This window comes from Isoptericola sp. 178 (assembly GCF_030586525.1).
GTDB lineage: Bacteria > Actinomycetota > Actinomycetes > Actinomycetales > Cellulomonadaceae > Isoptericola > Isoptericola sediminis.
Window position 1 is genome coordinate 735,222 of sequence record NZ_JAUQYN010000003.1, and the last position, 55,316, is coordinate 790,537.

The following is a 55,316-nucleotide window of genomic DNA, read 5'->3' on the forward strand; positions in this document are numbered from 1 at the left end:
CGTCCCGCCCATCACCCCGATCCGGGGTCTCGCCTGCTCGCTCACGTGCTGTCGCGGCGTCGTCAGTGCTTGTTGTGCGCGTTGCGGAAGGCGTACGTCGCCAGCAGCGCGACGACGAAACCACCGAACGCGAGCACACCGAACAGGACCGGCGGGATCTCGAACCCGGAGTGCTCAACGGCCTCTTCGGCGGCAAGGACGGCGATGTGCAGCACGAGTGCTCCTCAGTGATGGTCCGGACGGGTCGCAGCACAGTCTCTCACGACGCGGGGTCAGGGCCGCACGTGGCCGTCGCCGTGCACGACCCACTTGGTGGTGGTGAGCTCGGCGAGACCCATCGGGCCACGGGCGTGCAGCTTCTGCGTCGAGATCCCGAGCTCCGCACCCATCCCGAACTGGGCGCCGTCGGTGAACCGTGTCGACGCGTTCACCAGGACGGCCGCGGCGTCGACCTCCGCGACGAACCGCTCGGACGCCGCGAGGTCGTTCGTGACGATGGCCTCGGAGTGCCCGGAGCTCCACGTGCGGATGTGCTCGATCGCCTCGTCGAGGGAGTCGACGACGCGCACGGCGAGCTCCGCCGCGAGGTACTCCGTGGCCCAGTCCTCCTCGGTGGCCGCCAGCACCTCGACGCTCTCGGGCGCCTGGCCCGCGGTCCGGTCGTCGACGTGCAGCACGACCCCGGCACCGCCCAGCGCCGCGAGCGCGGCCGGCAGGAACCGGTCGGCGACGTCGGCGTGCACGAGCAGCGTCTCGGCCGCGTTGCACACACCGACGCGCTGGGTCTTGGCGTTCATGACGATCTCGACGGCCGAGGCGACGTCGGCGGCGGCGTCCACGTAGACGTGGACGTTGCCGGTGCCGGTCTCGATGACGGGCACGGTGGACTGCTCGACGACCGTCCGGATCAGGTCGGCGCCCCCGCGGGGGACGAGGAGGTCGACGAGACCGCGGGCCTGCATGAGCGCGACACCGCCGGGTCGGCCGTGGGCGTCGATGGACTGCACGAGGTCGGCGGGCAGGCCCTGCGCCGTCAGACCCCGTCGCATCACGTCGACGATGACCGTGTTCGACGACGCGGCGGCGCTGCCCCCGCGCAGGATGACCGCGTTGCCGGACTTCAGCGCGAGCCCGGCGGCGTCGACCGTGACGTTCGGCCGCGCCTCGTAGATCATGCCGACCACGCCCAGCGGCACGCGCAGCCGGCGCAGCCGCAGGCCGTTGGGGAGCGTCCGGCCCGTCACGACCTCGCCGACCGGGTCCGGGAGCCCGGCGACCTCGCGCAGGGCCTCCGCGATGGCGGCGACCCGCTCGTCGGTCAGCGCCAGGCGGTCCAGGAGCCCCTCGCTCATGCCGTGCTCGCGACCGCGGCGCAGGTCCTCGGCGTTGGCGGCCACGATCTCGCCGGACGCCGCGACGAGGGCGTCGGCGAGGGCGTGCAGCGCGGCGTCCTTGGTGGCACGGGTCGCGGTCGTCAGGGACCGGGCGGCGACCTGGGACCGCCGGGCGACGTCCTGCACCGCGGCGAGCACCTCGGCGTCCGGCTGCGGTCGCTGCGCGGGTCCGGGCGTCGTGCCGGCTGAGGGTTCGAACGTCGTGGTCATGCGTTCGAGACTACGACGACGACGGCGGTGAGGACAGGCCGTTCCGCCCTTCGAGCACGAGGTCGTCGCGATGGACCACCTCGCGGTCGTACCCCTCCCCCAGCTCCTCGCGCAGGGCGTAGGTGGACCGTCCCAGCAGGTCGGGAAGGTCACCGGCGTCGTAGGCGACCAGGCCCCGGGCCACGACCGTCCCGTCGGGCCCGACCAGCTCCACCGGGTCGCCGGTCTCGAAGTGTCCCTCCACCCGGGTGATCCCGGCCGGCAGGAGGGAGGCCCGTCCGCCGAGCACCGCGCGGGTGGCGCCGTCGTCGAGGTGCAGCCTGCCCTCGGTGCGCGCGGCGTGCGCGATCCACAGCCGACGGGCCGTCGACCGCTTGCCGCCGGCGGCGAAGAAGGTGCCGACGTCCTCGCCCGCGAGGGCCCGCGCGACGTTGTCCGCGCAGGTCAGCACCACCGGCACCCCGTCCTGGGTGGCGATGCGGACCGACTCGAGCTTGGTGACCATCCCGCCGGTGCCGACCGCGCTCCCCCGGCCCGTGACCTCGACGCCGGCCACCTGCGCCAGGTCGGCGACGTGGCTGATCCGGCGGGCGCCGGGCCGGCTGGGCGGGGCGTCGTGCAGGCCGTCGACGTCGGTGAGCAGCACCATCGCGTCGGCACGCACCAGGTGTGAGACGAGGGCGGCGAGCCGGTCGTTGTCCCCGAAGCGCAGCTCGTCGACGGTGACCGCGTCGTTCTCGTTGACCACGGGCACGACGCGCAGGGCGAGCAGCTTCTCCAGGGACCGCTGGGCGTTGCGATACCGGGCCCGACGCACCGTGTCCTCGGCCGTCAGCAGCGCCTGGCCGACCCGGATGTCGTGCGTGGCGAACGCCTCGCTGTACCGGGCCACGAGCTGCCCCTGGCCCAGCATGGCGCAGGCCTGCATGGTGGCCAGGTCACGGGGGCGAGCGCTCAGTCCCGCCGGCCCGATCCCGGCGGCGATGGCCCCGGAAGTCACGAGGACGACCTCCTGACCCTCCCGGTGCCGTGCCGCGAGCACGTCGACCAGCGACCGCAGCGCACCGAGGTCGAGGTGGCCGTCGGCGCGCGTGAGCGACGACGAACCGATCTTGACGACGATCCGGCGGGCGGCCGGCAGAGCGGAGCGGGACTGGGCGTTCACGCCTCCATCATCCCCGACCCGGCGCTCAGTCGTCGGAGGGGTCCGCCCAGTGGCCGGCCTCGCGCTCGGTCCACAGCTCCTCGCGGGCGGCCGTCTTGGCGTCCATCCGCTCGACGAAGTCACGACGCTTCTCGGAGCGCGTCGGGCGGCGGCTCTCCTCGAGGCGGCGGTCCTGCCCGCGGGCGCCGAGCAGCTCCGCACCCGTGGACAGCGTCGGCTCCCAGTCGAAGACCACGGCGTCCTGGTCGGTGCCGATGCGGACCTCGTCGCCGGCCACGGCGCCGGCCTCGAGGAGCTTGTCCTCGACCCCGAGCTTGGCGAGGCGGTCGGCGAGGAACCCGACGGCCTCGTCGTTGTTGAAGTCGGTCTGCCGCACCCAGCGCTGCGGCTTGCTGCCCTGGACGAGGTAGTAGACGTCCCCGGTGGACCCGTCCGTGCGGCGCACGACGGTGAACCCGGAGTCGTCGACGGCCCGGGGCCGCAGCACGACGCGTGCGGGCTCCGGCGCCGGGGCGGCGGCCCGGGCCTGCTCCACGAGCTCGGCCAGGGCGAAGGTGAGGGCCTTCAGCCCCTCGTGCGAGGCCGTCGAGATCTCGAAGACGCGCAGCCCACGGGCCTCGAGGTCGGGCCGGACGAACTCGGCCAGCTCCCGCGCCTCGGGCACGTCGATCTTGTTGAGCACGACGAGCTGAGGGCGCTCGGTGAGCGGCACGCGGCCGCCCTGGATGTCGAGGTCGCCGGCGTAGGCCGCCAGCTCCGCCTCGAGGACCTCCAGGTCGGTGATCGGGTCGCGCCCGGGTTCCAGCGTGGCGCAGTCCAGCACGTGCACGATGACGGCCGTGCGCTCGATGTGCCGCAGGAACTCCAGGCCGAGGCCCTTGCCCTCGCTCGCACCGGGCAGCAGCCCGGGCACGTCGGCGATGGTGTAGCGGGTCGACCCCGCCTGCACGACGCCGAGGTTCGGCACGAGGGTGGTGAACGGGTAGTCGGCGATCTTGGGCCGGGCCGCCGAGACCGCGGCGATCAGCGAGGACTTGCCGGCGCTGGGGAAGCCCACGAGGGCGACGTCCGCGATGGTCTTGACCTCGAGCGTGACGTCACGCTCCTCGCCGGGCTCGCCCAGCAGGGCGAAACCGGGGGCCTTGCGCTTCGGCGAGGCGAGCGCCCGGTTGCCCAGGCCGCCGCGCCCGCCCGCGGCCACGACGTACTCGGCACCGATCCCGACGAGGTCGGCCAGCACGGTGCCGTCGCGGTCCTTGACGACGGTGCCGTCGGGGACGCTGAGCACCAGGTCGTCGCCCTGGGCCCCGTGCCGGTCGCCGCCCATGCCCTGCCCGCCGTTGGCCGCCTTGCGGTGCGGCGAGTGGTGGTAGTCGAGCAGCGTCGTCGTCTGCCCGTCGACGACCAGCCGGACGCTGCCGCCGTCACCCCCGTTGCCGCCGTCGGGGCCGCCGAGCGGCTTGAACTTCTCGCGGTGCACGGAGGCGACCCCGTGCCCGCCGGACCCCCCGGCCGCGTGGAGCACGACTCGATCGACGAAGCTGGCCATGGGTAGATCCTCTCAGGTGAGCGTGCGCCACCACGACGGACGGGTGGCCGGACGCGCACGAGGGGCGCACCCCGCTCGGTGGTGCGCCCCTCGTGACGGACGGTGCAGCGTGGCTGCGGTGCCGGGTCGGCTCAGACCTGGGCCGCGACGATGTCGACGACCTTGCGGCCGCGACGGGTGCCGAAGGCGACCTCGCCGGCCGACAGGGCGAACAGCGTGTCGTCGCCGCCACGGCCGACGTTCTCGCCGGGGTGGAAGTGGGTGCCGCGCTGGCGGACGATGATCTCGCCGGCGTTGACGACCTGGCCCGCGTAGCGCTTCACGCCGAGGGACTTGGCGTTCGAGTCACGACCGTTGCGCGAGGAGCTCGCGCCCTTCTTGTGTGCCATCTCAATCCTGCTTTCTCGTCAGTACGAAGAGTGTGGGGAACCGTGCGGGCCGGGGCCCGCCGGACATCACTTGATACCGGTGACCTTCAGGCGGGTCAGCTGCTGGCGGTGACCCTGGCGCTTCCGGTAGCCGGTCTTGTTCTTGTACTTGTGGATCGTGATCTTCGGACCCTTGGCGTCCTTCACGACCTCGGCGGTGACCTTGACCTTCGCCAGCTTCTCGGCGTCGGTGGTCACGGTGTCGCCGTCCACGAGCAGGATCGCGGTCAGCTCGACGGTGTCACCGGCCGAGCCCTGGACCCGGTCCGTGACGACGATGTCCCCGACGGACACCTTCTCCTGCCGGCCACCGGCCTTGACGATCGCGTACACCATGTTGATGCTCATCTCTCCTGGTCTTGGCGTGCTCACCCGACGTCGGTCACCGGCTTGGTCTGGAACTCGCACCGCCGCGGCGGTGGAGTGCGGTGCGCCGAGGGCACACGGGACAGGCGCGCTCACAACGCGCCGACGCAACACCTTACGCGACCGGCCCTCGGCGGATCAACCTGGCCCGACGGGCCGGACCGTGAGGTGGGCCACGTCACGGGCAGGTCTGCGAGCGGGGCACGGCCGTCGGACCATGGTCGCATGAGCCCCGTCCGCGACGACGCCGTCCCCGTGGACGGGCACGACGCCGTGGCCGCCGCGATGCGCGCGGTGGACCGGCGCGGCTTCCTGCCGCGGGCGCAGCGGGCGTCGGCCGCCTTCGACCAGCCCCTGCCCATCGGCCACGGGCAGACGTGCTCCCAGCCGTCGACCGTGGCGGCGATGCTGCGGATGCTGCGGGTCCCGCGCGGCGCCGCCGTGCTCGACGTCGGCGCCGGGTCGGGGTGGACGACGGCGCTGCTCGCCCACCTCGTCGGCCCGGAGGGCGAGGTGCTGGGCGTGGAGCGGATCGCCAACATCGCGGCGTGGGGCGCGGCGAACGTCGCGCGCGCGGGGATGCCGTGGGCCCGGCTGGTGCCGGCGGCGCCCGGCGTCCTCGGCTCGCCCCGGCCCGGCGGGTGGTCCCGCGTCCTGGTCTCGGCGTCGGCCCGGTCCCTGCCGCAGGAGCTGGTCGACCAGGTCGCACCCCGCGGACGGATGGTCATCCCGGTGGGCCACCTGATGATCGTCCTCGACCGCGACGCCGACGGCACCGTCCGCACGACGCAGGAGGGCACCTACAGCTTCGTCCCGCTCGTGGAGGACTGAGCGGACCCGCGCACGCTGCGGTGGGCCCGGCAGCGCGCCTGGTAGCTCTCCGCTCCCCCGACGTACCCGGCCACGGTCGTCAGGGCGTCGGACGCTGCCTCGTGACCCGGCGCCCCGTGGAGCCGGACGTGGTAGGCGGCGTCCCGCCCGCACACCGTGCACACCGCCGTCAGCCGCGTGACGGACTCCGCCAGGGCCATGAGGGACGGCAGCGGCTCGAAGGGGCGGCCGTCGAACGTCACGGTCAGACCGGCCACGACGACGTCGACCCCGCGGTCGGCGAGGTCCGTGACGACGTCCACGAGCTCGAGGCCGAGGAACTGCGCCTCGTCGACGGCGACCAGGACCGTCCCGGGCCCCAGGTGCCCGGGGATCTCCGACGCCCGCGACACCGCCCGGGACGCCACCGCCAGCCCCGTGTGCGAGGCGATCCGCCCCGGACCGTGCCGCTCGTCCAGGGCGTGCGAGACCACCAGCACCTCGCGGCCGGCGATGCGTGCCCGGTCGACCCGGCGCACGAGCTCGGTGGTCTTGCCCGCGAACATGGGCCCACCGATGACCTCGAGACGGCCGGGGGCTCGACGGTCGTCCATGACGTCCAGTCAAGCACCCCGGCCGTACGGTCGCTCAGGGGGTGTCGGTCAGCGACGCAGCCGGCGTCGCAGCCTGCTCAGGAGCCTCTGCGGCTCCGGCTCCTTTGGGCGGCGCGTCGCCACCGGCCGGGTTGTCCTCCGAGGTCTCCTCGGCACCCGTGGCGGGCGACGGGTCACCTGCGGCGTCGGGGTCCGGGGCGGTCTCGGCCGGGGTCCCGGCACCCTGCTCGACGGCGGGCGCTCCGGCCACGTCGTCCGTGACGGTCGTGCCGCCACTCGTCGGCGCGGCCTCGTGCCCCTCCTCGTCCTCGTGCTCGTGGGCGTGCGCAGCCGCCGCAGCGATCGTCGCCAGGGTGGCCTTGACGGCCTGGCGCTTCTCGGACTCGTCGTCGGGAAGCTTCGGCACGTCGGCGTGCGCCGGCGCCTCCTCCTTCTTGGCACCCGAGCGCTTGCGGCGCGAACGCTTGGCCCCGCCGCCGTCGCCGTCGCCCGAGGACGCCGCGCTCTTCTCGACCGGGTGCTCGTGGACGATGAAGCCGCGGCCCTTGCAGTGCTCGCACGTCGAGCTGAAGGCCTCGACGAGACCCTGGCCGACGCGCTTGCGCGTCATCTGGACCAGTCCGAGCGAGGTCACCTCGGCGACCTGGTGCTTGGTGCGGTCCCGGCCCAGGCACTCCACGAGCCGGCGCAGGACCAGGTCGCGGTTGGACTCGAGGACCATGTCCACGAAGTCGATGACGATGATGCCGCCGATGTCGCGCAGCCGGAGCTGTCGCACGATCTCCTCGGCCGCCTCGAGGTTGTTGCGCGTCACCGTCTCCTCGAGCGTGCCGCCGCTGCCGGTGAACTTGCCCGTGTTGACGTCGATGACCGTCATGGCCTCGGTGCGGTCGATCACCAGCGAACCGCCGGAGGGCAGCCAGACCTTGCGGTCCATGCCCTTGGCGAGCTGCTCGTCGACGCGGTGCTGGGCGAACACGTCCCCGGACCCGGTCCACCGCGTGACCCGCTCGCGCAGGTCGGGCGCCAGCTCGGCGACGTAGGAGGAGATCTCCGTCCACGCGTCCTCGCCCTGGACCACCAGGGAGGCGAAGTCGTCGTTGAAGATGTCGCGGACCACGCGGATGGCCATGTCCGCCTCGCCCTGCAGCAGGGCGGGCGCGTTCGTCGAGGACTTCTCCGCCTTGGCGGTGATGGCCCGCCACTGCGACTGCAGCCGCTCGACGTCCGCGCGCAGCTCCTCCTCCGACGCGCCCTCGGCGGCCGTGCGCACGATGACGCCCGCACCGTCCGGGACGACGTCGCGCAGGATCTTCTTGAGGCGGTTGCGCTCGGTGTCCGGCAGCTTGCGGCTGATACCCGTCATGCCGCCACCGGGGACGAAGACCAGGTACCGGCCGGCCAGCGTGACCTGCGAGGTCAGGCGCGCACCCTTGTGCCCGATCGGGTCCTTGGTCACCTGCACCAGCACCGAGTCGCCGGACTTCAGCGCCTCCTCGATGCGCCGCGGCTGCCCCTCGATCCCGGCGGCGTCCCAGTTGACCTCACCGGCGTACAGCACGGCGTTGCGTCCCTTGCCGACGTCGACGAAGGCCGCCTCCATCGACGGCAGCACGTTCTGCACGCGGCCGAGGTAGACGTTGCCGACCATGGAGGCCTGCGCCTGCTGGGAGACGTAGTGCTCCACGAGCACGCCGTCCTCCAGCACCGCGATCTGCGTGCGGCCGTCGTGCTCGCGCACGATCATCGACCGCTCCACGGACTCGCGCCTCGCCAGGAACTCCGCCTCGGTGATGACCTGGCGGCGGCGACCCGCGTCGCGTCCCTCGCGGCGACGCTGACGCTTCGCCTCCAGCCGCGTCGATCCCTTGAGCGCGGTGACCTCGTCCTCGGCCTTGCCCGAGCGGCCGGCCTCACGCTCGCCACCCCGTCCCCGGCGGCGCCGGCGGCGGCGCCGGCTGCTGCCGGACGTCTGCTCGGACTCGTCGGTGCCCTCGGACCGCTCGGCCTCGGTGGCCGATTCGCCGGACGTCTCCGCGCCCTGCTCGTCACGGCGCGCGCCGTCCTGGTCCGCGTCGCCGTCCTGCTCGTCCTCGGCGGCGGACGACTCGGAGCCGTCGCCCTCGGTGTCGTCCTCGGGACGACGGTCGCCTTTGCGGCCGCCGCGGCGACCGCGGCCCCCGCGCCGGCGCCGACGCCGGGGGCGGATGTCCGACTCGTCGCCGTCGTCGAGGAAGTCCGCGGGGCCGAACCCGACCAGCTCGACCCCCTCGTCGACGATCTCGGTCTCGATCAGCTCGAGCTCGTCGACGGCCGCCTCGTCCACGTCGCTCAGCTCGAGCGGGGCGGAGGTCGGCGCCTCGACGGGCTGCGCGGCCGAGGTCGCGGACGCCGCGTCCTGCGCTGCAGTCTCCGTGGTCTCCGTGGCGTCCTTCGCGGTGGCGTCCTCGGCGCGCCGCGACGTGGAGGACTTCCCGGCCTTCTTCGTCGAGGACTTCTCGGCCGTGGCGGGCTTCTCGGACGCAGCGGACTCGTCCGCGGCCGCGCTCCTGCGCTGCTGCCGTGCCGAGGTCGCCGGGGTCTCCTCCTCGCTGGGGCGCGGCGGGCCCGCCGGAGCCTGGGCGCGGCGCGCGGCCCGCTGACCCGACAGCTCCGGCGCCTGGAACAGCAGCGCCGTGGTGGCCAGGCGGGGCGTGGCCGAGCCTCCGGCCGTCCCGGTGGTGGTCGGCCCGGCCGGGCGCTCCGCGCTCGGGGACTTCTCGGACGTCGCGGACTCCGGCGCGGCCGTCTTCGACGTCGCGGCCGCGGTCTTCTTCGGCGCCGCCTTCCTGCCCGACGGCTTCTTCTCGTCCTCCGTGGCGGCGGCCTTCTTCGCACCGGCCTTCGTCGCACCGGACTTCTTGGCACCGGACTTCTTCGTCGCCGCGGGCTTCTCGGCCCCGGCGGACTCGTCCCGGGCCTCGCCCGGTGCGGGGGCCTCGGACGTCGCCTGCTCACCGGACGCGGCGTCCCGGCCGGGAAGCACGATGTCGTCGAGGGACAACGACGGGGTGGCGCTCGCCGGCGCCTCCTCCGCCTTCGTGGGCAGCGTGATCGGCTCCGCGGGGGGCGTCGCGTCGTCGGCGGCCGCCGGCTCGTCCGTCGCGGCCTGCTCCTCGGGGGCCGGCGCGGCCTCGGGCGTGGGCGTGGCCTCCACCGGGGCCGGGCCGCCGGCTCGGCGGCTGGCGCGCCGGGACCGGCGGGCCGGGGTGGACGAGGGCGCAGCCGTCGTGGACGACGCGGGCTGCGGCGCCGCGGTGGTCGTCGGCTCGGACGCCGCGGGCGTCGAGGCCGCGGTCGTGGCCGGCACGACGATGGGCGCTGGAGCGCTCGTGGTCGGTGCCGACGTCGCGCGGGTCACCCGGCGCCGCGTGCTGCGACGGGGCGTCTCCTCGGCGGAGGCCACGGGCTGGTCGGGGGTGTCGGATGTCACGGGGGTGCTCCTGCTCTGCGGCGGCCGGCCCACACCTGCCGGCCACCCCGGCGGTCGTCGGCGACGGCGGCGCTGCGAAGCGCGCCGTCCGGACGGAAGTCTCGGTCGGCTGCAGCCCCACGACTTCGCGGACGCCAGGCGGCCGGGCCCTTCACCCCGGTCGCGGCACCGCGTGCGGACGCGGGAGCGGCGAGCTCGTCGATCCCCGGGGGATGTGGGCCCCGGAGGTCTCGATCCAGTATCGCACCCTTGGGCGCGCCCTCTCGCCCCGGTCCGTCCACCGGCGTGGCGACCGTCACGTCGCGCCCTGACGGCTTGACTTGCGGGGACCCTTCACGGGACAGTCGTGAAAGTCTTCACAAGTTGCGAGATGCCGCCTCTCCCCGTGCGGACCTGGGACGCCGGTCCTACCGTCGAAACAGCCCCGCACGAGGGGCGGCTTCTCCCCCTGGCCCGCATCGAAGGAGTCCACGTGGACGCTCTCGACCTGGCACGGTGGCAGTTCGCCATCACCACCGTGTACCACTTCATCTTCGTGCCTCTCACGATCGGTCTGGCTCCCCTCGTGGCCGCGATGCAGACGGCGTGGGTCGTCACGAAGAAGGAGCGCTGGCTCCGGCTGACGAAGTTCTTCGGCAAGCTGCTCCTCATCAACTTCGCCCTCGGTGTCGTGACGGGCATCTGGCAGGAGTTCCAGTTCGGGATGGCCTGGAGCGAGTACTCCCGGTTCGTCGGCGACGTCTTCGGTGCGCCGCTGGCCATGGAGGCCTTGGCCGCGTTCTTCGTCGAGTCCGTCTTCCTCGGCGTGTGGATCTTCGGCTGGGACCGCGTGTCCAAGAAGGTCCACCTGGCCTCGATCTGGCTCTTCGCCCTGGCCACCAACCTCTCGGCGTTCTTCATCCTGGCGGCGAACTCCTGGATGCAGCACCCCGTCGGCGTCGTCTACAACGAGGCGACCGGCCGCGCCGAGATGGAGTCCATCTGGGCCGTGCTGACCAACAACACGCTGCTCGCGGCCTTCCCGCACACGATCACCGCCGCCTTCCTCACGGCGGGCACCTTCGTCACGGGCGTCGCCGCCTGGTGGATGGTCCGCCTGGCCCGCACCAAGAAGGCCGAGAACCTGGAGACCGCCCGGGACGTCTACCGCCCCGCCGTGCGGCTGGGCGTGTGGGTGATGATCGTCGCCGGCCTCGGCGTGATCTGGTCCGGCGACGTCCAGGGCAAGCTGATGTACGAGCAGCAGCCCGGCAAGATGTCCTCGGCCGAGGCCCTCTGCGAGGGCACCGAGTCCGCGGAGTTCTCGATCCTCGCCGTCGGTCCGCTCTACGCGGGCTGCGAGGACGTGGCCCACCTCATCTCGATCCCCGGCGTCACCAGCTACCTGGGCACCGGGGAGTTCTCCGGCCCTGACTCCTACCTGCCGGGCGTCTACGACGTCCAGGAGGAGTACGCCGAGCGCTACGGCGAGACCACGGCCGACGGCCAGGAGGTCACCTACACCCCGCCGCTGGCGGTCACCTACTGGTCGTTCCGCCTGATGATGGGGTTCGCCGCGTTCTCCGTGGCCCTCGCCCTCGCGGCGCTGTGGCTGACCCGCAAGGGCCGGATCAGCGACAACGTCTGGCTCAGCCGGCTGGGGATCCTGGCCATCCCCATGCCCTTCGTCGCGAACTCGTTCGGCTGGATCTTCACCGAGGTCGGCCGTCAGCCGTGGGTGGTGGCCCCCAACCCCACCGGCATCGACCAGGTCCGGCTGCTCACCGAGCGCGGGGTGTCCACCGCCGTGCCGCCGGGCGTCATCCTGACCTCGATGATCGTGCTCACGCTCATCTACGCCGTCCTGGCCGTCGTCTGGTACCGGCTCATGCACCGGTACGCGATCGAGGGCGTGCCCGACGCCGTCCGGGACGAGTCGCCGGAGGCGCAGGACCCCGACGACGCCGACCGCCCGCTGTCCTTCGCGTACTGAGCGCCCGAACCTGAAGAGACTGGAGACCTGACGTGGACCTCGCGATCCTCTGGTTCGTCATCATCGCCGTGCTGTGGACCGGCTACCTCGTGCTCGAGGGATTCGACTTCGGCGTGGGCATGCTGCTGTCGATCCTGCCCCGGGGCGACAAGGAGCACCGGGAGAAGGAACGGCGCGTGCTCGTCAACACCATCGGACCCGTCTGGGACGGCAACGAGGTGTGGCTGCTCACCGCCGGCGGCGCGACCTTCGCCGCCTTCCCCGAGTGGTACGCCACGATGTTCTCCGGCTTCTACATCCCGCTGCTCATCATCCTGGTCGGCCTGGTGGCCCGCGGCGTGGCCTTCGAGTACCGCGGCAAGATCGCCGACCCGGTCTGGGCCCGCCGGTGCGACCAGGCGATCCAGCTCGGCTCCTGGATCCCCGCGGTGCTGTGGGGCGTCGCCTTCGGCAACCTCGTGCGCGGTCTGCTGCTCGACGCCGACCACCAGTACGTCGGCGGCTTCTGGGCCCTGCTCAACCCCTTCGCCCTGGTCGGCGGCCTGACGACGCTCACGCTGTTCCTGCTCCACGGCGCCGTGTTCATCGCCCTGAAGACCGACGGCGAGATCCGCGACCGCGCCCAGCGGCTCGCGTCCGGCCTGGCCGTGGTCGCGCTGGTCGTCGCCGGCGGCTGGGCGATCTGGGCGCAGGTCGCCTACTCGGTGACCTGGACCTGGGGGGCCGTCGTGGTGGCGGCGCTCGCCCTGCTCGGTGTCGTGGCCGCGACCCGGGCCCGCAGGGAGGGCACGGCGTTCACGCTGTCGGCCGTGACGCTCGTGGCAGCCGTCGTGCTCATCTTCGGGTCGATGTACCCCGAGGTCATCCCCGCGGTCGACGGCGGCAACTCCCTGACGATCGCGGAGGCCTCCTCGACGGACTACACGCTGACCGTGATGACGTGGGTCGCCGTGTTCCTCACGCCGGTCGTCATCGCCTACCAGTCGTGGACCTACTGGGTCTTCCGCCGCCGGCTCTCGACGAAGGACATCCCCGCCCCCGCGGGTCTGAGCTGGCAGAAGATCAAGGACGCGGCGTTCTGAGGTGAGACCGCTCGACCCCCGGCTGCTGCGGCAGGCCCGGGCCGCACGCTCGTACGTCCTGCTCACCACCGCACTGGGCGTGGCCTCGGCCGCCCTGGTGGTGGTGCAGGCCTTCGCGATCGCGTTCGTGCTCGGGCCCGTCGTGATCGCCACGAGCCCGGGCGGCGACGGCGTGGTGGACCAGAGCGGGACGGCCCGGTGGCTCGCCGTCCTGGCCGCCGCCGCCGCGGGACGCGCCCTGGTCGCCTGGGCGCAGGAGCGGTTCGGCCGGCGGGCCGCCACGGCCGTCGTCGCGGACCTGCGCGAGCAGGTCGTCGACCACGCCGTCGCCCTGGGGCCACGCCCGCCCGCCGGGGCGACGCCGTCCGACGTCGCCACCCTGGCCACCCGCGGGCTGGACGACCTGCAGCCCTACCTGGTGCGGTTCCTGCCGCAGCTGCTGCTGACGGCGCTCGTCACCCCCGCCACGGTGCTCGTGGTGCTCGGTCTGGACTGGGTCTCCGCGCTCATCGCGGTGGTGACGCTGCCGCTCGTGCCGTTCTTCATGTGGCTCGTCGGCACCATGACCGCCGGGACCTCGGAACGGCGGCTGGCCACGGTCGAGCGACTCGGGTCCCAGGTGCTCGACCTGATCGCCGGGCTGCCGACCCTGCGGGCGTTCGGCCGCGAGGTCGGCCCGGCCGCCCGGGTCCGGTCCCTGGGCGAGTCCTCCCGGCGCGCCACGATGGGCACGCTGCGGGTGGCGTTCCTGTCCGGGGCGGTGCTGGAGCTGCTGACCACCCTGTGCGTGGCGATCATCGCCGTCGGCGTGGGCCTGCGGCTCGTGCACGGGGGCATGGAGCTCGTCCCGGCCATCGCCGTGCTGGTGCTCGCGCCCGAGATCTTCCTGCCGCTGCGCCGCGTCGGCTCCGAGTTCCACGCCTCCACCGACGGGCTCGCCGCCACGCACCGGGCGTTCGCCGTCCTGGACCTGCCGGCGGACGACGGGTCGCGCCCCGGTGCCGACCGCGAGCCGGAGACCGCACCGGCGGTCGAGGGCGCGACGCTCGTGCTCGACGATGTCAGCGTGCGCGCACCCGGCCGGGACGTGGACGCCCCCGCGCACCTGTCGGCACGGCTGGCCCTCGGCACGGGCCTCGCCGGCGGCGGCCGCGTCGTCGCGCTCCGTGGTCCGAGCGGGGCCGGGAAGTCCACGCTCGTGCTGCTGCTGCTCGGTCTGCTGCGCCCCGACCGCGGCCGCGTCGTGCTCGAGCCGGCCGCAGGCGGCCGGACCGACGTGGCCGACCGGGCCGGTCGCGGCTGGTGGGACCAGGTGGTCTGGGTCCCGCAGCGCCCGGCGATCGGTCCCGGCACGGTGCGCGAGGTCGTCACCGACGGTCACGACGTCGACGCCGCCGCCCTCGCGGAGGCCGCGCGCACGACCGGGCTGGACACCGTGCTCGACGACCTGCCCCACGGCTGGGGCACCGCCGTCGGGCTCGGCGGGGCCGGGCTCAGCGTCGGTCAGCGCCAGCGCGTCGCCCTGGCCCGCGCCCTGGTCGGGGCCGCCGACCGACCCGTGGTGGTCCTCGACGAGCCGACGGCGCACCTGGACGCCCGCGGCGAGCAGGTCGTGCTCGACACCGTCCGCGCCTGGCGCGCGGCGGGCCGCACGGTGATCGTGGTCGCCCACCGCACGTCGCTGCTGGAGCTGGCCGACCAGGTCGTCGACGTCGAGGCGAAGGAGGCCACCCGTGCCTGACGGCCTGCGCCACCGCGTCACCCGCGACCCGCTGCTGCGCCTCGCCCCCCTGCTCGAGATCCGCTGGGGCCGGGTCGCCCGGGCCGTCGGGCTCGGCACCGCCACGCTCGTGTGCGCGATCGGGCTGGCCGCGGCCGCGGCCTGGCTCATCGCCCGCGCCTCGCAGATGCCGCCGGTGCTCACCCTGTCGGTCGCGACCGTCGGCGTGCGGGCGTTCGGCACCGGCCGGGCGTTCTTCCGCTACCTGGAGCGGCTCGCCTCGCACGGCGTGGCGCTGCGGGGCATGGCCGCGCTGCGCGCCAACCTCTACGACCGGCTCGCCCGCGGCGGGGCCGACGTCGTGGCGCTGCACCGCGGCGACCTGCTCGCCCGGGTCGGCAGCGACGTCGACGACGTCGGTGACGTCGTCGTGCGCGCGCTGATCCCCGCAGCCGTCGCGGTCGTGACGGGGTTGGGGTCGGTGCTGCTGGTCGGGATCTTCCTGCCCGCTGCCGGCGCGGTGCTGCTCGCCTGCCTGCTGCTCACGGGTGTCCTCGCCCCGTGGCTGGCCTCGCGGGCCTCGCGGTCCGTCGAGCAGCGGGGTGCCGCGGCCCGCGGCGAGGTCGCGGCCCGCACCCTCGAGCTGCTCGAGGACGGCCAGCAGCTCCGCGTGGCCGGGCGGCTCGACGAGCGTGCCGACGGGCTGCGGGCCGCCGACCGGCGCCTCGCGGACGCGACCGACGACGGCGCCCGCGTCGCGGGACTCTCGGCCGCGATCGAGGCGGGAGCCCAGACCCTGGCCGTGCTCGGCTGCCTGCTGCTCGGGATCCCGGCCGCGCTGGCCGGCGACCTCGCGGCGACCGAGCTGGCGGTGGTCGTGCTCACCCCGCTGGCCGTGTTCGAGGTGACGACCGCACTGCCCGCCGCCGCGGTGCAGCTGCGCCGGTCGCGCGAGGCCGCGCGGCGGCTGGTCGACCTGCTGCCGGCGTCCGAGGGCGTACCGGGCGGACCGCGCCCCGTCGCTGCCGATGACGCGACCGGGCTCGACCTGGAGGAGGTCTCCGCGGGGTGGCCCGAGGGTGGCCGCACCGTCGTGCGGGACGTCGACCTCACGCTGCGGCCCGGTGGGGTCGTGGCCCTGGCCGGTCCGTCGGGGGTCGGCAAGACGACGCTGCTGCTCACCGCGGCGGGGTTGCTCGCCCCCGTCGCCGGCCGGGTCCGCGGCGAGGGGCTGTTCGTCGCGGAGGACGGCCACGTGTTCGGCACCACCGTGCTGGAGAACCTGCGGGTCGCCCGCGCCGACGTCACCGAGGCGGACGCCCGCGAGGCGCTGGCGGCCGTCGGGCTCTCCACCTGGCTGGAGGGTCTGCCCGCCGAGCTCGACACCCCGCTCGGCTCGGGCGGCACGGACGTGTCCGGCGGGGAGCGCCGCCGGCTGCTGGTGGCCCGGGCGCTGCTGGCGCCGCACCGGGTGCTGCTCGTGGACGAGCCCGTCGAGCACCTCGACGCCGCCACCGCGGACGCTCTGGTGGAGATGCTGGCCGGGCTCGCCCGCACGACAGGGCGCGCCGTCGTCGTCGCCTCCCACCGGCTGACCCCGCTGGCGGCCGCCGACGAGGTGCTGCTGCTCGGCCCGGGCGAGGCCCCGGGCGATCCGGCCCGTGTCGTCGCGCGCGGCACGCACGACGCGCTGCTGCACGAGGTGCCGGACTACCGCTGGGCGACCGACCGGGAGGGTGCCACGCCCCGGCCCTGAGCGGGGTGGACGGTTCTCAGGGCTGGAACCGGGGTGGTCCCCGATGTGCCGGGACCCGCAGCTCCGTAGCGTCCGAGACATGATCAGGATCGCATCCCTCACCCGACGGTACGGGGACCTCACGGCCGTCGACGACCTCACCTTCACCGCGTCCCCCGGACGCGTCACCGGCTTCCTCGGCCCGAACGGCGCCGGGAAGTCCACCACCCTGCGGATCCTCACCGGACTGGCCACCCCGACCTCGGGGACGGCGACGGTGCTCGGCCGCCGGTACGCGGACCTGCCCAACCCCGGCCTGGACGTCGGGGTGCTGCTGGACGCCTCGGCCCAGCACGGCGGACGCACCGGGCGCGAGACCCTCGTGCTCGCCCAGCGCACGATGGGCCTGCCCGAGGCTCAGGTCGACGCGATGCTCGATCTCGTCGGCCTGACCCGCACCGAGTCGCGGCGGCGCGTGCGCGACTACTCCCTCGGCATGCGTCAGCGCCTGGGCATCGCCACGGCGCTGCTCGGCGACCCGCGCGTGCTGATCCTCGACGAGCCGGCGAACGGGCTGGACCCCGCCGGCATCCGCTGGATGCGCGACCTGCTGCGGTCGTTCGCCGACGACGGCGGCACCGTGCTGCTCTCCAGCCACCTGCTGGCAGAGATCGAGGCGATCGCCGACGACATCGTCGTCATCGGCCACGGCCGCGTGGTGGCCGCCGGCTCGACGGCCGAGCTGCTGGACGGGGCGGGGACCCTGGTCCGGGCGCACGACGCGGCCGCGCTGTCGGCGGCCCTGACGTCGGCGGGCTACCGTGCCACGGCCGGTGCCGACGGCGCCGTCGTCACCGACGCCGGGACCGTGGACGCCGGGCTGGTGGCCTTCGCCGCCGGCCTGCCCGTCACCGAGCTGCGGTGCGCCGACGGCACCGCGCTGGAGGAGATGTTCCTCGACCTGACCGCCGACGACCGGCGTGACCGCCCGTCCGTCGGTGCCGTCCCGATCCCGAGCGGAGCCCTCGCATGACCACCCTCGCCCCGGACGCCGTCCCGCCCCTCGCACCGGCGGCACGCCGACCGGTCCCCCTGACCCGGCTCGTGGACGTCGAGCTGCGCAAGCTCGTCGACACCCGGGCGAGCCGGTGGCTGCTCGCCGCCGTCCCGCTGCTCACGCTGCTCACGGCCGTCGCCCTGGCGGTCTGGGGCCCGGACACCGAGGTGACGTTCGGCGCGTACACGGCGACCAGCCTCATGCCGCTGGAGCTGCTGCTGCCGCTGGTCGCCGTGCTGTCCGTGGCCGGGGAGTGGAGCCAGCGCTCGGCCCTGACGACCTTCGCGCTGCTCCCCCGCCGGGGACGGGTGATGGCCGCGAAGGCCGTCGCCCTGCTGCTGGTCACGCTCACCGCGGCCGCGTCGGTGGTCCTGCTCAGCGCCGTCGCCACGGTGGTGGCCGCCCAGGCCCGCGGGCTCGACGCCGTCTGGGACCTGTCGACGACCCTGACCCTGCGCTCCGTGCTGGCCTACGCGGCAGCCGTCGCGTTCGGGTTCACGACCGCCGTGGCGCTCCGGAGCACCGCGCCGGCGATGGTGGCCTGCCTGGGGTTCCTCTTCGTCGTGCCGATGGTCTCCTCCGTGGTGGCGGGGGTCTCCGGCTGGTGGGCCGAGCACGGCGCCTGGGTCGACCTGAGCTGGTCCCTGAGCTTCCTGACCCTGCCCGGGATCACCGGGGAGCAGTGGGCGCAGGTCGGCACCGGGGCGCTGCTGTGGATCGCCCTGCCCCTGGTCCTGGGCCTGCGCCGGCTGCACCGGGTCGAGGTCCGCTGAGCCGCGGCGCGACCGCCCCCGGCTACGGCGCCGGGGGCGGCGTCGTGTCGGTGGTGGCCAGGTAGTGGTGCTCGTAGTCGGACAGGGCGATGCTGCCGTCCTCGGTGACGAGGACGGGGACCACCAGGTCCCCGGTGCCCTCGGGGTCGTAGGCCTCGGCGACGTTCCCGGTGACGACGTTGTGCGCGCGCAGGGAGTCCCCCACCCGCAGGTACACGAGCGCCCCGCTGACTCCCTCGACGGCCGTCTCCTGCCCGGAGGAGGACGTCCACAGCTCGGCCCCCTCGGCGTCCAGGCCCCGCACCTCGTCGACGTCCACGGTGATCACGGTGCCCGTCGTGGGGTCGACGCCGACGTCGGTGAACCCGTCGGCCAGGACGGTCCCGTCGGCGAGGTCGACCAGTGCCTCGGACGCGTCGTCGGTGCGCACCCGCACGACGCCGGGACCGGGTGCCGGCTCGGTGGCCGCCACGAGCGCCTCCGGGTCCCAGCCCTGCGCGGCCGCGTCCAGGCGCCAGCTCTCGGCACCGGCCGTGTCGGTGGCGACGAGGTCGTCACCCTGCCGGGTCACGACGGTGCCCCGGTACTCCCCCAGCACCGTGGCACCGTCGTCCTGCCCGAGCACCTGCCCCGTGCCGGCGTCGAGCACCACGCGTGCGTCGCCGCTGCCCATCGGCTCCGTCGGCTCCGCGCTGAACACCAGCCCGGGGCCGACCAGCGGTCCGGGGACGTCGACGGGTCCCCAGACCTGCTCGCCGGTGCTCAGGTCGTAGGCCGTGGCGCTGGTCGCGACCCCGGCCTCGCTCTCGTCGGCTGCGGGACTGTCAGTCAGCACCGCGAGCGCCCGGCCGCCGGGGGTGGTGGTCACGGCGTAGCCGGTACGGCTGACGGGCCGGTCCGCGCTCCACAACGCCTCGCCGTCGGCGGCCACGGCGGTGAACCGCAGCAGTCCGTCCCGTTCGCCGACGCCCAGGGTGATGCCGTCGGCCGACTGCGGGACGGCGTCCCACCCGGGGTCGACGATCCGCACGGTGTCGACCTGCAGCGGCAGGCGCAGGCCGTCCGGGTCGACCTCGGCCGGCGCCTCGACGGCGCTGGTCGGCGTGCGGTCGATCTCGACCGGGGGCGGTCCGGGCTGGTCCGCGCACCCGGCCAGCAGCAGGGCGCCCGTCAGCACGAGGGCCGGCGGGCCGGTCCGGCGGGTCCGCGTCATCGGGAGGCCTCCTCGGTCTCGGCGGCGGCGGCACGCTCGCGGCGCGCCCGGTGGCGGGTCCAGACGACGACCACGACGGCGGCGACGGCCAGCAGCAGCCCGACGTCGAGGACGGGGTTCGCCAGCAGGGCGCCCTGGCCCTGCAGCCACGCCTGGGTGCTCACGGGCACCAGCTCCGGCATCCCGACCAGGCCGTTGGTGGCCCAGAACAGGACGCCGGCCGCGACGAGCAGCAGGCCGGTGACGATCGAGGTGGTGTGCAGCTCACGCCCCAGCACGGTGACCGTCCGCCCCCGCAGCGCCGCACGACGGCGGTCGTCCAGCCGCCCCCAGAGCGTGGCCAGGACGAGCAGCGGCAGGACCATGCCGACGCCGTAGACGGCCAGCAGCAGCCCGGCGCCGACGACGTCGCCCTGGGCGGCGGCGAGGGTCAGCACGGCACCGAGGATCGGGCCGGCGCAGAACCCGGCGACGCCTCCGGCCGCGCCGAGCAGGAACGTCTTGGCCCACCCGGTGCGGGTGGCCGACGACCGCTGCACGGCCCGGACCCCGGGCACCACGCGGGCGAGGTCGACGCCGAGGCCGAGGAGCTGCACGACGCCGAGCACGACGAGCAGCACGGCGGCGACGGCGATGACCAGGTCGCGGCGGGTGACGAACAGGGTGCCGAGCGCGCCCGCGCCGACACCGAGCGGGACCAGCACGACGAGCAGTCCGGTGAGGAACACCCCGCCGTGCGCCCACAGACGGGGGCCGGCGCCGACGGTGGAGGCGAAGAACGCGGGCAGCAGCAGCGCACCGCAGGGGCTGAGGAGCGCGAGCGCACCACCGAGGAACGCGGTGAGGAGGCCGACCTCCATCGCTCAGTCCGCGCTCGCGGCGAGCGCCGCGTCGTAGGCGTCACGGAAGACCTGCGTCGGCTGCGCCCCCACGAGTGGCCGGCCGCCGAGCAGGAAGGCGGGTGTGGAGTAGGCGCCGAGGTCGAGGCCGAGCTTCTCGTTGGCGGCGACGGCCCCGGCCGTCTCGGACGAGGCCATGTCGGCGGTGAACCGCTCGACGTCCAGGCCCAGCTCGGCGGCCAGGTCGGTCAGCGCCTGCTCGGACAGCTCGGCCTCGGACCGCTTCTCCCCCTCGGGGTAGAGGGCGTCGTGGTAGGCCCAGAACTCGTCCTGGAGCCCGGCGGCGTAGGCGGCACGCGCCGCACGCTCGGAGGCCTCGCCGAAGACGTTGACGTCCCGGTACTCGATGCGCAGGTCGCCGTCCTCGGCGTGCTGCATCATCTCCGGCAGCGTCTCGTGGCTCCACTGCGCGCAGAACGGGCACTGGTAGTCGGAGAAGACGACGAGCACGACGGGGGCGTCGACCGGGCCCGCGGCGAGCGGGTCCTCGGGGTCGCGACGCTCGACGGCGGCGGGGTCGAGCTCGGCGGGCCCCTGCACGTCGGTCGGGGCGTCACCCTGCCCGGGGGCGGTCGCCGCACCGGGGGCCGCTGCCGGGCCGGCCGGTGCGTCGTCGCCGGACGACCAGAGCACGGCCGCCGCCAGCACCAGGGTCAGCACGGTGACGACGACGGCGGGCAGGACCCACGGCCGGGACGCGGTCGGGGTACGGGGGTCGGCCACGGGTTCCTCCGGGAAGTCGGCTTACTATCTTGCGTAGTCGACTATGCACCATAGTCGACGATGGGTCATCATGGCACCGTGACTCCCGTGACACCGACCCGCGCCTCCTGGCGCGACACCGCCGGCCTCGCGCTGCTCGGCCTGCGCACCTGGACGCCACGTCAGCGCGTCGTCGCCGTCGGGGCGGCGCTCGCCGTCGGCCTGCTCATCGGGTGGGCGACCGTGCTGATCCCCAACCCCGTCTTCTCCCGGGAGATCCCCCCGGTGTGGTGGAACTACCCCGTGTGGATCCTCACCTCGGCGCTGTCCGGGATGCTCGTGGCCACCTACGTCCGCTCGGCGGCGCCGGACCCGGACGAGGCCCGGTCCAGCCGGCTCGGCATGGCCGGCGGCGTGCTGGCCTGGTTCGCCGTCGGCTGCCCCGTGTGCAACAAGCTCGCCCTGCTGGCCCTCGGCTACAGCGGTGCGATCACCTGGTTCGCCCCGGTCCAGCCGTTCCTCGGCCTGGCCGCTCTCGCGCTCACCGCCGTCGCGCTCGTGTGGCGGCTGCGCGGCCAGGTGGCCTGCCCGGCACCCCCGGCGGCGCCGGCACCCACGCCCGAGGGGGCTGCTCGATGACGGCGCGCGAGCACGACGAACCGGCCCGCCTGGGCACCCTCGAGGCCCAGGTCATGGACGTCCTGTGGGACTGCGGCGGCTGCACCGTCCGGCACGTCATCGACCGGCTCGGCGGCCGCCCCGCCTACACGACCATCGCCACGGTGCTCGGCAACCTCGAGCGCAAGGGCTTCGTGGAGCACGTGCGCGAGGGCCGCAGCGCCCGCTACCTGCCGGCCTCCAGCCGGTCCGAGCACGCCGCCGAGATCATGGAGCACGCACTGGCGAGCAGCGGCGACCGCGCGGCCTCGATCCTGCACTTCGTCGAGGCCATGCCCGAGAGCGACCGCGCCCTGCTGCGCGACTACCTCGCGGGGCAGGACGCGACGGGGTCCGCATGACGACCGCCGTCGCCGCCCTCGCCGGCCTGGGCATCGTCCTCGCGGCGCTGAGCGGTCCGTGGCTCGTCCGCCGTGCCGCGCCGGCCCTGGTCCGGGCACCGCTGACCGCGGCCGTCGTGCTCACCGGCGGCGTCCTGCTCTGGCTGGCCGCCGTGCTCGCCGTCGGTCCGATGCTCGCCTGGACCCTCTCCGGTCCCGCCGTGCTGCCCGGGGCGGCGGGTGACGTGTGCCGGCGGTGCCTGGCCGCGGCCGACCCGTTCGCCGGCACCCCGCTCGACACCGCCGTGCCCGTGGTGCTGCTGCTGGCGGTGCCCGCCGTCGTCGCCGGGGTGCTGGCCACCGTGCTCGGGCGCGACCTGCTGCGGCGCCGACGCGAGACCGCCCGGACGGCCGCCGTCCTGCGGTCCACCGGTGCGCCGCGGGTCGTCGGCGGGCACCGGGTGCTGGTCGTGCCCGACGACGCGGCGGCCGCGTTCGCCCTGCCGGCCCGGCACGGCGGCGTCGTGGTGACGACCGGTGCCCTCGAGGCCCTCGAGGACACAGGGCTCGCCGCCGTCCTCGCCCACGAGGACGCCCACCTGCGCCAGCGCCACCACCTCGTGGCGGCGGTCGTCGAGGCCCTGGCGACCCACCTGCGCTGGATCCCCGTGGTGGCCGCCGTCGCGGACGCCGTGCCCACCTACCTGGAGATCGCCGCCGACGACGTCGCCCGGCACCGCGTCGGCACGACCGCGCTCGCCGGGGCGCTGCTCACGCTCGGCGACGCCCCTGACCGTGCCCCGGTCGCCGTCGGTGCCCTGCACGCCGGCGGACCGGACCGGATCCGGCACCTCGTCGCTCCCGGGACGGCGTCCGCCGGCACCTGGCCGGCCGTCGCCGTCGGGGCGCACCTCGGGGTGCTCGCCGCCGTGGCCCTGGCCGTCCACGTGCCGTACGCGGGCGCCCTGCTCTCGGGGTGCGCCTAGTCACGCCTCAGTCGAGCAGCGCCATGGCGGCCGCCCGGCCCGGGATGCCGCTCACTCCCCCGCCGCGGCGCGCACCGGCCCCGGCGAGCAGGACCTGGGGGTGCAGCGTCTCCACGCCCCAGGTCCCCGGGGCGTCGAGTCCCTCGGGGTCGGTGTCCTCGTCCGCCCACGGCCACGACAGGTCACGGTGGAAGATGTGCCCGCCGGGCAGCCCGACGCTGCGCTCCAGGTCCACCGGCGTGCGCGCCTCGAGGCAGGGCTCGCCGTCCGGGCCCCGCCACAGCACGTCCTCGATCGGCTCGGCCAGCACGGAGTCCAGGGAACGCAGGGTGGCCGCGAGCGCCGCCTCGCGGGCGGTGTCGTGGTCCTCCCGGAACAGCCGGGCGGGCATGTGCAGCCCGAACAGCGTCAGCGTCTGCGCCCCGGCGGCCCGCAGGTCGGGACCCAGGATCGTGTCGTCCGTCAGGGAGTGGCAGTAGATCTCGCACGGCGGCGTCTCGGGGATCCGGCCGGCCGCGGCCTGGGCGTGGGCGGTCTGCAGCTCGTCGAAGGACTCGTGCACGTGGAAGGTCCCGCTGAACGCGGCGACCGGGTCGACGTCCTCGCGCAGCCGCGGCAGCCGACGCAGCAGCATGTTGACCTTGAGCTGGGCACCCTCGGGCGCCGCGGCCGTGGCCCGGCCCGACGGCGTCGCGCCGGCGGCGTCGAGCAGCGCGTCCAGCACGCTGGGGGCCGCCCCGCTGACGACCGCCCCGGCCCGCACCCCGCGGGTCCGCCCGCCGTCCGCGGTCCACGCGACCTCGGCGTCCCCGCCGGTCGGCCCGGGGTCGACCGCCGTCACGTCGGCACCGGTGACGATCGTCGCCCCGGCGGCGAGCGCCGCGTCGCGCAGCGCACCGGAGACCGCCCCCATCCCGCCGACGGGCACGTCCCAGTCCCCCGTGCCGCCGCCGATCACGTGGTAGAGGAAGCAGCGGTTCTGGATCAGCGAGGCCTCGTCCAGGTCGGCGAAGGTCCCGATGAGACCGTCCGTGGCCGCCACGCCGCGCACGACGTCGGCGTCGAACCGCTCGCGCAGCGTCCGGCCGAGCGGCTGTTCGACGACGGCCCGCCACAGGGCGTCGTCGCCCACCCGGGCGCGTGCCTCGGCCGCGGACAGCAGCGGCTCGGTGACCGTGGGGAAGACCCGACCCGCCAGCCGCTCCAGGTCGGCGGACAGCTCCTGCCAGCGGGTGTGGTCGCGCCCCGCCCCGATCGCCTCGAACGAGGCCCGGGTGGCGTCGTCGGACCCGGTGTCCACCAGCAGGCCGCGGTCGCCCACGGGCGTGTAGGAGGAGTAGCGGCGCCGGGCCAGACGCAGCGACAGCCCGAGCTCGTCGACGACCTGGCGCGGCATGAGCGAGACCAGGTAGGAGTACCGCGACAGCCGCGCGTCCACGCCGTCGAACACCGGGGCCGAGACGGACGCCCCGCCGACGTGGTCGAGCCGTTCGAGCAGCAGCACCGACCGGCCGGCCCGGGCGAGGTAGGCGGCGGCCGTCAGGCCGTTGTGCCCTCCCCCGACGACCACGACGTCGTAGCGGGCGGCGGTGCGGGGCGGAGGCGCAGGTTCCATGCGGGTCATCGTGGCACGGCGGGTAACGTCACCGCCGTGAAGATCCTCGTGCCGAGCAACGTGCCCTTCGACCTGACCGTCGACGTCGAGGGGGTGGACGCCGTCGGCTACGTCATGCGTGAGGAGATCCCCGCCGCGCACGTGGACGCCGAGGCGATCGTCACCTGGGCGAGCCCGCAGCGGGTCATGGACGACGCCGCGCGCCGGCTGACGAACCTGCGCTGGGTGCAGACCCTCAACGCGGGCCCCGACCAGGCGCTCGCCACCGGCTTCGCCCCCGAGGTGGTCATCTCCTCCGGGCGCAGCCTGCACGACGCGACCGTGGCCGAGCACACCCTCGCCCTGCTGCTCGCCTCCGTCCGGCGGATCGACCGCACGCTGGAGGCGCAGCGCCGGCACGCGTGGGACCGGGACCTCGGTCGCGAGCAGGCCCGCGACGAGCAGGCGTTCACGCTGCACGGCGCGCACGTCGTGATCTGGGGCTTCGGGTCGATCGCTGCTCGGCTCACCCCGCTGCTCGAGGCCCTGGGCGCCCACGTCACGGGCGTGGCGTCGTCGGGCGGTGAGCGGTACGGCCGTCCGGTGGTCGGCCAGGACCGCCTGGCCGAGCTGCTGCCGACGACGGACGTGCTGATCTCCCTGCTGCCCGCGACCGCGGCCACCCACCACGCGCTGGACGCGTCGGTCCTCGCGCTGCTGCCGGCCCACGCCCGGTTCGTCAACGCCGGACGCGGCACCACGGTCGACGAGGCGGCCCTGGCCGAGGCGCTGCGCTCGGGATCGATCGCCGGGGCCGCCCTCGACGTCACCGAGACCGAGCCGCTGCCCGCCGACTCCGCGCTCTGGGACACCCCGCACCTGATCCTCACCCCGCACGTCGCGGGCGGGCGGCCGCAGGAGGCGTCCGCGTTCGTCACCGCGCAGGTGCGGCGGTGGCGCGAGGGCGGGGCCGCGGCGCTGGAGAACGTCGTCGCGCGCTGACCGGCCGCCGGGGCGGAAGGCTCACGACCCGGCGGTCTCGGGAGCGGCGGGCATCCGCTGCTGACGTCGGTACCGGCGCTCCTGGACGAGGGTCGCGACGATGGTCACGCCGAAGAACAGCCCGACCGCGCGCAGCCGGTCCTCCACCGAGGACGTCGCCAGCACGGCCACGAGCAGGACGAGCACGGCCCCGAGGTAGAGCGCGAACCACCCGTGCTGCCGCGGGTCCCGCAGGTCTCGGGCCTCCCAGTAGCGTCCGGTGAGGAACGACGCCGCCATCGGCCCCGCGAGCGTCGTCAGCGAGCCGATCATCTGGGCGTCGTCCACGCGGTCTCCTTCGACGGTGCTGGTCACGGTGGTCCGAGCCTAGGGCCTCCGCCGAGTGCGCGGTAGGGCACGCGGCGATGCGACCGGTGCCGGGTCACGAGCGGTGCCCGTCGTCGCTCGACCCGAGGTGCTCGTCGAAGAAGGCCACGATGCGCCGGCGCGCGGCGTCGGCGGAGTCGGCGTGGTAGCCGGACCGGACGAACCGCCCCGGGACGAGCGCCCACAGCGGCATCTCCTCGCGGGGGTGGTCGTTGAGGAACGAGTGCCCGGCACCCTCGTAGACGGTGACCTGGTGCGGGACCTCGGCGCGGGTCAGGGCCCGCTCGAGCCGGGCGGGGGCATCGGCCAGGCTGCGGTCCAGCGCCCCGTAGCTGCCGAGGACCGGGCAGGCGTCGGCGAGGAGCTCGTCCGCGTCCTCGGGGACACCGCCGTAGTTGACGCTCGCCGCCTGGTACCGGCCGCCGCCCGCGAGCAGCACCGCGAAACCGCCGCCGAGGCAGAAGCCGATGACGCCCACCCGCCCGGTGCAGTCCTCGTGGGCGGCCAGCCAGGACCGGGTCGCCTCGAGCTCGTCGAACCCGCGGCCCCGGCGGCGCACGAGGGAGCGCATCGCCGACACCACGCACCACAGCCGCGGCCCGTGGTGCAGCAGGTCGGGCGCGACGGCGAGGAACCCGTGGTCGGCGAGCCACTCGCACTGGCGACGCAGGTCGCTCGTCATGCCCAGGGCGTCGTGGATCACCACCACGCCCGGCCACGGCGGTCTCCCGGCAGGACGCGCGAGGTAGACCGGCAGCCGGCCGTCGTCCGTCTCCACGGTCGTCAGGGACATGGGCTCAGCCACCCTCCATGAAGCGGTTCCGCTCTAGCGTAGTGACGCGGACGGGCCACGCCCGCTGTCAGCGCCCGGGGTCGTCGGCGAGCAGCTCGGCCAGCACCGGCAGGTGGCTGCCGTCGACCTCGCGGGTGGAGGTCACCAGCGTGACCGTTCCCTGTCGCGCGATGTCGCGCAGCTCGGCGAGTGCGTCCGCCCCCGGCCCCGGCGTCTCCAGCTCGGCCCGGTACCGGTCACGGAACTCGGCGGCACGGTCCGGGTCGTGGGAGTACCAGCGACGCAGCTCGGTCGAGGGCGCGACGTCCTGGAGCCAGACGCCGACCCGTGGGTCGCCCTTGCGCACGCCCCGCGGCCAGAGCCGGTCGGCCAGCACCCGACGGCCGTCGTCGGGACCGGGCTCGGTGTACACACGCGCGAGGTGCACCGTCATGGTCCGAGCCTAGGGCGCGGAGTCCACCGGCAGCAGGTCGAGCCGCCGACGCAGCAGGCAGAACTCGTTGCCCTCGGGGTCGGCGAGCACGTGCCACGGCTCGTCGCCCGTCTGGCCGACGTCGGCCGGGCGTGCACCCAGCGCCAGGAGACGCTCGAGCTCGGCGTCCTGGTCACGGTCGGTCGGGTTGACGTCGAGGTGCAGCCGCGGCTTCGCCGGCTCGGGGTCCGGGTGCGGACTGAGGATGATCGTCGGCTGCGGGCCACCGAACCCGGACCGCGGCCCGATCTCCAGGGCGCCGTGGTCCTCGTCGAGCACCACGTAGTCGAGGACCTCGCACCAGAACCTCGCCAACGCCTCGGGGTCCTTGCACTCGAGCACCAGCTCGCTGAGTCGACACGCCATGGTCGCGACCCTAGGGGTGCCCGTCGGCGGACGCGAGGGAATTCTGCGCGGTCACCAGCGGCCGTGGCGGGGGCGCGGCTGGCAGCGCGGGCAGGTGTACGACGACCGGTTCATGAACTCGTCCCGGCGCACGGGCGTCCCGCAGCGCGGGCAGGCCTCGCCGAGGCGGCCGTAGACGGCCAGCGACCGCGAGAAGTAGCCGGACTCGCCGTTGACGTTGACGTACAGGGCGTCGAAGCTCGTGCCGCCCTGCGTCAGCGCCTCGGCCATGACCTCCGTGGCGGCGTCAAGCACGCGCCGCACGACGGGGCGCGTCATCGTGTCCGTCGCCCGGGCGTAGTGCACGCGGGCCCGCCACAGGGCCTCGTCGGCGTAGATGTTGCCCACCCCGGACACGACGGTCTGGTCGAGCAGCGCCCGCTTGATCCCGGTCCGACGCCGGCGGATGCGTTCGACCAGCGTGTCCCGGTCGAGCGCGGGGTCGAGCAGGTCGCGGCCGATGTGCGCCACGGGTTCCGGCACCGCGGCCAGCGGGCTGCCGTGCCCGCCGGGTGCGCCGTCCGGCGTCGGGGCGAGGTCGGTGACGGAGAGGTGCCCGAAGGTGCGCTGGTCGACGAAGTCCAGGTAGTGCGCCCCCGACGGCGCCTCGTCCAGGTGGACCCTGACCCGCAGGTGGGGGTGCGCCCACTCCCCCGCGACGGCCGGATCGCGCACGAGGAGCTGGCCGGACATGCCCAGGTGCGCCAGCAGCGCGGACGCCGGGTCGCCCGTGGCGGCGGGGTCGGTCAGCGGGAGCCAGAGGTACTTGCCGCGGCGCGCGGCGCCGGCCAGCCGGCGGCCGCTGAGCTGGTCGGCGAACCCGGTCGGCCCGCCCTCGTGCCGGCGCACGGAGTAGTCCCGGAACACCTCGACGTCGCGCACGACGGCGCCGGTCACGAGCCGGTCGAGGCCGTCGCGGACGGTCTCGACCTCGGGGAGCTCAGGCACCGGCCGGCTGCTCCCCCGGACGGGCGCCCGCGTCCTGCGCCTGGCCGGGCAGCGGCAGGGCGATCACGGCGCGGTAGGCCTGCGCGGCGGCGGCCTGCTCGGCGTGCTTCTTCGCGGTGCCCTCGCCGAACCCCGTCACGGGACCGGCGGTGACCTGCGCCGAGAAGCGGCGGGCGTGCTCGGGGCCCTCACCGGTGACCTCGTAGACGGGGGCGTCGAACCCGCGCTCGGCGACCGCCTCCTGCAGGGAGGTCTTCCAGTCCAGCCCGGCCCCGAGGTCGGCCGCCGCCTCCATCGTGTCGTCGACCAGCCGGAGGACCAGCTCGCGCGCGACCTCGAGGCCGTGCGAGAGGTAGGTGGCTCCGAGCAGCGCCTCGACGGTGTCGGACAGGATCGAGTCCTTGTCGAACCCGCGGGTGCGCTTCTCGCCCTTGCCCAGCAGGACGTAGCGGCCCAGCTCGAGCCGGCGGGCCACCGCCGCGAGGGACCGCTGCGAGACCGTCGCCGCCCGCATCTTCGCGAGCTCGCCCTCGGGCTTGTCCGGATGGCGCCGGTACAGCGCCTCGGTCACCACCAGCCCGAGCACCGTGTCCCCGAGGAACTCGAGGCGCTCGTTGGTGGGGATCCCGCCGGCCTCGTGCGCGAACGACCGGTGGGTCAGGGCAAGCACGAGAAGCTCGGGATCCAGATGGACCCCGAGCTTCTCGAGAAGTGCTGACGGCTCCGGACGTTCTCCGTTGCCGCGTGCAGGCATGTCAGCCCGCGTGCTCGGTGCGCAGCGCCTCGGCGTACTGACGGCCCTTGTAGGAGCCGCAGGTCGGGCACGCGGCGTGCGACAGCTTCTGGCCCTTGCACTGGGGGCAGGTCGCGAGCGGCGCTGCGGTGGTCTTCCACTGCGAGCGGCGCGCGCGGGTGTTGCTGCGCGACATCTTGCGCTTGGGAACAGCCACGGTCAGCTCTCTTTCGTCTCGTCGGACACGCTCGACTCCTCGAGCATGGTCTGCAGCGCCGCCCATCGGGGGTCGACGATGTCGTGGTGGTGCTCGGGGTCGTCCTCCAGCCGTGCTCCGCACTCGGAGCACAGACCGGGGCAGTCCGGCCGGCACAGCGGTTGAAATGGTAGTGCAGTGACCAGGGAATCCCGAACCACGGGTTCGATGTCCGCCTGGTCGTCGATCAGCAGGGCCTCGTCCTCGGCCTCCTCGTCCCCGGCTTCCTCGGCGGCCTCGGCGCGCTCGGGGTAGACGAAGAGCTCCTGGACACGGACGGTGACCTCCTGGGAGATCGGGTCCAGGCATCGCGCGCACTCACCGACGGCGGTGCCGCGCACGACGCCGGAGACGAGCACGCCCTCCATGACGGCCTCGAGACGCAGCCCGAGGGTCAGGTCGGCGCCCTCGGGCACCCCGATGACCGCCGTGCCCAGGTCTGCGGGCGCGGCGACGACGGTCGCGACCTCCCGCATGGTTCCGGGACGCCGCGTGAGCTCGTGCGTGTCGAGCACGAGCGGCGAGCGCTTGGCGGTGGTGATGGTGATGCTCCAGACGACGGCGCCGAGCACGGCGCGGTGTGCAGGTGGGACGGTCCTCACGGACCAGCGGTTCAGTCTACGCGATCGCCCCGCGCGGGCCAACGCACCGACGACGTGACGTACGCAACGGCGCCGGCCCCGTCGACCGCCGGCGTCAGGCGCTGCGGCGGTCGCCCGGGTCGTCCTCGTCCGGCCACTCGGGGTCGGAGACCGCGTCCCAGCGCACGCGCGGCGACCCCGTGCCCAGACGCTCGGCCAGCTTCGACCGGCCCGCCCGGACCTGGGTGGTCAGCCGCCCCAGGTCGGCCTCGAAGTCGGCCAGCCGCCCGTCGCAGTACTCGTCGGCGTCGGCGCGCAGCGCCGCGGCCCTGCGCTCCGCCTCGGCGACGATGTCCGCCGCGCGGGACTCCGCCTGGACGACGACCTGCTCGTCCTGCACCAGCTCGATGGCGCGCGCCCGCGCCGTGGCCACGATCTCCTCGGCACGGCGGTGGGCGTCCTCGAGGGTGCGTTCGGCGTCCGCCAGCACCTCGTCCGCCCGGGCGACCTGGGTGGGCAGGTTGTCGCGCAGCTCGGCCACGAGCCCCAGCGCCTGGTCGCGGTCGATCTTGATGTTGGTCGACAGCGGTGACGTGCGCGCTTCCTCCACGAGGGCGGCCAGGTCGTCGATGATCTCCAGCAGTCCGGCCGTCGGGTTCGGGGTGTCGGTCATGTCGTGCTCCTCACGCACGGTGCGCCACGGTGGAGCGCACCGCCTCGGCCGCGGCGGACGGGACGAGATCGTCGATCGGCCCGCCGTGCCGGGCGATGTCCTTGACCAGCGACGACGCCACGTGCGCGTACCGCGGCTCCGCCGGCAGGAAGATCGTCTCCACACCGCTCAGGTGGCGGTTCATCAGGGCCATGGGGTGCTCACCGTCGAAGTCGGCGCCGCCGCGCAGCCCCTTGACGACGGCGGCCGCCCCGACCTCGCGGCAGAAGTCCACCAGCAGGCCCGGGACCACGTCGACGCGGACGTCGGCGGTCTCCGGGTCGTCCGCGACGGCGGCACGCACCAGGTCGACCCGCTGGTCGGCGGTCAGCAGGGCGTTCTTGGCGGCGTTGCGGGCGACCCCCACCACGACGACGTCGAACAGGCGGTTCGCCCGACGCACGATGTCGAGGTGCCCGAGCGTGATCGGGTCGAAGGACCCGGGACAGACGGCGATGCTCACGTCGCCCACGGTAGGTCGGGCGGTCACGTTTCCGTGGGACCTTCCTCGGCCTGCCGCCGTTCGGCGTAGTGCACGACCGTGTCCCCGTACCGCTTGGCCGACAGCTCGACGAGCGCGTCCGGCCAGACGAAGGGTGCGCCCCGCCGGGCCTGCTCGAGGACGACGACGGCGTCGGGCGCCAGCACGCCCGGGACGGCCAGGTCGGCGAGCACCCGGTTGAGCACGCCCGGGTCCAGGTCGTAGGGCGGGTCGATGAGCACGAGGTCGAACCCGTCGCCGGGCCCACCGTCGGCCGCGATCCGGGCCGTCGCCCGCTCAGCCGGTTCGGCGAGCACGCGCACGACGCGGTCCAGGCCGAGGTCGGCGGCGTTGCGGCGGGCGATGTCGGCGGCCTGCCGCGCCGCGTCGACGAGCAGGACCTCGACCGCGCCGCGGCTGGCGGCCTCGAGGCCGAGCGCGCCCGACCCCGCGAAGAGGTCCAGCACACGGGCGCCGTCGACGACGCCGAGGTGCTCGAGCCGCGAGAACATCGCCTCCCGGACGCGTTCGCTGGTGGGGCGGGTGCCCGACGGCGGCACGGTCAACGACCGCCCACCGACGGTTCCGGCGACGATCCTGGTCATGGCCCGGACTCTACCTGCGCCCACCACCGACCGTTGTGGGCATGAAATCTGCAGCACCCCGGCGGACCGGGGCTGCAGATCTCATGCCCACAACGGTCGGTGGGGCACGACGGCGTCGGGAGCGGATCGGCGCGCTCAGGCGCGCTCGAGGAACTCCTCCTGCTCGGCGTCGAGCTGGACGGCGATCGCCGCGGCCAGCACGGGGTGCTGACCGAGGCCGGGGTCGGCGTCGACGACCCCGGTGGCCTCGGTGCGCGCCGAGTCGATGAGGTCGGCGTCCTGGACCACGCGGAGCAGGCGCAGGGAGCTGGTGCGTCCGGACTGCGCGGCGCCGAGCACGTCGCCCTCGGAACGCAGCTCGAGGTCGAGGGTGGCGAGCTCGAACCCGTCGGTGGTGGCGGCCAGCGCCTCGACGCGGGCGGCGGCCGGGGTGCCGGGCCGCGCGGTCGACACCAGCAGGCACAGGCCCGGGTCGGCTCCGCGACCGATGCGGCCCCGCAGCTGGTGGAGCTGGGAGATGCCGAACCGGTCGGCGTCGAAGACCACCATGACGGTGGCCTCGGGCACGTCGACACCGACCTCGACGACGGTCGTGGACACCAGCACGGGTGCCTGGCCGGCGGCGAACCGCGCCATCGCGGACTCCTTGTCGGCGGGTGCCATCTGGCCGTGCAGCACCCCGACCTCGACGCCCGCGAGCCGCGGCTCGGCGCGCAGCGACTCCGCGACCTCGAGCACGGCACGCAGCGGGGCTCGGTCGGTGCCACCGCCGTCGGGCTCGGTGAGCTCGAGGAACTCCGGGACCTCGTCGAAGTCCTGTCCCGCCCCCGCCCGCCGTGCCGAGGCGTCGCCGTCGTCGTCGGGATGGATGCGCGGGCACACCACGTAGGCCCGCCGGCCGGCGTCGACCTCCTCGCGGACCTTCTCCCACACCCGTTGCATCCACCGGGGGTTGTCCGCGGGGACGACGTGGGAGGTGATGCCGGAGCGCCCCGCCGGGATCTCGGTGAGGGTCGAGGTGGTGAGGTCGCCGAACACCGTCATCGCCACCGTGCGCGGGATGGGTGTGGCGGTCATGACCAGCAGGTGCGGGGCCACCCGGGCCTTGGCCCGCAGGGCGTCCCGCTGCTCGACGCCGAACCGGTGCTGCTCGTCGACGACGACCAGCCCCAGGTCGGCGAACTGCACCTGGTCGCCCAGCAGCGCGTGCGTGCCCACGACGATCCCCGCCTCGCCGCCGGCGGCGTCCAGCAGCGCCTCCTTGCGGGCGGCCGCGTTCAGCGAGCCGGTGAGCAGGGCGACGCGGGTGCCGTGGGCCGCTCCGCCGAGCAGGCCGCCCTCGGCGAGCGGGCCCAGCATCGCGCGCAGCGTGCGGGCGTGCTGCGCAGCGAGCACCTCGGTGGGGGCGAGCAGCGCCGCCTGCCCACCGGCATCGATGACCTGCAGCATCGCCCGCAGCGCCACGACCGTCTTGCCGGATCCCACCTCGCCCTGCAGCAGGCGCTGCATCGGGCGCGGGCGGGCGAGCTCGCCGGCGATCTCGTCCCCCACCGCGCGCTGGCCCCCGGTGAGCGTGAACGGCAGGGCGGCGTCGAAGTCGGCGAGCAGACCGCCCTCGCCGTCGGGGCGGGGCGGCCGCGCGGTGGCCTCCTGCTCGGCGACGGCGGAGCGACGCTGGGCGAGCGCCGCCTGCAGCACGAAGGCCTCCTCGAACCGCAGCCGGCGCCGTCCCGCCTGCCAGTCCTGCGCCGCCTCCGGCACGTGCACGGCACGCAGGGCGTCCAGCCGGGTCGGCAGCGCCAGCCGGGTGCGGACCTCGTCCGGGACGGGGTCGGGCACGTCGTCCTCCGTGAGCGGGTCCAGGACGGTGCGCACGGCCCGCTGGATGCGCCACGTCGGCACCGCGGCGGTGGCCGGGTAGATCGGGATCGGGCGCGAGGCCTCGCTCAGGGCGGACTCGTCGTCGTCGGCGTCGACCCCGACCAGCACGTAGTCCGGGTGGGTGAGCTGGCGGGTGCCGCGGTACTCGGAGACCACACCGGTGAACAGCCCCGACCGCCCCGGACGCAGCTTGTCCTCGTGCGGGCGCAGCGCGCCGGGGCGCTTGGCGAAGAAGGTCAGGGCCAGCTCGTGCCGTCCGTCGGTCACCGTCGCCTGCAGCAGGGCGCCGCCGCGGCTGCGCATCGGGCGCACCGTGGCGCTCGCGACGCGTGCCATCACGGTGACGTGCTCCCCGAGCTGCAGGCGGTCCATGTCGGTGAGGGTGCCGGGTTCGCCGTAACGGCGCGGGTAGTGCCGGAGCAGGTCGTCGATCGTGACCAGACCCATCTTCTCGAGCGGCCCCGCGGCCCGCTTGCCCAGGGTGGCGGTCAGCGGCTCGGACAGCCGCGGGGTCATCGCCCGCCCCCGTCGCGCAGGGGCAGCAGCGCGTCGTCGACGACGTCCTCGACCGGCTCGACGCCGATCCCGACCCGGTCACCCGGGCGGCCGGTGGCGAGCACGACGACGTCGGCCCCGGGCGCGCACGCGGCGGCCCGGTCCACGACCTGCCCCAGCACGACCGCTCCGACGTCGGCGTCGGGCAGCACGGCGACGATCCCGGGGTCCTCGCACTCCTCGACCAACCGGGCGACGGCGGTCGCGGCGTCGGCGGCGGCCACCCGGTCGGCCCGCAGCCGCCGGTGCGCCGACAGCACCACGCCCGGCACGTCGAGGGCGTCCCCGCCGGCCCGCACCGCGTCCAGCGCACCGGCGAGCGCCGACACCGCGGTGACGAGGTGGACGTCGTCGGGGGCCGGCACCGCCGCGAGCCGGGGCTGGTCACCCGGACCCCCGTGGGCGACGTCCCGGGCGACCAGGTCGTCGATCGCGTCGTCCAGCCCCTCCAGCAGCTCCGGCGAGGCCATGACGAGCACGTTCGGGGTCCCGGCAGCGACCGCCGCCTGCGCCAGGTCGTCGACGGCGGGAGCGGTGTCGAGGTCCAGCAGCACGACCGCACCGCCGGTGGCGAGCTCGGCGGCCAGCGCCGGTGCCGAGGTCGTCACCACCACGGCCCAGTCGGTGGGGGGCACCGCGAGGTGGCGCACGTGGACGTGGGAGATGGCGCCCCGCTCGGCCCAGCGTCGGGGCACCGCCAGGGCCGCGTCGAGGTCCGGTGCGTGCACGTGCGCCTGCCAGAGCGAGTCCACGTCGTCGGCGCTGCCGCCGACCACGACGACGGAGTTGCCGACCCGGTCGAGGTCGGCACGCAGGGCGTCGGCCACGGCCCCCGGGACGAACCCGTCCGCGTCGGCGGAGCGGTGCAGCACGAACATCAGCTCGACCTCGTCGAGGCCGCCGGACTCCGGTTCGGCGACGTCGGCGGGCACCTCCGCCGCCACGTCGTCGCCGACGGGGGCGTGGCCGCGCAGGTCCATGTCGAGCAGCACGGGCGCCGTGGCGCCGGGCACCGGCGAGACCCCCGCCTCTCCCGCAGCCTGCTGGGCGGCGGCCAGGGACGCGAGCACCAGGACCAGGCCGCAGGCCCCGGCGTCGAGCACCCCGGCGTCGCGCAGGGGCGCCAGCGACCCGACGCTGCGCAGGGCCGCCTCCCGCGCCCCTCGCCGGGCGGCGTCGAGCACGCTGAGCCGTCGCGGCGCCCCGAGCGGCCCCACCATGCCACCGGCCTCGGCGTGCCGGGCAGCGGCCGCCGCGGCGTCGGCGGCCGTGAGGATCGTGCCGGGCATCGGGTGCGCCACGGCGCGGCGGGCCGACCGTGCCGCGACGTCCAGACCGACTCCCAAGGTGTCCTGCCGGCTCGCGGCGACCGCGAACCCGCGCAGCCACTCGCTGAGGATGACCCCGGAGTTGCCGCGGGCGCCGAGCAGGGCGGCCCGGGCGGCGACCCGCAGCAGCTTGGCCCCGCCGCTGCCAGCATCCGCGTCGTGGACAGCCCCGGCGGCCTCGCGCACGGTCAGGTACATGTTGGTCCCCGTGTCGCCGTCGGCGACGGGGAACACGTTGACCCCGTCGAGCTCCGGTCGGGCGGTGTCGAGGGCCTCGACCACCGTGTGCGCCCAGGTGCGCACCACGACGGCGTCCAGGAGCTCGGGCTGATCCACGCTGCCCACCGTAGCGGTGACGGAGGGCACGTCGCGGGAGCGTTGAGGGTTTCCGCGGCGATCCGCTATCATCATGTGGTTGCCTGGACTCCGGGCACCCCCCAAGACCACCGACCTTCACGTCCTGCTGCCCTGCTGGCGCGCGACGTGACACGACGATTCAGGAGACACCGTGGCTGCCAACTGCGACGTCTGCGGCAAGGGCCCGGGCTTCGGGCACAGCGTTTCGCACTCCCACATCCGGACCAAGCGCCGCTGGAACCCGAACATCCAGCGCGTGCGCGCCGTCGTCGCGGGCACCCCCAAGCGCGTGAACGTGTGCACCTCGTGCCTCAAGGCCGGCAAGGTGCAGCGCCAGGCCTGAGCCTCCGCCGCACGGCGACATCATCGACAGACGCCCGTCGGGTCCGACCCGGCGGGCGTCTGTCGTGCGATCACGGCCCGTGAACCGCCGCCCATGAACTGCAAAGAGTTCGTGAACCGTTCACCAATACCTCTTGGCGTGCCCGGCGGACCGTGGCAGTCTGAATCCATGATGGTCGAGACCGACAACGACGTGGTGATCCGTTCGGCGAACCCCTCGGACGCCGGCGCCATCGCCCGGGTGCACCTGACCTCGTGGCGCAGCGCGTACGCCCACGTCCTGCCGTCCGACTACCTCGACTCCCTCGACGTGGACGAGCAGACCCGGACCTGGGAGAAGTCCCTCGGCCAGGAGAACAGCACGACCGTCGTCGCCGAGGCCGACGGGCGCACGCTCGGCTTCGCGAGCTGGGGGCCGTCCCGCGACGAGGACGCCGAGGACGGCTGCCTCGAGCTCTACGCGATCTACCTCGACCCGGAGTCCTGGGGTCGCGGCGTGGCCCGCGACCTGATGCGCACGATGCTCGGGGAGGTCGGCCCGCAGGCCCGCATCACCCTGTGGGTGCTGTCCGAGAACGCCCGGGCCCACCACTTCTACCGGCGGCACGGCTTCCAGCCCGACGGGATCGAGCGCATGGAGGACTACGCCGACGTGCCCGTGACCGAGGTCCGCTTCGTCCGGGAGCCCGAGCGCTGACCCGGAGCGCAGCCGACGGTACGCGCCAGGATCAGGGACGGAAGTGGTCCCACCCGGTCGCGACGTGCGGGACCTCGCCGTCGAGCAGCACGCGCGGCGCGTCGTCCGCCGGCGCCCTGACGTCGCCGACCAGCCGGAAGCCGTTCGGCAGCCCCCGGTCGGCCACCTCCGCGGGGAAGGTCGCGAGCAGCCCGTGGTCCTCTCCCCCGGACAGCACCCAGGTCCGCGCCCGGTCGGCCCCGTCGGGATCCTCCGTCGCCACGGCGACCTCGACGGCGGCAGGGACCAGCGCGGTCACGTCGCGCATCAACGCACCCTCGGCGAGGTCGACGTCCACACCGCTGGCGCGGGCGAGCCGGCCCGCGTCCCGCAGCAGCCCGTCCGAGACGTCGAGCATCGCCGTCGCCCCCGCGAGCGCCGCCGCGGGCCCGGCCTCGAGCGGGGCCTCCGGGCGCAGGTACGCGGCGACGTAGGGCGTGCGTGACGTCGCGGCGCCGGGCGCACCGTCGTCGGGCGTCGCCGCTCCGCTGGTGAGCAGGTCGAACCCGGCGGCCGAGGCGCCGAGCACGCCGGCGTGCGCGACGACGTCGCCCGGACGCGCACCCGATCGCAGCACCGGCGCCCGCCCGGCGAGGTCGCCGTGGACCGTGACGGACACGACCACCGCGTCACCGCCGGACAGGTCGCCGCCGACGACCGTCGCCGGACCGGAGGCGTCGGCCAGACCACGCGCGAGGTCGGTCACCCACTGCACCGGCAGGTCGGCAGGCATCACCAGGGAGACCACCATGGACGTCGCGCGCGCTCCCATGGCAGCGACGTCGGCGAGGTTCTGGACCGCCGCCCGGTACCCGACGTCGTACCCGCCCGACCACTCGCGGCGGAAGTGGCGGCCCTCGACGAGGACGTCCGTGGTCACGACGAAACGTCCGTCGGCGGCGCGCACCACCGCCGCGTCGTCACCCGGCCCGACGTCGACCCCCTCGCCGACGGGCAGGAGCGGGAAGATGCGTGCCAGGAGCGCGGTCTCGTCGAGGTCGCGCACGCGCAGGATGGGGTCGGTCACGACCGAACCCTAACCGGACGCCGGGCCGTGACGGAGACGGTTACCGTAGGCACGTGCTCGTCCGTCGACTCGCCGCCCTGCTCGCCCCGCCGTGCCTCGTGCTGCTCGCCGGCTGCACCCCGACGATCGGGGTCGAGCCGGGCGAGGACGCCGCGAACCCCGACTGCGCACCCGTGATGCTGGCACTGCCGGACGTCGTCGCCGGGGACCTGGAGCGCGCCGACGTCAACGCCCAGTCGACGGCCGCCTGGGGCTCACCGGGCGCCGCGGTCACGCTGCGGTGCGGGGTCGAGGAGCCGGGCCCCTCCCCGGACTGCCAGCGGATCGACACGGCCAACGGTTCCGTGGACTGGGTCGTGGAGACCAACGACAGCGGCACCTGGCGTTTCACGACCTACGGCCGGACCCCCGCGATCGACGTGACCGTGCCGCCGTCGGTGACGACGGACCACTCGACGTCGTTCATCGCCGACCTGACGTCCGCCGTCTCCCTGATCCCGGCGACCAGGAGCTGCACCTGAGCTAGCCGAGCTCCGCCCGCCACAGCTCCAGACCCGGCTCACCGGCCTCGACGCAGGCGTCGGCGACGTCACCCACGGCGCCGCGCAGGTCGTCGTGCTCGCCGCCCGCACCGACGACGGCGTCACCACTGGTCCACGCCGTCCCGTCGTCCGCCACGAGGCGCCCGTCGTCCGCCACCGAGAACCCGGCGGGCCAGACGACCACCCGCACGTCGTCGGAATCCGCCTCGGACGCGAGGCCCCAGCAGCCGTCGTCGTCGAGGGCCAGCACACCGGCCCATGCGGCGTCCATGCCGCCCTGCCTGACCAGCTGGACCAGGGCGACGTGACCGCCGGCCTCCTCCACGCGCACCCCCGTCAGCGCACCGCAGGCACCGGTCGCCAGGAGCAGGCCGGCGACCGTGGTCGTCGTGATCGACCGGTGCACGGCACCGCACACAGCCCACCGTCGCGCCATCGCACGCCTCCTCGACCGGACATGGTCAACGTAGCGGCACGGACGGTCCGACGCACCGGCGTCGTGCCGGCGTCCGACGAGCAGGTCAGCGCAGCCCGGTCGGCCTCTCGAGGGCGAGCTGGATCAGCTCGTCGACCAGCGCCGGGTAGCTCATCCCGGTCGCCTCCCACATGCGCGGGTACATCGAGAACGGGGTGAACCCCGGCATGGTGTTGATCTCGTTGACGACGACCTGCTGCTCGGGCGTGACGAACACGTCGACGCGCGACAGCCCCTCGGCCTCCACGGCCTCGAAGGTGCGGACGGCGAGGTCGCGGACCTCGGCGATCACCGGCTCGGGGAGGTCGGCGGGGCACGACAGCTCGACGTGCGCCTCGTCGAGGTACTTGGCCTCGAAGTCGTAGAAGGCGTGCGTGCCGTCCACGACGATCTCCCCGGGCAGCGACGCCCGCGCGCGGTCTCCGCCGCGGCCGCCGAGCACCGCGCACTCGATCTCGCGGCCCTCGATCCCGGCCTCCACGATCACCTTCGGGTCGTGCTCGCGGGCCTCCTCCACGGCGGCCGGCAGGTCCTCGAGCACGTCCACCCGGGTGATGCCGAGCGACGACCCCGCCCGGGCGGGCTTGACGAAGACGGGCAGCCCGAGCCGCTCGACGCGGGCGACGCAGGCCTCGGGGTCGGCGTCCCAGTCGTGGGGCTTGATGACCTCGTAGGGCCCGACGGGGATGCCGTGCCCGGCCAGGACGAGCTTCATGAAGTGCTTGTCCATCCCGACCGCGGACGCCAGCACCCCGGCGCCGACGTACCGCACGTCGGCCAGCTCCAGCAGCCCCTGGACCGTGCCGTCCTCGCCGAACGGCCCGTGCAGCAGCGGGAAGACGACGTCGACCTGACCGAGCACGTCGGGGACCTGCCCGGGCTCCAGCGTGCGCAGGGTGCGCTCGCCCGCGGTCAGGGACAGGACCACCTCGGCACCCTCGTCGGAGGTCACCTCGGGCAGCCGGCCCGCCGTGATCCTCCAGCGCTCGGCGTCGTCCTCGGCGACCACCCAGCGCCCGGCGCGGGTGATCCCGATCGGGACGACGTCGTAGGCGTCACGGTCGATCGCGCCGAGCACCCCGGCGGCGGTGGCGGCGGAGATCGCGTGCTCGCCGGAACGGCCTCCGAACAGGAGGGCGACGCGCGGCTTGCGCGGGGGCGCGGAGGGCTGGGTCTCGGGCATCGGCCCGACCCTACCGGACCGCTCACCCGCTCCGGCACGCGGTCGCCGTCACGCCGCGCGCAGCTCCTTGCGCAGGATCTTGCCCGACGCCGACTTGGGGACGGCGTGGGTGAACTGCACGGCACGGACCTTCTTGTAGGGCGCGACCCGGGCGGCCACGTACTCCATCACGTCCTCCGCGCTGAGCTCCGCGCCCTCAGCCCGCACGACGAACGCCTTGGGGATCTCCTCGGCGTCGACGGTCACCACGTCCCCGGTGTGCAGGAACCCGTCGGCGTCGATGGTGTCGCGCGTCTCGGCCTCGTTGCCCAGGTAGCCGACCATGACGTTCGGGCCGGCGCAGAGCAGCTCGCCGGGAGCGCTCGTGCCCTCGGCCGGCTGCTCGATCTCCTCACCGGTGGCGGGGTCCACGACCTTGGCCAGCATGTTGGGCACCAGCAGCCCGATCGAGCCGGGATCGATGTCGTCCCGGTCGAACGGCACGACGTGGGAGACGGGTGACATCTCGCTCATGCCGTAGCCCTGCATGACACGGGCCCGGGGCAGCCGTTCCCCGACGGCTGCCGCGAGCTGGGCGTCGAACGGTGCGGCGCCGGACATCATGATCCGCACGCTGGACAGGTCGGCCTCGAGCGCGAGCGGGTGCTTGGCGAGCGCCAGCGCGATGGGCGGGGCGACGAACAGCACGGTCGCCCGGTGCTCGGTGATGACGCGCAGGTACTCCGGCAGGTCGAACCGGGGCATCGTCACCACGGTGGACCGCTGGTGCAGGGCGCAGTTCATGAGCACGGTCATGCCGTAGATGTGGAAGAACGGCAGGACCGCCGGGACCACGTCGTCGCGCACCAGCGGGATGTAGGGCTCGGACTGCAGGACGTTGGCCACGAGGTTGCGGTGCGTCAGCATCACACCCTTGGGCAGGCCGGTCGTGCCCGAGGAGTACGGCAGCACCGCCAGGTGGGTGGCGGGGTCGAAGGACACCTCCGGGGCGGGGGCGCCGGCCGCGAGGAGGTCGCGCAGGTTCGAGTACCCCTCGGCGCCGTCCATGACGACGACGTCGTCGCGCGAGAGCCCGGCGGCCTCGGCGCCCTCCGTGGCCTGCGCCAGCAGGGGCGACACGGTGATCAGCGCCTTCGACCCGGAGGCGGTGAGCTGCTTGCCCACCTCGGGCCCGGAGGCGAGCGCGTTGAGCGTGGTGACGGTGACACCGGCCCGCAGCAGTCCGTGGAAGACGCTGATGAAGGCCGGGACGTTCGGGCTGTGCAGGGCGACCACGTCACCGACGCCGAGGCCGCGGGCCGCGACGGCACCGGCGACGGCGTCCACCTGGGCGCGCAGGGCACCGAAGGTCGTGGCCTCGCCGGTCGGGCCGTCGACGACGGCGGTCCTGCCGAGGTCCTCCTCGGTCAGGGAACCGAACAGGAAGTCGTACAGGCTGAGGTCGGGGATCTCGACATCCGGGTGCGGGCTTCGGACGACCAACGGTGGCTCCTCTCTCCGACGCGGTCCTCGGCGACCGCTGCTGGCGCCACCCTAGCCCGGCGTCGGTCGGCAGCCCGCACCGATGTTTGAATCGGGGCATGACGACGCTGCTCTCCGACGACCTGCTGGCCACCATCCGTGGCCGGGCCGCGATCCACGACCGGGAGAACTCGTTCTTCGCCGACGACCTGGACGACCTGCGGACCGCCGGCTATCTCGGGGCGCTCGTGCCGACCTCGACGGGCGGGCGGGGACTCTCCCTGCGCGAGCTGTGCCACGAGCAGTCCCGGCTGGCCGGGGCGGCACCGGCCACCGCGCTGGCCGTCAACATGCACCACGTGTGGACGGGCGTCGCCCGCTACCTGCACGAGCGGGGCGACGACACGCTCGACTGGCTCCTCGCCGAGGCGGCGGCCGGGGAGGTCTTCGGGTTCGGGTACTCCGAGGCCGGCAACGACCTCGTGCTGCTGGGGTCGCGCACCGAGGCCCGGCCCGACGGCGAGGGTGGCTACACCTTCCACGGCCGCAAGATCTTCACGTCGAACTCCCCGGGGTGGACCCGGCTGGGCGTCATGGGGCTGGACAGCACGACCGACCCGGACGACCCGCGCATCGTGCACGCCTTCATCACGCGCGACGGCGGCGGGTTCGAGATCCTCGACGACTGGGACACGATCGGCATGCGGGCGTCGCAGTCGTGCACCACGGTGCTCGACGGTGCGCACGCCCCCGCCGAACGGGTCATGCGTCGGATCGCGCCGGGTCCGAGCCTGGACCCCTACGTGCTGGGGATCTTCACCAGCTTCGAGATCCTGCTCGCCGCCGTGTACGCGGGCATCGCCGACCGCGCGCTCGAGCTGGCGGTGTCCACGGTGGAGCGGCGCACCTCGATGAAGACCGGCAAGGCGTACTCCCAGGACCCGGACATCCGCCGGCGCATCGCCGCCGCGGCGCTGGCCCAGGACGGGATCTGGCCCCAGATCGACCAGATCGCCGGCGGGATCGACGCCCTCGAGGACCGGGGCGCCGGGTGGTTCCGCGCGACGTCGGGCCTGAAGATCCGCGCGACCGAGACCGCCCGCGACGTGGTCGACGAAGCGATCCGCTGCTCGGGCGGCTCGACGTACTTCCACCGCTCGGAGCTGGGGCGCCTCTACCGGGACGTGCTGGCCGGCATCTTCCAGCCCAGCGACGACGAGTCGGCGCACGCCCAGGTGGCCCAGTCCCTGCTCGGTCCGCTCCGGCAGGACTGAGTCCGGGCCGGCGGCCCGCCGCGACGGTCAGACGCCGTCGCGGCGGGCCCGCTCGATCCCGTCGAGGAGCAGGCCGAGCGTGAACTCGAACTCGGTCTGGCTGTCGCACCAGCCGAGGGTCGGGTCGGCCGGGTCGTGCAGCTCGGCGGCGACCATCGCGGTGAGATGGGGCAGGGACTCGGCCATGGCCGCCAGCTCCTCCTCGGCGACGTCGTCGTCGCCGGCCTGGGGGTCGAACACCTCGGGGGTGAACCCGAGCACCATGCCGCCCAGGGCGTGCATCGCGCGGTGCGCCAGCCGGTAGGAGCACCCGCCGCGCACCATCGCGCCGAGCGCCTCGTCGTAGAGCTGGTAGACCCCTGGCCGGAGGTTCGGTCGTGACCCGAGCAGCCGGGGCAGCCACGGGTGGCGCACCACGACGTCGCGCGCGACGAGGCAGCGCGACCTCACGTCCGCCACCCAGTCGTCCCCGGGATCCTCCCGCTCCGCCAGCCCGGCATGGATCTGGGCGGCCACGACGTCGACGAGGCCGTCGAGCAGCTCGTCCTTCTTGCCGGGCAGGTAGTGGTACAGGGACATCGCCTCGACGCCGAGCCGCGTCGCCACGCCCCGCATGGTCACCGCGGCGAGACCGTCCGCGTCCGCGAGCGCGACCCCGGCACCGAGCACGCGGTCGCGGCTCAACGGTCCGTCGGAACCCATCTGCGTCCCCCTCTTCCCTCACTCGACCTTACGCCGTATGGTTGCCTTACGCCGTAAGGACGCGGCCCTCCGCCTCTCGGAAGGAACCCATCATGGACCAGCGCATCTCCCGGCCGGTCGCCCGCACCACCGGACTGCTCTACCTCGCCCTCGGGATCACCGGCATGGCGGGCTTCCTGCTCGTGCGCCCGCTGGTCTTCGACCCGACCGACGCCGCGACCACCGCGACCCTGCTCGTCGAGCACGAGCTCCTGGCGCGCGTCGGGATCGCTCTCGAGCTCGCCCTGGTGGTCAGCCAGGCGCTCGCCGCCCTTTGGTTCGTCCGGCTCTTCCGCCCGGTCGAACCCTTCGCCGCGGCCGCGGTCGGCGTGCTGGGCATGATGAACGCCGTCGCGATCCTCGGCAGCACGGCCGCTCTCGGCACGGCCCTGGGCACCGCGCTCGCCGGGGACCCCGCCGGACCGCAGCAGATGTTCCTGCTCTCGGAGAACCTGTGGCTCGCCGGTGCGGCGTTCTTCGGACTCTGGCTGATCCCGATGGGTCGTCTCGTGCTGCTGTCCGGCCTGCCCCGCGCGCTCGGCTGGTTCCTGCTCGTCGGGGGTGTCGGCTACCTGCTGCAATCGTTCCTGCTCGTCCTCGCCCCCGACGCGGGTCCGGTCGCCGACGTCCTCGTGCTGCCCGCCACCGTCGGCGAGCTGTGGATGATCGGCCTGCTGCTCTGGATCGGGTTCCGACGCGACCGCTCGCGCACCGACGTCGCCGAGGAACCGGCCCTGCGTCCCTGACGAGGACCGTAGGCTGGGCTGCCATGACGCCCGACCCGCCCGCCCATGCCGTCCCGAGCCTCGCACCCGCCACCGTCGCCGTGACGGCCGGCCGCCCGTCCCGCGTGCAGGGCGGCCCGGTCAACCCACCGGTCGTGCTGTCCTCGACCTACGTCTCGCGCGGCATCCCGGGCGACGAACCGCTCTACGCCCGCGGTGGCACCGAGACCTGGGAGTCGTTCGAGCAGGCCCTCGCCGCCCTCGAGGGCGGCGAGCACGGCATCGTCCTGGGATCGGGCATGGCCGCCATCGCCGCCGCGATCGGGGACCTGCCCCCGGGCAGCACCGTCGTGGTGCCACGGCACGCCTACCAGGTCACGCTGGGCTACCTCGACGACCGTGCCGCCCGGTACGACGTCGAGGTCCGCCGCGTCGACGTCGCGGACACCGAGGCCGTGGTGGCGGCCCTCGACGGCGCGGACCTCCTCGTGGTCGAGTCGCCCACGAACCCGATGCTGGAGATCGCCGACCTGCCCGCCCTCCTGGCCGCCGCCCGCGACCGGGGCGTGCGGTCCGTGGTCGACAACACCTTCGCCACCCCGCTGGGACAGCAGCCGCTCGCCCTCGGGGCCGACGTCGTCGTGCACTCGGTGACGAAGTACCTGTCCGGGCACACCGACGTCGTCCTGGGCGCGGTGGTGACGAACGACGACCGGATCGCCGCCGACGTGCGCTCCTACCGGACCCTGCACGGGGCGATCGCCGGGCCGATGGAGGTCTTCCTGGCGCTGCGCGGGCTGCGCACCCTGCACCTGCGCGTCGAGCGGGCCGCGGCCAACGCCGTCGAGCTCGCCCGCCGCCTGCACGACCACCCGGCCGTGGCCGAGGTGCGTCACCCCTCGCTGCCCGACGACCCGGGGCACGGACGGGCCGCGGCACAGATGGCGCACTTCGGCGCCGTGGTCGGGGTGCGCCCGGTCGGCGGCCGGAACGCCGCGGACGCGCTGGTCGACGCCGTGCGGCTGTGGGTTCCCGCCACCTCGCTGGGCGGCGTGGAGTCGCTGCTGGAACGGCGTCGGCGCCTGGCGACGGAGTCGCCCACGGTGCCGGAGGACCTCGTGCGGCTCTCCGTCGGCGTCGAGGACGTCGAGGACCTGTGGGCGGACCTCGCGCAGGCCCTGGAGCGGGCGACCGCCTGAGCTGCCGACGCGCCACGTCCCTGCGCGGTGCCGGGAACCGCCGGCGGGCCTACGCTCGTCGGAGGGACCCGTCCACCAGGGAGGCACCGTGCACCCTTCATCGCACCGCCGCCGGGCTGCGGGGACCTGTGCCCTCCTGGCCCTCGGTGCCCTGCTGGCCGCCTGCGGCGACGGCGAGGGGACGTCGGGCTACGGCGGCGGCGTGTCGACGGCGGACGCCTCGCCGACGACCACCGCCGCGACGCCCACGGCGTCGGCCACCGACGACGCCGGCACCGCGGAGCCCACGGACACCCCCGACGAACCGTCACCCGACGCGGCGAGCGCGACGGAACCCGTCACGCCGTTCGCGGGCGGGACCGCCCTGGACGAGGGCGACCCGAGCGCCGACGCGATGCTGACCGTCACCGGCATCCGCGTCGGCGCGCACGAGGAGTACGACCGTGTCGTGTTCGACCTGGACGGCACCGGCACCCCCGGCTACCGCGTCCAGTACGTCGAGGAGGCCGTCGAGCCGGGCAGCGGCGAGACGGTCGACGTCGCCGGTGACGCCGTGCTGCAGGTGGAGATCACGGGGTCGGCGATGCCGACGGACTCGGGCGTGACCGAGTACGGCGGCGACCCGGTCGCCGGTCCGGGCGGGTCGATCGAGCAGGTCGTCTACCGCTTCGTGTTCGAGGGCACCACGACGGCGTTCGTCGGGGTCGACGGCGAACCGCGCCCGTTCCAGGCGTTCACCCTGGAGGACCCGGTGCGCCTGGTGGTGGACGTCGGGAACTGAGCGTCGGGCCGGCCGGCCGCTCAGTCGGCGAGGCTCTCGGACTTCTGCGGGCGAGACAGCAGCGCGCGCGCCATCTCGTCCACCGAGAGCCCCTCGTGCAGCACGGCCACGACACCGGCCGTGATGGGCATGTCGACACCGTGCTGCTGGGCCAGCTCGAGGACGGAGCGGGAGGACTTCACGCCCTCCGCCGTCGTGCCGGTGGCCTCCAGCGCCTCCTCCAGGCTCATGCCCTGGCCGACGTACTTGCCCAGCGAGTGGTTGCGCGACAGCGGCGAGGCGCAGGTGGCGACGAGGTCGCCCATGCCCGCCAGGCCGGCGAACGTCTCCTGCTCGGCGCCCAGCGCCCGCCCCAGGCGGGTGATCTCGACGAGCCCCCGGGTGATGACGGTCGCCGTCGTGTTCCAGCCGAACCCGCTGCCCTGCGCCATGCCGACGGCCAGCGCGATGATGTTCTTCACCGCGCCGCACAGCTCGACACCGACGACGTCGGAGTTGGTGTAGGGCCGGAAGTACGAGTTCGAGCAGGCCTCGGCCACGACCCGCGCGTTCTCGGCGTCGGAGCACGCCACCACCGTCGCCGTGGGCTGCCGGGCGGCGATCTCCTTGGCCAGGTTGGGCCCGGACACGACGGCCACGCGCTCGTCCGGGACGTCGAGGGCCTCGGCCACGACCTGGCTCATGCGCTTGTCGGTGCTGAGCTCGACGCCCTTCATCAGGGAGACGACGATCGCGTCGGGCTCGAGGTGCTCGCGCAGCGGCTCCAGGGTGCGCCGGGCCACCTGGGAGGGGATGGCGACGACGACGATCCTCGCCCCGGCGAGCGCGGCGGCGGCGTCGGTCGTGGCGGCCATCGCCGGGAGCTCGACGTCGGGCAGGTACTTGCTGTTGCGTCGCTCCTCGGCCACCTGGCGGACCAGGGCCTCGTCCCGGCCCCACAGGGTGACGTCGCAGCCGGCGTCGGCCATGACCATCGCGAACGTGGTGCCCCAGGAGCCGGAGCCCAGGACCGCTGTCGTCGGGCCCCTCACGGGCGCTCCACCGGCGGGTAGTGCATCTGTCTCACCTCGTAGTCAGGGTGCTTGCGCAGGTCGAACCGTCGCGCCGGCGGCTCCTCGCCCCGGAGCGTGGCGAGCTGGGCGGTGATGGCGTCCATCACGCGGTCCATCGCCTCGCGCAGGGTGGCGGAGTCGAGCGGTCGGTCGTACAGGTCGCTCAGGTCGACCGGCGGGCCGGCCGTGACCTGGACCCGCTTGCGCGGGAAGAGCCGCGGCAGCTTGCCGTAGCGGGGCAGGATGTCCGTCGCGCCCCACTGCGCCACGGGGACGACCGGCAGCTTCGACGCCAGGGCGATCCGGGCCAGACCCGTCTTCGGCTCCATCGGCCACAGGTCGGGGTCGCGCGTCAGCGTCCCCTCCGGGAACACCGCCACGCAGGCGCCCTCCCCGAGCTCGCGACCCGCGCGCTCCAGCGAGGCGGCGGCCGCCTGGCTGCCCCGGTCGACGGGGATCATGTTCGTCGCACGCAGCGCACCCCCGACGACCGGCACGTCGAACAGCCCGCGCTTGGCCAGCACGCGCGGCTCGACACCCTGGTCGAACAGGTAGTGCACGAACGTCAGGGCGTCGAGCTCGGTCGCATGGTTGGCGGCCGCGATGAATCCGCCGTCCGTGGGGAGGTTCTCGCTGCCGCTCCACTCGTAGCGGCACATCGAGAACAGCACGGGCCGGACGATCTTCGCGATGACGCGGTAGAGCCGCGACTCAGGTCTGGCGATGGGCACGGCCGGAAGCCTACCTGCCGACCGCAGGCGTCAGCCCCGGGCGACGTCGGCGCCCAGCGCCGCCAGCTTGTCCTGGAAGGACTCGTACCCGCGGTCGATGAGGCTGATGCCGCGCACCGTCGAGGTGCCCTTGGCCGCCAGCGCCGCGATGAGGTGGGAGAACCCGCCGCGCAGGTCCGGCACCTCGATGTCGGCCGCCTCGAGGGGGGTCGGCCCGGACACCACGGCGGAGTGCTGGAAGTTGCGGCGGCCGAAACGGCAGGCCGCGCCGCCGAGGCACTCCTTGTAGACCTGGATCGTGGCGCCCATCTGGCGCAGCGCCTCGGTGAACCCGAACCGGTTCTCGTACACGGTCTCGTGCACGATCGACAGACCCGTGGCCTGCGTGAGCGCGACGACCAGCGGCTGCTGCCAGTCGGTCATGAAACCGGGGTGGACGTCCGTCTCGAGCACGATGGAGCGCAGCTCCCCGCCCGGGTGCCAGAACCGGATGCCGTCGTCCTGGACGTCGAACTGGCCGCCGACCTTGCGGTAGGTGTTGAGGAACGTCATCATCTCGGGCTGGGTGGCGCCCTTGATGGTCACGTCACCGCCGGTCGCCAGCGCGGCCGAGGCCCAGGACGCGGCCTCGATGCGGTCGCCGAGGGCGTTGTGGACATAGCCGTCGAGACGGTCGACGCCCTCGATGCGGATCACCCGGTCGGTGTCGACCGAGATGATCGCGCCCATCTTCTGCAGCACCGCGATGAGGTCCATGATCTCGGGCTCGATCGCCGCACCGGTCAGCTCGGTGATGCCCTCGGCCCGCACGGCCGTCAGCAGCAGCTGCTCGGTGGCCCCGACGGACGGGTAGGGCAGCTCGATCCGGGTGCCCTGCAGGCGCCGCGGCGCACGCAGGTGGATGCCGTTGGGCCGCTTGTCGACGACGGCACCGAACTGGCGCAGGATGTCGAGGTGGTAGTTGATCGGCCGGTCGCCGATCCGGCAGCCGCCCAGGTCCGGGATGAAGGCCTCACCGAGACGGTGCAGCAGGGGGCCGCAGAACAGGATCGGGATGCGGCTGGACCCGGCGTGCGCGTCGATGTCCGCGACGTGCGCCGACTCGACGTTCGACGGGTCGAGGTCGAGGATGCCGGCCTCCGGGTCGTACTTGACGTTGACCCCGTGCAGCTCGAGGAGGCCGGAGACGACCGCGACGTCACGGATCTGCGGGACGTTGCGCAGCACGCTCGCCGACTCTCCCAGCAGGGAGGCCACCATCGCCTTGGACACGAAGTTCTTCGCTCCACGCACCTCGATGGTGCCCTGCAGCGGCGTGCCGCCGTTGACGTACAGCAGATCAGTCATAGGTCGTCGTTCGTCCTGTCGTCGCGGAATCCGCAGCACGGTGGTGCTGCTCGTCGGTGCGGGCCCCCGGCTCGCAGTGGCGCGGTCGTGCGCAGCGCGCACGATCCTCCCCCCGGAGGCCCTCGGGTGCCAACACCCGGCACCGCCACAGTATTCACGTTCACCACACCTTCACTCCGCGGGCGCGGACTCGCGCGGGGGCACGCCACGGTTGGCCGGATCGTGATGCGGTGCAGGCCGGATCGTGACCCGGACGCACCCTTCTGCCACGCGGGTGAAGTCCGTCACAAACACATACCCCCCAGGGTGTGAGGAGTAGCCTGGAAACAACGGTAGGTCCGCGATGAAGGAGTCGATCATGACCGCTCGTGTCCTGGTTCTCGGCGGCAGCTTCGCAGGGATGACGGCCGCCCTGTCCATCAAGTCCGACCTGGGCGACGAGGTCGACGTCACCGTCGTCTCGGCCTCGGACCGGTTCGTGTTCAACCCCTCCCTGATCTGGCTGCCGTTCGGCCGTCGCGGCCGCACCGACATCACGTTCCCCCTGGAGCCGACGTTCACCAAGAAGGGTGTGCGGTTCGTCCACGGCGAGGCGAGCTACGTCGACCCCGACCACCACCGGGTCGAGACCACCGAGGGCACGTTCGACTACGACTACCTGGTGATCGCCACGGGGTACCGCAACGACCTCGACGTCGTCCCCGGGATGCGCGACACGCCCACCATCACCACGCTCCACGACGCCGAGCGCACCTACGACGCCTGGCGCCGGTTCCTCGACGACCCCGGTGACGTGGTCATCGGCGCCACGCAGCGCGCGAGCTGCTTCGGGGCGGCGTACGAGTTCCTCTTCAACACCTCCTACCAGCTGCGCCGCGCCGGCCTGCACGGCAAGGTCAAGCTGACCTACGTCACCTCCGAGCCCTTCGCGGGACACTTCGGCATCGACGGCATGCCGGGCGCCAAGCCGCTGATGCGGATGTTCGCCAAGAAGGAGGGCATCACCGTCGAGCCGAACCAGTCGATCCAGGAGATCAAGCCCGACACGGTCGTGCTGTCCGACGGGCGCGAGCTGCCGTACAAGTTCGCCATGATCGTCCCCCCGTTCCGCGGGCAGGACTTCCTCGCCAAGACCCCGGACCTGGTCGACGCCGGCAACTACGTCAAGGTCCGCCCGACCTACCAGTCCGAGAAGTGGGACGACGTCTACGCCGTCGGCATCGCCGCCGCCGTGCCCGTGCCCTGGACGACCCAGGTCGCGACCGGCATCCCCAAGACCGGGTTCCCGAGCGAGCAGCAGGCCCACATCGCCGCCGAGAACATCGTCGCCCAGGTCCGCGGCGAGGAGCCGACGGCCGCCAAGGAGTTCGGCAAGATCCCGGCCCTGTGCGTCATGGACGCCGGGAACAACGGCGTGGCGATGGTCGCCGACCACATGCTGCCGCCGCGCAAGGCCGCCGTCATGGTGCCCGGACCGCAGAACCACGCGTTCAAGATCGGCTTCGAGAAGTACTCCCTGGCCAAGATGAAGGCCGGCAAGGTCAAGCTGCCCTGACCTCGAGGACCCGGGCCGAAGGTCCCGCCACCGCGGGACCGACGGCCCGGGCGAGCGCCGCGCACGGGGAGCATGATCGAACCAGGACGGGCGCCGACCCGGGGCCCGCACGGACGGGGGTCGGCCTGTGATGAACGCTCCACGGACCACGGACACCACCCGTCGTCGGCCCACCGGCGCCGCGCGACGGGTCGGCTACTCCTTCGCGGTGCTCGCCAACGGCCTGCTGCTCGTGCTCATCCACGGCTGGCCCGGCTGGGAGGCGGTGCCGTTCCTGACCCCGGCGACCCTCGAGGTCCTCCCCCTGGTCGACGCCTCGATCGTCGTCGGCATCGCCGCCAACGTCGTCTACCTCGTGGTGGACCCGCTCTGGCTGCGAGCGCTCGGCGACCTCGTCGTCACGGCGGTCGGGCTCGTCGCCACCGTGGCCGTGTGGCGGGTCTTCCCGTTCGACTTCGCGGGCTGGTCGTTCGACTGGACGATCGTCGTCCGGATCCTGCTGGTCGTGGCCATGGTGGGCAGCGTCATCGGGATCGTCACCGGGATCGCTCGCCTCGTGACCGTGCCAGGGAGACACCGATGACCGACACGAATCCGCCCCGACCCACCGGGCCGGCCCCGTACCCGTTGCGGATGGACGCCGAGCCGCCCGCCCAGCTCTCCCGCGGACTGTGGCTGGTCAAGTGGCTGCTGATCTTCCCCCACGTCGTGATCCTCATCGGGCTCTGGATCGCCTTCGCGGTGCTGACCGTCATCGCGTTCTTCGCGATCCTGTTCACGGGGCGCTACCCGCAGGGGATCTTCACCTTCAACGTCGGCGTCCTGCGCTGGTCCTGGCGGGTGTCGTACTACTCCTACGGTGCCCTCGGTACGGACCGGTACCCGCCGTTCACCCTCGCCGACGTGCCCGACTACCCCACCCACCTCGACGTCACGCCCCCGCAGCATCTCTCCCGCGGTCTCGTGCTGGTGAAGTGGTGGCTGCTCGCCATCCCCCACTACATCGTCGTCGGCATCCTGCTGGGCACCAGCTCGCGCACGACGGAGATCGCCTCCGACGGGACCGTCGTGGTCACCGACTGGCCGCCCGGCGTCGGGCTCGTCGGCGTGCTCGTGTTCTTCGCCGCGGTCGTGCTGCTGTTCCGGGGCGACTACCCGCGCGGGATCTACGAGCTCGTGCTGGGCCTGCAGCGCTGGGCGTTGCGGGTCGCCGCGTACGCGGCACTCATGACGGACGAGTACCCGCCGTTCCGGCTCGACATGGGCGCGCGGGAGACCGTTCGCGGACCGGCCGACCCGGGACCGCCACCACCGTCCGTCTGACACGGGCCGGCTCCTCGCCGACGCGCGAGGCAGGGAGGCAGACATGGCGAGCCCGCGCCCCGCACCCCAGCGGGTCGCCTGGCCGGCGGTCGCACGGTGCGTCGCCGTCAGCGTCCCGCTGCTGGTTCGCGGACAGGTGCGACTCCCCCGCCACAACCTCGGCAGGACGTTCCGCTTCGCCGACGGGACGACGGCGACGACCTACCGCGAGACGGTCGTTGCCCGGGGACCTCGCGACCCCTGCTTCCTGGCGGTCTCGTTCCGGCTGCGCGGTGTCCGTGGGCCACGTGGGCACGCCGCGTTCCGCGCCGAGAGCCTGCTGAACACCCCGCTGTTCGTCGGGTTCCCGGGTTTCGTGTCCAAGCTGTGGCTCGCGGCCGACGAACGGCACGTCTACCGCGGCCTGTACGAGTGGGACGGCAGCGAACGTGCCGAGCACTACGCCCGGTCGCTGTGGCGCGTGCTCGCGCTCGTGAGCGAGCCGCCGTCCATCGACTACCGGATCGAGCCCGGTCTGGGCCGTGACGAGGCGATCCGGCGGTCCGCCGAGACGGCACTCCCGGGGAGCGGCGGCTGGTGGCAGGTGGTCGAGGGATGAGCACCGACGTCGACGTCCTGGTGGTGGGCGCCGGTCCCACCGGGCTCACGACGGCTCTGCAGGCGCACGACCACGGGGCGTCGGTCCGTGTCGTGGAGCGCCGCCCGGAGGCGTTCCGCCCGTCACGAGCGATGATCCTGCACCCGCGCACGCTCGAGTCCCTGCGTCCGCTCGGAGTGGTGGACGAGCTGCTGGACCGCGCCGACCGTGCTCCGCGGGCCTCGGTCCACCTCGGGAGGCGCGTGGTCGACGTCCGGCTGACCGACGTCACCTGGCCGGGCACGCCCTACCCGCACCTGACGCTGGCGCGGCAGGCGGACGTCGAGGCCGTGCTCGGGGCCGCGCTCCAGGAGCGCGGCGTCACGGTCGAGCGGGACGCCGAGCTCGTGACGGCGTCCACCACGGACGACGCCGCCCGCGCCGAGGTGCGCGTCGGGGGGTCCGTGCAGCAGGTGACCAGCCGGTTCGTCGCGGGGTGCGACGGGCCGGCGAGCACCGTCCGTCGGATCGCGGGGGTCGGCTGGCGTGGCGGCCCGTACCGCGAGGAGGTCGTCCTGGCCGACGTCGAGCTCGACGCCGCCCTGGCACCGGGTCTGCTGCACGTCGTGGTCGGCCGCCCCGGCCTGGTCTTCCTCTTCGCCCTGGGCGAGGGGGCCACCTGGCGTGTCCTCGCCACCCGAGCGACGACCGGGCACGGAGCCCCCTTCGGGCAGCCCGGGGAGCCGGTCCCCGCGTCCGAGGTGCACCGGCTGCTGGAGGCCGCCGGCCTGCCCGCCGCCGTCACCGACCTGCGGTGGTCGGCGCGCGTCCGGCTCCAGCACCGGATGGCCGGCGCCTTCCGTCGCGGTCGGCTCTTCCTCGCCGGCGACGCGGCGCACGCGCACTCACCGGCTGCGGCGCAGGGGATGAACACGGGGATCCTCGACGGCGTGAACCTGGGGTGGAAGCTCGCTTTCGCGGCGTCCGGGTGCGGGGACCCCGAGGCACTGCTGGACTCCTACGGGCTCGAGCGACGTCCGGTCGACCGCCGGGTGCTGGCCCTGACCCACCTGGTCTTCTACGGGGAGGCCTCGACGACACCGCTGCCGACGCTGCTGCGGGGCACCCTGCTGCCGTGGGCCGCACCGTTGGTCCCGACCGTCACCGCACAGCCGCGGGTCATGGCGTTGCTCGTCCGGCTGCTGTCCCAGGACTGGACGAGCTACCGCAGCAGCCCCGTGTCCGCCGACGGGACGTCCGCCCGACGGAGCCCTCGCCCGGGACGGCACCTCCCCGACCGCGCCGTCGTCCACGAGGGACGGCGCCGACGGCTGCACGAGCTGACCGCGCACCCCGGGATCCACCTGCTCCTCGACCGGGACGCCCCGGCGCCCGACGCGCGCGGCCTCGGCCCGTGGGTCAGCACGCACCGCCTCCAGAGCAGTCCCGGGCACGGCCTGGTGGCCGTTCGTCCGGACGGGTTCGTGGGGTTCGGCACCGCGGAGCGCGACCCGGAGGGCCTGGCCCGATGGTTGGAGCGGGTCTGCACCCCGGAACGCGTGGTGCGCGCGGAGGGCCCGCTCAGCCGGAGCAGCTCCCCGGTGTGACGGCGTCCTGCAGGTCGGGAGCCTGCGCGACCACCGGCATCAGCTCGTTCGTGGTCACGCCGTAGCCGAGCCCGTCGTCGGACTGCGACCTGCCGAAGATCACGCCGACGACCTCGCCGCCCGGGGACAGCACCGGGCCGCCGGAGTTGCCGGCGCGGATCTCGGCGGCGAGCGCGTAGACGTCGCGCTCGACCCGGCCGCTGCCGTCGCTCGCGGGGACACGCACGCCCCCGGCGTCGAGCACCTCCGCACCGACCGAGGTGAACGGGCCGCCGTAGGGGTACCCCTGCACGACGGCCGCGTCGCCGACCTCGAGCGTCGGGGCGACGGCGAGCGGCGCGGCGTCCAGGCCGTCGACGGCGACGACGGCGAGGTCGGCGTCGGGGTCGTAGTAGACGACGCGCCCCTCCTCGGCCGGCCGGCC

At 74.2% G+C, this 55,316-nt stretch carries 58 protein-coding genes (2 of these 58 cut by a window edge); 23 read left to right on the plus strand and 35 right to left on the minus strand.

Going from position 1 to position 55,316, the window contains the following annotated elements:
• The 7 genes from nadD to rplU form a co-directional block, all read right to left on the minus strand.
• Nucleotides 1-45, minus strand: partial view of a nicotinate-nucleotide adenylyltransferase gene (nadD, locus tag Q6349_RS12615; protein WP_304604354.1) — the 5' end (the start) only. The gene continues 561 nt to the left of window position 1, outside the view; the window shows 45 of its 606 coding nt (coding positions 1-45); it begins with the start codon at nt 43-45; its stop codon lies off the left edge, out of view.
• Nucleotides 46-62: 17 nt separating this feature from the next.
• Nucleotides 63-215 carry a hypothetical protein gene (locus Q6349_RS12620; RefSeq protein ID WP_171247185.1) on the minus strand — a complete coding sequence of 51 codons (153 nt, stop codon included), beginning with the start codon at nt 213-215 and terminating at the stop codon, nt 63-65.
• Between the two features lie 57 nt (nt 216-272).
• Nucleotides 273-1,604 carry a glutamate-5-semialdehyde dehydrogenase gene (locus tag Q6349_RS12625; RefSeq protein WP_304604355.1) on the minus strand — a complete coding sequence of 444 codons (1,332 nt, stop codon included), beginning with the start codon at nt 1,602-1,604 and terminating at the stop codon, nt 273-275.
• Nucleotides 1,605-1,614: 10 nt separating this feature from the next.
• Nucleotides 1,615-2,769 (minus strand): glutamate 5-kinase, encoded by a 1,155-nt coding sequence (gene proB / locus Q6349_RS12630; RefSeq protein ID WP_171247187.1) that lies wholly within the window; start codon nt 2,767-2,769, stop codon nt 1,615-1,617.
• Nucleotides 2,770-2,794: 25 nt separating this feature from the next.
• Nucleotides 2,795-4,318 carry a GTPase ObgE gene (gene obgE / locus Q6349_RS12635; protein ID WP_171247188.1) on the minus strand — a complete coding sequence of 508 codons (1,524 nt, stop codon included), beginning with the start codon at nt 4,316-4,318 and terminating at the stop codon, nt 2,795-2,797.
• 131 nt (nt 4,319-4,449) lie between these two features.
• On the minus strand, nt 4,450-4,707 hold the full coding sequence (gene rpmA, locus Q6349_RS12640) for a 50S ribosomal protein L27 (protein WP_171247189.1): 258 nt from the start codon (nt 4,705-4,707) through the stop codon (nt 4,450-4,452).
• Nucleotides 4,708-4,773: 66 nt separating this feature from the next.
• On the minus strand, nt 4,774-5,082 hold the full coding sequence (rplU, locus tag Q6349_RS12645; RefSeq protein ID WP_171247281.1) for a 50S ribosomal protein L21: 309 nt from the start codon (nt 5,080-5,082) through the stop codon (nt 4,774-4,776).
• Nucleotides 5,083-5,337: 255 nt separating this feature from the next.
• Here rplU and Q6349_RS12650 point away from each other — a divergent pair, with 255 nt between their 5' ends.
• On the plus strand, nt 5,338-5,943 hold the full coding sequence (locus tag Q6349_RS12650; RefSeq protein ID WP_304604356.1) for a protein-L-isoaspartate O-methyltransferase: 606 nt from the start codon (nt 5,338-5,340) through the stop codon (nt 5,941-5,943).
• On the opposite strand, the gene Q6349_RS12655 is transcribed toward Q6349_RS12650, so the two are convergent.
• A complete protein-coding gene (locus Q6349_RS12655) occupies nt 5,913-6,536 on the minus strand; it encodes a thymidine kinase (RefSeq protein ID WP_304604357.1) in 624 nt (207 codons plus the stop codon). The genes Q6349_RS12650 and Q6349_RS12655 overlap by 31 nt on opposite strands.
• A gap of 34 nt (nt 6,537-6,570) precedes the next feature.
• Nucleotides 6,571-10,008 (minus strand): Rne/Rng family ribonuclease, encoded by a 3,438-nt coding sequence (locus tag Q6349_RS12660; RefSeq protein ID WP_304604358.1) that lies wholly within the window; start codon nt 10,006-10,008, stop codon nt 6,571-6,573.
• Between the two features lie 472 nt (nt 10,009-10,480).
• Between Q6349_RS12660 and Q6349_RS12665 the strand changes: the two genes are divergently transcribed.
• From Q6349_RS12665 to Q6349_RS12690, 6 genes are all read left to right on the plus strand, one after another.
• A complete protein-coding gene (locus Q6349_RS12665; protein WP_171247194.1) occupies nt 10,481-11,980 on the plus strand; it encodes a cytochrome ubiquinol oxidase subunit I in 1,500 nt (499 codons plus the stop codon).
• A gap of 32 nt (nt 11,981-12,012) precedes the next feature.
• The gene (gene cydB / locus Q6349_RS12670; protein WP_304604359.1) at nt 12,013-13,062 is read left to right on the plus strand and encodes a cytochrome d ubiquinol oxidase subunit II; all 1,050 of its coding nucleotides are present in this window, start codon (nt 12,013-12,015) and stop codon (nt 13,060-13,062) included.
• Nucleotide 13,063: 1 nt separating this feature from the next.
• Nucleotides 13,064-14,803, plus strand: a complete 1,740-nt coding sequence (cydD, locus tag Q6349_RS12675; protein ID WP_304604360.1) for a thiol reductant ABC exporter subunit CydD — start codon at nt 13,064-13,066, stop codon at nt 14,801-14,803.
• Entirely contained in the window at nt 14,796-16,538 is a 1,743-nt protein-coding gene (gene cydC, locus Q6349_RS12680; protein ID WP_304604361.1) for a thiol reductant ABC exporter subunit CydC, read from the plus strand. Before cydD ends, cydC begins: the two co-directional genes overlap by 8 nt.
• 79 nt (nt 16,539-16,617) lie before the next feature.
• Nucleotides 16,618-17,550 (plus strand): ABC transporter ATP-binding protein, encoded by a 933-nt coding sequence (locus Q6349_RS12685; protein ID WP_304604362.1) that lies wholly within the window; start codon nt 16,618-16,620, stop codon nt 17,548-17,550.
• On the plus strand, nt 17,547-18,347 hold the full coding sequence (locus Q6349_RS12690) for a hypothetical protein (protein ID WP_304604363.1): 801 nt from the start codon (nt 17,547-17,549) through the stop codon (nt 18,345-18,347). Before Q6349_RS12685 ends, Q6349_RS12690 begins: the two co-directional genes overlap by 4 nt.
• A gap of 22 nt (nt 18,348-18,369) precedes the next feature.
• On the opposite strand, the gene Q6349_RS12695 is transcribed toward Q6349_RS12690, so the two are convergent.
• Genes Q6349_RS12695 through Q6349_RS12705 form a run of 3 tightly spaced genes read right to left on the minus strand, consistent with a single transcriptional unit; the run spans nt 18,370 to nt 21,182 of the window.
• Nucleotides 18,370-19,560, minus strand: a complete 1,191-nt coding sequence (locus tag Q6349_RS12695; protein ID WP_304604364.1) for a hypothetical protein — start codon at nt 19,558-19,560, stop codon at nt 18,370-18,372.
• Entirely contained in the window at nt 19,557-20,420 is an 864-nt protein-coding gene (locus tag Q6349_RS12700) for a cytochrome c biogenesis CcdA family protein (protein ID WP_304604365.1), read from the minus strand. Before Q6349_RS12700 ends, Q6349_RS12695 begins: the two co-directional genes overlap by 4 nt.
• Before the next feature lie 3 nt (nt 20,421-20,423).
• Nucleotides 20,424-21,182 carry a thioredoxin domain-containing protein gene (locus tag Q6349_RS12705; RefSeq protein WP_304604366.1) on the minus strand — a complete coding sequence of 253 codons (759 nt, stop codon included), beginning with the start codon at nt 21,180-21,182 and terminating at the stop codon, nt 20,424-20,426.
• A 78-nt stretch (nt 21,183-21,260) separates the two neighbouring features.
• Between Q6349_RS12705 and Q6349_RS12710 the strand changes: the two genes are divergently transcribed.
• The 3 genes from Q6349_RS12710 to Q6349_RS12720 are packed head-to-tail and all read left to right on the plus strand — an operon-like array spanning nt 21,261 to nt 23,145.
• Nucleotides 21,261-21,800 carry a hypothetical protein gene (locus Q6349_RS12710; protein ID WP_369810813.1) on the plus strand — a complete coding sequence of 180 codons (540 nt, stop codon included), beginning with the start codon at nt 21,261-21,263 and terminating at the stop codon, nt 21,798-21,800.
• Nucleotides 21,797-22,180 (plus strand): BlaI/MecI/CopY family transcriptional regulator, encoded by a 384-nt coding sequence (locus Q6349_RS12715; protein WP_171247202.1) that lies wholly within the window; start codon nt 21,797-21,799, stop codon nt 22,178-22,180. Before Q6349_RS12710 ends, Q6349_RS12715 begins: the two co-directional genes overlap by 4 nt.
• On the plus strand, nt 22,177-23,145 hold the full coding sequence (locus tag Q6349_RS12720) for a M56 family metallopeptidase (RefSeq protein ID WP_304604367.1): 969 nt from the start codon (nt 22,177-22,179) through the stop codon (nt 23,143-23,145). Before Q6349_RS12715 ends, Q6349_RS12720 begins: the two co-directional genes overlap by 4 nt.
• Nucleotides 23,146-23,152: 7 nt before the next feature.
• Here the strand turns inward: Q6349_RS12720 and Q6349_RS12725 are convergent, their stop codons facing one another.
• Complete coding sequence (locus tag Q6349_RS12725) at nt 23,153-24,760, minus strand: NAD(P)/FAD-dependent oxidoreductase (protein ID WP_304604368.1); 1,608 nt, start codon at nt 24,758-24,760, stop codon at nt 23,153-23,155.
• Nucleotides 24,761-24,796: 36 nt separating this feature from the next.
• On the opposite strand from Q6349_RS12725, the gene Q6349_RS12730 reads away from it, so the two are divergent.
• Nucleotides 24,797-25,741, plus strand: coding sequence for an NAD(P)-dependent oxidoreductase (locus Q6349_RS12730; RefSeq protein ID WP_304604369.1), 945 nt, complete (start codon nt 24,797-24,799; stop codon nt 25,739-25,741).
• 21 nt (nt 25,742-25,762) lie between these two features.
• On the opposite strand, the gene Q6349_RS12735 is transcribed toward Q6349_RS12730, so the two are convergent.
• From Q6349_RS12735 to Q6349_RS12795, 13 genes are all read right to left on the minus strand, one after another.
• Nucleotides 25,763-26,095, minus strand: coding sequence for a hypothetical protein (locus tag Q6349_RS12735; RefSeq protein WP_304604370.1), 333 nt, complete (start codon nt 26,093-26,095; stop codon nt 25,763-25,765).
• A 67-nt stretch (nt 26,096-26,162) separates the two neighbouring features.
• A complete protein-coding gene (locus Q6349_RS12740) occupies nt 26,163-26,900 on the minus strand; it encodes a dienelactone hydrolase family protein (RefSeq protein ID WP_304604371.1) in 738 nt (245 codons plus the stop codon).
• A gap of 67 nt (nt 26,901-26,967) precedes the next feature.
• A complete protein-coding gene (locus tag Q6349_RS12745) occupies nt 26,968-27,333 on the minus strand; it encodes a DUF488 domain-containing protein (protein ID WP_304604372.1) in 366 nt (121 codons plus the stop codon).
• 9 nt (nt 27,334-27,342) lie between these two features.
• Nucleotides 27,343-27,738 carry a VOC family protein gene (locus Q6349_RS12750; RefSeq protein WP_304604373.1) on the minus strand — a complete coding sequence of 132 codons (396 nt, stop codon included), beginning with the start codon at nt 27,736-27,738 and terminating at the stop codon, nt 27,343-27,345.
• A 51-nt stretch (nt 27,739-27,789) separates the two neighbouring features.
• Nucleotides 27,790-28,725, minus strand: coding sequence for a bifunctional DNA-formamidopyrimidine glycosylase/DNA-(apurinic or apyrimidinic site) lyase (mutM, locus tag Q6349_RS12755; RefSeq protein WP_304604374.1), 936 nt, complete (start codon nt 28,723-28,725; stop codon nt 27,790-27,792).
• Nucleotides 28,718-29,479, minus strand: a complete 762-nt coding sequence (gene rnc / locus Q6349_RS12760) for a ribonuclease III (RefSeq protein ID WP_304604375.1) — start codon at nt 29,477-29,479, stop codon at nt 28,718-28,720. Before rnc ends, mutM begins: the two co-directional genes overlap by 8 nt.
• A 1-nt stretch (nt 29,480) precedes the next feature.
• Nucleotides 29,481-29,675, minus strand: coding sequence for a 50S ribosomal protein L32 (gene rpmF, locus Q6349_RS12765; RefSeq protein ID WP_171247212.1), 195 nt, complete (start codon nt 29,673-29,675; stop codon nt 29,481-29,483).
• A 2-nt stretch (nt 29,676-29,677) separates the two neighbouring features.
• A complete protein-coding gene (locus Q6349_RS12770; protein WP_304604474.1) occupies nt 29,678-30,229 on the minus strand; it encodes a DUF177 domain-containing protein in 552 nt (183 codons plus the stop codon).
• Nucleotides 30,230-30,410: 181 nt separating this feature from the next.
• Nucleotides 30,411-30,968 (minus strand): hypothetical protein, encoded by a 558-nt coding sequence (locus Q6349_RS12775; protein WP_304604376.1) that lies wholly within the window; start codon nt 30,966-30,968, stop codon nt 30,411-30,413.
• 10 nt (nt 30,969-30,978) lie between these two features.
• A complete protein-coding gene (coaD, locus tag Q6349_RS12780) occupies nt 30,979-31,470 on the minus strand; it encodes a pantetheine-phosphate adenylyltransferase (protein ID WP_304604377.1) in 492 nt (163 codons plus the stop codon).
• A 23-nt stretch (nt 31,471-31,493) separates the two neighbouring features.
• Nucleotides 31,494-32,093, minus strand: a complete 600-nt coding sequence (gene rsmD, locus Q6349_RS12785) for a 16S rRNA (guanine(966)-N(2))-methyltransferase RsmD (protein WP_304604378.1) — start codon at nt 32,091-32,093, stop codon at nt 31,494-31,496.
• A 135-nt stretch (nt 32,094-32,228) separates the two neighbouring features.
• Nucleotides 32,229-34,490, minus strand: coding sequence for an ATP-dependent DNA helicase RecG (locus tag Q6349_RS12790; RefSeq protein WP_304604379.1), 2,262 nt, complete (start codon nt 34,488-34,490; stop codon nt 32,229-32,231).
• The gene (locus Q6349_RS12795; protein ID WP_304604380.1) at nt 34,487-36,193 is read right to left on the minus strand and encodes a DAK2 domain-containing protein; all 1,707 of its coding nucleotides are present in this window, start codon (nt 36,191-36,193) and stop codon (nt 34,487-34,489) included. The genes Q6349_RS12790 and Q6349_RS12795 overlap by 4 nt, the downstream gene beginning before the upstream one ends.
• 172 nt (nt 36,194-36,365) lie before the next feature.
• Between Q6349_RS12795 and rpmB the strand changes: the two genes are divergently transcribed.
• Nucleotides 36,366-36,557: a 50S ribosomal protein L28 gene (gene rpmB, locus Q6349_RS12800; RefSeq protein ID WP_171247217.1), complete on the plus strand. Its 192-nt coding sequence runs from the start codon at nt 36,366-36,368 to the stop codon at nt 36,555-36,557.
• A gap of 168 nt (nt 36,558-36,725) precedes the next feature.
• Nucleotides 36,726-37,253, plus strand: a complete 528-nt coding sequence (locus Q6349_RS12805; protein ID WP_304604381.1) for a GNAT family N-acetyltransferase — start codon at nt 36,726-36,728, stop codon at nt 37,251-37,253.
• A gap of 31 nt (nt 37,254-37,284) precedes the next feature.
• Here the strand turns inward: Q6349_RS12805 and Q6349_RS12810 are convergent, their stop codons facing one another.
• Nucleotides 37,285-38,319, minus strand: coding sequence for a thiamine-phosphate kinase (locus Q6349_RS12810; RefSeq protein WP_304604382.1), 1,035 nt, complete (start codon nt 38,317-38,319; stop codon nt 37,285-37,287).
• A gap of 53 nt (nt 38,320-38,372) precedes the next feature.
• On the opposite strand from Q6349_RS12810, the gene Q6349_RS12815 reads away from it, so the two are divergent.
• Nucleotides 38,373-38,840: a DUF3515 family protein gene (locus Q6349_RS12815; RefSeq protein WP_304604383.1), complete on the plus strand. Its 468-nt coding sequence runs from the start codon at nt 38,373-38,375 to the stop codon at nt 38,838-38,840.
• A 1-nt stretch (nt 38,841) separates the two neighbouring features.
• On the opposite strand, the gene Q6349_RS12820 is transcribed toward Q6349_RS12815, so the two are convergent.
• The 3 genes from Q6349_RS12820 to Q6349_RS12830 all read right to left on the minus strand — a co-directional run bounded on the left by Q6349_RS12820 (nt 38,842) and on the right by Q6349_RS12830 (nt 42,001).
• Nucleotides 38,842-39,297 carry a hypothetical protein gene (locus Q6349_RS12820; RefSeq protein ID WP_304604384.1) on the minus strand — a complete coding sequence of 152 codons (456 nt, stop codon included), beginning with the start codon at nt 39,295-39,297 and terminating at the stop codon, nt 38,842-38,844.
• An 85-nt stretch (nt 39,298-39,382) separates the two neighbouring features.
• Entirely contained in the window at nt 39,383-40,519 is a 1,137-nt protein-coding gene (locus Q6349_RS12825) for a D-alanine--D-alanine ligase family protein (RefSeq protein ID WP_171247219.1), read from the minus strand.
• A gap of 48 nt (nt 40,520-40,567) precedes the next feature.
• Nucleotides 40,568-42,001: an AMP-binding protein gene (locus Q6349_RS12830; protein ID WP_304604385.1), complete on the minus strand. Its 1,434-nt coding sequence runs from the start codon at nt 41,999-42,001 to the stop codon at nt 40,568-40,570.
• Between the two features lie 98 nt (nt 42,002-42,099).
• Here Q6349_RS12830 and Q6349_RS12835 point away from each other — a divergent pair, with 98 nt between their 5' ends.
• Nucleotides 42,100-43,254 carry an acyl-CoA dehydrogenase family protein gene (locus tag Q6349_RS12835; protein WP_304604386.1) on the plus strand — a complete coding sequence of 385 codons (1,155 nt, stop codon included), beginning with the start codon at nt 42,100-42,102 and terminating at the stop codon, nt 43,252-43,254.
• Between the two features lie 27 nt (nt 43,255-43,281).
• Here Q6349_RS12835 and Q6349_RS12840 read toward each other — a convergent pair whose 3' ends face one another.
• On the minus strand, nt 43,282-43,956 hold the full coding sequence (locus Q6349_RS12840) for a TetR/AcrR family transcriptional regulator (protein ID WP_171247222.1): 675 nt from the start codon (nt 43,954-43,956) through the stop codon (nt 43,282-43,284).
• A gap of 92 nt (nt 43,957-44,048) precedes the next feature.
• On the opposite strand from Q6349_RS12840, the gene Q6349_RS12845 reads away from it, so the two are divergent.
• The 3 genes from Q6349_RS12845 to Q6349_RS12855 all read left to right on the plus strand — a co-directional run bounded on the left by Q6349_RS12845 (nt 44,049) and on the right by Q6349_RS12855 (nt 46,700).
• Entirely contained in the window at nt 44,049-44,741 is a 693-nt protein-coding gene (locus tag Q6349_RS12845) for a DUF4386 domain-containing protein (protein ID WP_304604387.1), read from the plus strand.
• A 23-nt stretch (nt 44,742-44,764) separates the two neighbouring features.
• Nucleotides 44,765-45,919: a PLP-dependent aspartate aminotransferase family protein gene (locus Q6349_RS12850; protein WP_304604388.1), complete on the plus strand. Its 1,155-nt coding sequence runs from the start codon at nt 44,765-44,767 to the stop codon at nt 45,917-45,919.
• An 88-nt stretch (nt 45,920-46,007) separates the two neighbouring features.
• The gene (locus Q6349_RS12855; protein WP_304604389.1) at nt 46,008-46,700 is read left to right on the plus strand and encodes a hypothetical protein; all 693 of its coding nucleotides are present in this window, start codon (nt 46,008-46,010) and stop codon (nt 46,698-46,700) included.
• Between the two features lie 20 nt (nt 46,701-46,720).
• On the opposite strand, the gene Q6349_RS12860 is transcribed toward Q6349_RS12855, so the two are convergent.
• Genes Q6349_RS12860 through murA form a run of 3 tightly spaced genes read right to left on the minus strand, consistent with a single transcriptional unit; the run spans nt 46,721 to nt 49,830 of the window.
• Nucleotides 46,721-47,731, minus strand: coding sequence for an NAD(P)H-dependent glycerol-3-phosphate dehydrogenase (locus Q6349_RS12860; RefSeq protein ID WP_304604390.1), 1,011 nt, complete (start codon nt 47,729-47,731; stop codon nt 46,721-46,723).
• Nucleotides 47,728-48,483, minus strand: a complete 756-nt coding sequence (locus tag Q6349_RS12865; protein WP_304604391.1) for a 1-acyl-sn-glycerol-3-phosphate acyltransferase — start codon at nt 48,481-48,483, stop codon at nt 47,728-47,730. Before Q6349_RS12865 ends, Q6349_RS12860 begins: the two co-directional genes overlap by 4 nt.
• Before the next feature lie 30 nt (nt 48,484-48,513).
• The gene (murA, locus tag Q6349_RS12870; RefSeq protein WP_171247226.1) at nt 48,514-49,830 is read right to left on the minus strand and encodes a UDP-N-acetylglucosamine 1-carboxyvinyltransferase; all 1,317 of its coding nucleotides are present in this window, start codon (nt 49,828-49,830) and stop codon (nt 48,514-48,516) included.
• Nucleotides 49,831-50,188: 358 nt separating this feature from the next.
• On the opposite strand from murA, the gene Q6349_RS12875 reads away from it, so the two are divergent.
• From Q6349_RS12875 to Q6349_RS12895, 5 genes are all read left to right on the plus strand, one after another.
• On the plus strand, nt 50,189-51,385 hold the full coding sequence (locus Q6349_RS12875; RefSeq protein WP_304604392.1) for an NAD(P)/FAD-dependent oxidoreductase: 1,197 nt from the start codon (nt 50,189-50,191) through the stop codon (nt 51,383-51,385).
• A gap of 130 nt (nt 51,386-51,515) precedes the next feature.
• Complete coding sequence (locus Q6349_RS12880) at nt 51,516-51,968, plus strand: hypothetical protein (RefSeq protein ID WP_304604393.1); 453 nt, start codon at nt 51,516-51,518, stop codon at nt 51,966-51,968.
• The gene (locus Q6349_RS12885) at nt 51,965-52,708 is read left to right on the plus strand and encodes a DUF4389 domain-containing protein (protein ID WP_304604394.1); all 744 of its coding nucleotides are present in this window, start codon (nt 51,965-51,967) and stop codon (nt 52,706-52,708) included. The genes Q6349_RS12880 and Q6349_RS12885 overlap by 4 nt, the downstream gene beginning before the upstream one ends.
• Nucleotides 52,709-52,751: 43 nt before the next feature.
• Nucleotides 52,752-53,306 carry a hypothetical protein gene (locus Q6349_RS12890; protein ID WP_304604395.1) on the plus strand — a complete coding sequence of 185 codons (555 nt, stop codon included), beginning with the start codon at nt 52,752-52,754 and terminating at the stop codon, nt 53,304-53,306.
• Nucleotides 53,303-54,892, plus strand: a complete 1,590-nt coding sequence (locus tag Q6349_RS12895) for an FAD-dependent monooxygenase (RefSeq protein ID WP_304604396.1) — start codon at nt 53,303-53,305, stop codon at nt 54,890-54,892. The genes Q6349_RS12890 and Q6349_RS12895 overlap by 4 nt, the downstream gene beginning before the upstream one ends.
• On the opposite strand, the gene Q6349_RS12900 is transcribed toward Q6349_RS12895, so the two are convergent.
• Nucleotides 54,867-55,316, minus strand: partial view of a MarP family serine protease gene (locus Q6349_RS12900; protein ID WP_304604397.1) — the 3' end only. The gene runs 723 nt beyond the window's last position; only the last 450 of its 1,173 coding nucleotides appear in the window; its start codon lies off the right edge, out of view — the gene reads right to left on this strand; it ends in the stop codon at nt 54,867-54,869. The two genes, Q6349_RS12895 and Q6349_RS12900, sit on opposite strands and share 26 nt — an antisense overlap.

What these genes read in the sequence shown, in the direction of transcription:
- rpmA (WP_171247189.1), bottom strand. Translation starts at nt 4,707, where the DNA reads ATGGCACACAAGAAGGGCGCGAGCTCCTCGCGCAACGGTCGTGACTCG.
- Q6349_RS12775 (WP_304604376.1), bottom strand. Translation starts at nt 30,968, where the DNA reads ATGACCGACACCCCGAACCCGACGGCCGGACTGCTGGAGATCATCGAC.
- rnc (WP_304604375.1), bottom strand. Translation starts at nt 29,479, where the DNA reads ATGCCTGCACGCGGCAACGGAGAACGTCCGGAGCCGTCAGCACTTCTC.
- Q6349_RS12805 (WP_304604381.1), top strand. Translation starts at nt 36,726, where the DNA reads ATGATGGTCGAGACCGACAACGACGTGGTGATCCGTTCGGCGAACCCC.
- murA (WP_171247226.1), bottom strand. Translation starts at nt 49,830, where the DNA reads ATGACTGATCTGCTGTACGTCAACGGCGGCACGCCGCTGCAGGGCACC.
- Q6349_RS12715 (WP_171247202.1), top strand. Translation starts at nt 21,797, where the DNA reads ATGACGGCGCGCGAGCACGACGAACCGGCCCGCCTGGGCACCCTCGAG.
- Q6349_RS12650 (WP_304604356.1), top strand. Translation starts at nt 5,338, where the DNA reads ATGAGCCCCGTCCGCGACGACGCCGTCCCCGTGGACGGGCACGACGCC.
- Q6349_RS12895 (WP_304604396.1), top strand. Translation starts at nt 53,303, where the DNA reads ATGAGCACCGACGTCGACGTCCTGGTGGTGGGCGCCGGTCCCACCGGG.
- Q6349_RS12840 (WP_171247222.1), bottom strand. Translation starts at nt 43,956, where the DNA reads ATGGGTTCCGACGGACCGTTGAGCCGCGACCGCGTGCTCGGTGCCGGG.
- Q6349_RS12625 (WP_304604355.1), bottom strand. Translation starts at nt 1,604, where the DNA reads ATGACCACGACGTTCGAACCCTCAGCCGGCACGACGCCCGGACCCGCG.
- Q6349_RS12885 (WP_304604394.1), top strand. Translation starts at nt 51,965, where the DNA reads ATGACCGACACGAATCCGCCCCGACCCACCGGGCCGGCCCCGTACCCG.
- Q6349_RS12825 (WP_171247219.1), bottom strand. Translation starts at nt 40,519, where the DNA reads ATGCCCGAGACCCAGCCCTCCGCGCCCCCGCGCAAGCCGCGCGTCGCC.
- Q6349_RS12655 (WP_304604357.1), bottom strand. Translation starts at nt 6,536, where the DNA reads ATGGACGACCGTCGAGCCCCCGGCCGTCTCGAGGTCATCGGTGGGCCC.
- Q6349_RS12695 (WP_304604364.1), bottom strand. Translation starts at nt 19,560, where the DNA reads ATGACGCGGACCCGCCGGACCGGCCCGCCGGCCCTCGTGCTGACGGGC.
- Q6349_RS12820 (WP_304604384.1), bottom strand. Translation starts at nt 39,297, where the DNA reads ATGGCGCGACGGTGGGCTGTGTGCGGTGCCGTGCACCGGTCGATCACG.
- Q6349_RS12700 (WP_304604365.1), bottom strand. Translation starts at nt 20,420, where the DNA reads ATGGAGGTCGGCCTCCTCACCGCGTTCCTCGGTGGTGCGCTCGCGCTC.
- Q6349_RS12720 (WP_304604367.1), top strand. Translation starts at nt 22,177, where the DNA reads ATGACGACCGCCGTCGCCGCCCTCGCCGGCCTGGGCATCGTCCTCGCG.
- Q6349_RS12845 (WP_304604387.1), top strand. Translation starts at nt 44,049, where the DNA reads ATGGACCAGCGCATCTCCCGGCCGGTCGCCCGCACCACCGGACTGCTC.
- Q6349_RS12835 (WP_304604386.1), top strand. Translation starts at nt 42,100, where the DNA reads ATGACGACGCTGCTCTCCGACGACCTGCTGGCCACCATCCGTGGCCGG.
- rplU (WP_171247281.1), bottom strand. Translation starts at nt 5,082, where the DNA reads ATGGTGTACGCGATCGTCAAGGCCGGTGGCCGGCAGGAGAAGGTGTCC.
- Q6349_RS12890 (WP_304604395.1), top strand. Translation starts at nt 52,752, where the DNA reads ATGGCGAGCCCGCGCCCCGCACCCCAGCGGGTCGCCTGGCCGGCGGTC.
- Q6349_RS12750 (WP_304604373.1), bottom strand. Translation starts at nt 27,738, where the DNA reads ATGGCGTGTCGACTCAGCGAGCTGGTGCTCGAGTGCAAGGACCCCGAG.
- obgE (WP_171247188.1), bottom strand. Translation starts at nt 4,318, where the DNA reads ATGGCCAGCTTCGTCGATCGAGTCGTGCTCCACGCGGCCGGGGGGTCC.
- Q6349_RS12850 (WP_304604388.1), top strand. Translation starts at nt 44,765, where the DNA reads ATGACGCCCGACCCGCCCGCCCATGCCGTCCCGAGCCTCGCACCCGCC.
- Q6349_RS12725 (WP_304604368.1), bottom strand. Translation starts at nt 24,760, where the DNA reads ATGGAACCTGCGCCTCCGCCCCGCACCGCCGCCCGCTACGACGTCGTG.
- Q6349_RS12880 (WP_304604393.1), top strand. Translation starts at nt 51,516, where the DNA reads ATGAACGCTCCACGGACCACGGACACCACCCGTCGTCGGCCCACCGGC.
- rsmD (WP_304604378.1), bottom strand. Translation starts at nt 32,093, where the DNA reads ATGACCAGGATCGTCGCCGGAACCGTCGGTGGGCGGTCGTTGACCGTG.
- Q6349_RS12740 (WP_304604371.1), bottom strand. Translation starts at nt 26,900, where the DNA reads ATGTCCCTGACGACCGTGGAGACGGACGACGGCCGGCTGCCGGTCTAC.
- Q6349_RS12690 (WP_304604363.1), top strand. Translation starts at nt 17,547, where the DNA reads ATGACCACCCTCGCCCCGGACGCCGTCCCGCCCCTCGCACCGGCGGCA.
- Q6349_RS12745 (WP_304604372.1), bottom strand. Translation starts at nt 27,333, where the DNA reads ATGACGGTGCACCTCGCGCGTGTGTACACCGAGCCCGGTCCCGACGAC.
- Q6349_RS12875 (WP_304604392.1), top strand. Translation starts at nt 50,189, where the DNA reads ATGACCGCTCGTGTCCTGGTTCTCGGCGGCAGCTTCGCAGGGATGACG.
- Q6349_RS12685 (WP_304604362.1), top strand. Translation starts at nt 16,618, where the DNA reads ATGATCAGGATCGCATCCCTCACCCGACGGTACGGGGACCTCACGGCC.
- Q6349_RS12790 (WP_304604379.1), bottom strand. Translation starts at nt 34,490, where the DNA reads ATGACCCCGCGGCTGTCCGAGCCGCTGACCGCCACCCTGGGCAAGCGG.